We start from the raw sequence: 57,671 nt of genomic DNA, 5'->3' as shown, positions 1-57,671 counted from the left end.
TAAAAATAACAGATCTGCCTCAGTTGCACATACTCACGGCATCAGCAATACAAGTTGATGAAAATGGTGATGTCATCTGGGATAATGGTAAAAAACCATTGACGAAAAGCGAAGCGATCAAACAGATCTTAGAACGGTTAAAAACCAATTTAAAGAACTGGGATCATGAAAAGATATCCACACTCTATGCAACCCTGTCAGACATCGAGAAGGCCGGACACCCTGAACGGCTACAGGACCTGGTTGAGTTGTCACGACTTCCAACAGAACCTATCCCTACCGGATTGGAAAGGTATCCGATATGGGCACTGGACAAAAAAGGATGCTGTCTTGTCGGGTCAGGTCAAATAAATATCAAATCCTTATCTGATGTTCATAGTTGGTTTGTCACAAGGAAACCCGGATATTGCACTAAACCGGATATAAAAGGATGTTATCTGTGTGAACTTACCAAATCAAAAAGGGATTGTAGAAATAATCAGGTATTCTATCCCCTGTAGAATACAATCATGATCGGGGTATCTCAATGTTTACCTGAAATATCCTACGATATTTTTGAATAATTTCATATTTAGTGATTCATCAGGAATATGAATTCCCTGCCGTTTCATCTTCTCTTTCTGCAGAGTCCAGTCATATGTGTTGACAAACTCCATTGCACGTTCAGGATGTGGCATCATAGCCAACACTTTTCCGTCTGCAGAAGTGATTCCGGCGATATCAGCGACTGAGCCGTTGGGGTTGAATGGATATTCTCCGTTTGCAGACTTCAAATCCTCTTTACAGTAGGTGAATGCGATCATCTTCTGGATCTGAAGTTTTGCAAGAGTCTCTTTTGAGCATGAAAAATTCCCCTCCCCATGAGATACCGGGCAGACTATCTTTTCAATACCCTTGGTCCAGATATTTTCAGCAGCAGGTTTGATAGTGACATACCGGCATTCGAGCACACCCTTGCGGTTTGGCATCAGGGCGATATCACGTATGAGCTGTTTGTCGAATGCTGGTACGAGTCCAAGATTTGCCAATATTTGAAATCCGTTACAGATTCCAAGCACAAAGTTTTCTCCTTCGAGAAATTCTGTGAGATCATTCCAGAGATTGTTTCTGACCCGGTTTGCATAGGCATTTCCCGCACCTGTATCATCACCGTACGAAAATCCTCCGGGAAATACAAGGAGCCGGTAATCTGACAGCACTCTCTTTCGATCGATAAGATCGTTGATGTGTACGATATCAGAATCCATACCTGCACGGGCCAGAACCTCCTGAGTCTCCATCTCTGAATTGATCCCGTACCCGCTCATGATGAGTGCCTTGTCAGGGATCATATCGACCGGTGAATCTGCCCGAGCGTAGGATGCAGCAGGAGTCATTTAGTACCCTCCGAACGGTTTCTTGTATGCATGTTCAAGTTCGCTGACCGGTACAGATAGCAGCATCGTTTTTCCTGAAATCTGGAGGTTCTTTCCGGTTACCCGTCCAATCAGGGTTGCATCAGGACCCATCGTTCGTTCGAAGGATCGTTTATTGTCAGGTGCGATTGTGACGATAAATCTCCCAAGTGTCTCTGAATAGAGCAGGTAGTCTGCTCTTATTCCCCCTGGAATGGTAATATCCATTCCTAGTCTTCCGGCCATTGAAATTTTAGCAAGGGCTACAGCAAGACCACCATGTGTAACCGGATAAGTTGAAGCGACAAGGTCATGGAGAATGGCAGATGTCAGTTTTTCATAACGGGCTTTCATTGCCGGAATCTCAATCTGCGGAATCGTGCCAATTCCATCTGCACAGAGGTGTGCAAAATATTCTGAACCTCCAAGTTCTTCTGCAGTCTCTCCAATAAGATAGACCAGATCTCCGTCTATCTTTATATCCATTGAGACTGCCTTTGTCACATCAGGATGAACTCCGATAGACGATATCAGCAGGGTTGGAGGAACAGAGACACGGACCCGGTTGTTTTCGGCATCAAACCCTGAGAAATCGTTGAACATGCTGTCTTTTCCGGAGATGAACGGAGTCATAAATCCGGTTGCTCCATCATAACATCCCTGTGCAGCGGCTTTCAACTGATCAAGTCGTTCAGGTTCATCTGATGAACACCAGCAGAAGTTGTCAAGAATCGCAATATTCTCTAGCGGAACACCGATGGCGATTAGCCCTCGTATGGCAGTATCAATAGAAGCAATAGCCATACGATACGAGTCGATCTCTGAGTACGATGGGAAAAGCCCCTGGGAAAGGCCGACACCTTTTTTCGAAGAAGCAACCACTTTTGTCAGGGTAGCTATACCCTGAACTCTGCCGACTCCCTGGACCGGTCCAAGAACATGTCCTCCCTGCACGGTGTGATCATACTGTATCGAGATAAACTCCTTTGAGCAGATGTTCTTTCGCTGAAGCATCGCTTTCAGGGTGTCACCGAGATTCTCCGGGCATCCTGGTTCTAATCCACCGGCATCCGGTGATGATCTGACTGTAATGAGATGTTTTGCAGGAAGGCCATCATGAAGGAATGCGAGCTCGATATCCATCACAACAGAACCGTTGAACTCGACAACACAGCGTCCCGTATCAGTAAATGTTCCGATAACCGTTCCTTCAACCTCTCTGCGGTAAAGAAGATCCATGAGCTCATCGATCTTTTCTGGCGGTACTGCAAGAGTCATCCGCTCCTGTGATTCAGAGATCCAGATCTCCCACGATGCCATACCCGGATATTTTAAAGGAACTTTATCAAGACAGATATGACATCCGTTACACTCTTTTGCCATCTCTGCTACTGAACAGGATATCCCCCCGGCACCGTTGTCAGTAATACTGGTATACAGCCCTTTATCACGGGCTTCTTTGACGATTACATCTGATACCTTCTTCTGGGTTATCGGATCTCCGATCTGAACAGCAGTCACCGGACTCCCGGGATCCAAGGCTTCAGAGGAGAAGGTTGCACCATGAATTCCATCCTTCCCGACCCTGCCACCGATCACGACGATGAGATCTCCAGGACAAGCCTGTTTCTCGTAGAGCTTTCGTTCTCCGTCTTCCCGGGGCATGAGGCCGACAGTGCCGGCAAAGACCAGTGGTTTGCCACAATAACGTTCGTCAAACCATACAAAGCCCTGCGGAGTAGGAATTCCAGAACAGTTCCCGCCCACACCAACACCTGCAACAACCCCGTCAAGGATACGGCGTGGAGACAGAATCGGATTCGACTGGTCTTTGCCACGGAAGAGAACCGGGCTGGTTTCAGGGTCACCGACACAGAACCCATATATGTTGATACAAGGCTTTGCCCCAAGTCCGAATCCGATGGTGTCTCTGTTCACTCCAACTATACCGGTGAGGGCACCACCAAAGGGATCAAGTGCTGACGGGGAGTTATGGGTCTCAACTTTATGAGTGACGAGATACTTCTCGTCAAAGATTATTGCACCCGAGTTGTCTGAAAAGACACTCAGGCAGATGTCTTTATCCCCTCTTTCTGTCCGGATCTTATTGGTAGCAGCCTGGATGAATGTCTTATACAGGCCTTTTGGTACATCATCGTCCAGTGCTGAGGCAAAGATCGTGTGTTTACAGTGTTCACTCCAGGTCTGGGCAAGGGACTCTATCTCAACATCTGTTGGTCTTCTTTCTTTTCCATCAAAGTAATCCCGGATTGCATGGAGTTGTGCCAGGTCCAGGGCTAGCGGTCCTCTTCGCTGACCGGTAACTGGATCAATAATCCCTTCTTTCCCGATACGGATGAGGTCCTGATCATCAAGGTTGAGATCAACCGGTTCAGCCGTCGGAAGTTCATGGAGTTCAACAAGTGGAACCACACGATCCATACCACTCGTTCCATACTCCTGCCGGGATTTAATATGTACACGGTTCACAAGCGGGTTTGAGAGTGTTGCGGCCAGCACCTTTAGCGTATCGGAAGAGAGTTTTCCACACACAAAATACAGATGCGAGGAGTATACTGCTTCACCTGGTTCGAATTTTCTTTTAGTAAAATCTTCGATGGTTTGCCGTGCAGTTGTGCCCACATTATCTGTCACACCGGGAAGGAACCCGATCTCGATAGCTGTGTCAAAGTATGCCTGAGTGCCTTCGTCCACCGTAAATTTCTGTACCACCGGGTTACTCAGTTGCAGTCCGATCTCTTTCAGTTCTTCAGGGGTGAAATCTTTTGAGTTCGTGGAGATGGTGTAAACATCGACGAGATGGAGTTCTTCGATTGGGATCCCAAGTGAACGAATCCGGTCGGTTCTGACTGTAAGGCGGGGGTCTGCCTTATAACGGATCTCTATCCGGTGGACATATGCCATGTGTACCTTATAGATATTGATCGGTGAAGAGCAAAATAAGTATCAAGTATAAGGAAATCTCTGGAGAAAGTCCAGCCTGATCATGGAATAAAAAGGGAGCAAGAAAAAGGAATATGAGATGGGTAATTTACCTGTGAAATAGAATTAATGCCTTGGTATAGCATATCAGATTCATAAGAATTATGTCCGAATGATAAGTTATCGTGATATCAATAGATAAAATGGTAGAGAATGAGTTGTCATATTTTCATAGTGTTCGTGAAATGTCGATGGCCACTTCGTTAATTATATATGTTGGGGAGTGCTACTACTATTCATCACACCGTCATCTTCCAGATGACAGGAGTAGGAGTTTAGCAAAGAATAATGCATAACTCACTCAAAGAGTAATCCTACAATTCATTTTTCCTACAATTCAGGGGGGTTACCCCCTCAACATGCTCGTGATAATGTTATTATATGAAACTCCTGTTGTGTCTGATATTGATTATACTATACAATCCATAAATTCCAATTATTTTGTGAGTTCCCATGTACATGAATAAAACTAGCAGATCCTATAGCGTTCCACAAGCCGACAGGAGACCAATCCCATGAATTATTAAATTTCTTAACCTATACTATTCATAGATAGCATGTATTGTCCAAGTTGTGGTGAAAAATTAGGCGATTCGACTCGATTTTGCCCGAAATGTGGTGCAGAGATTGATGGAGGATCTCAGGTTAATGATACCAGAAGATCGCGGTCTGGCAGATATGGTGAAATGGATCCCAAAGACCGGATGATGAGACTGGTCTGGGCACTTGTCGTAGTTCTGGCATTCATGCTCTTCTTTGCGGGCTATCACTATCTGAAGGCATCAACCGGCCTTCCATAAATAGATATAATCATTTTTTGGGCGCAATTCAGGTAATAATATTGCTCTCGCTTTTTTTCCTGCCAGATCGCGTACCTATAGCAAAAAAAGAAAAGAATTCCAATAGATATCGATCTGAAAAAAACTTGCAAGATAACCAAATCGTAACGATTCTTTTGTATCAGGTATAATTTCTGTAAGCACCAATACTATTTCAGGACTATTCATTCATATGACAAAAACAATAATCACCGTACTCGGCAGGGATACAGTCGGCATCATTGCAAAGGTCTGCACATATCTTGCCAGTAACCAGGTCAATGTCGAGGATATATCACAGACGATCGTACAGGGTTACTTCAATATGATGATGATCGTTGATACCGACCACTTACAAAAACCGTATTCTGAAATGCTAACAGACCTGGAAAGACTCGGCGACGAGATAGGGGTTAAAATCAGGTGTCAGCGTGAAGATATTTTTACGAAGATGCATCGAATCTGACGGATTCTTATGATAAATATTCTTGAGGTCAATGAGACCAACAAAATGATTGAGCAGGAGAAGCTTGATGTGAGAACCATCACGCTTGGCATCAGTCTTCTCGACTGCGCTGATTCAGATCTTAAGGCCTTAAACCAGAAAATATATTCAAAAATAACCCGGTTGGCAAAAAACCTTGTCTCTACCGGAAAAGAGATCGAGCGTGAGTATGGAATACCAATAGTAAATACCAGGATTTCAGTAACACCGATTGCACTAATAGCAGGTCAGGCATGCAAATCGACGGGTGATTTTATTTCAGTAGCAAAAACCCTGGATAAGGCTGCTCTTGATATGGGCGTAAACTTTCTTGGGGGCTATTCTGCTATTGTATCGAAGGGGATGACAACGACAGATGAGAATCTTATCCGTTCCATCCCAATGGCCTTAGCTCATACTGAAAGGGTCTGCAGTTCAGTAAATATCGGGTCGACAAAGACCGGTATCAATATGGATGCAGTAAAACTCATGGGCACCATCGTAAAGGAGACAGCAGAGGCTACTAAAGATAATAATTCATTTGGATGTACAAAACTTGTTATCTTCTGCAATGCTCCGGATGATAATCCATTCATGGCCGGATCATTTCATGGTATTTCAGAGGCCGATGCGATCATTAACGTCGGTGTCAGCGGACCGGGGGTGGTCAAGCATGCACTTGAAGGAGTCAGAGGTGAAGACTTCGAGGTCCTTTGCGAGACTGTCAAGAAGACGGCCTTCAAGGTCACCCGTGCAGGCCAGCTCGTAGCACAGGCTGCTTCAGAACGGCTCGGTATCCCGTTCGGTATAATCGATCTCTCTCTTGCACCGACACCCTCGGTTGGGGATAGTGTAGCAGAGATCCTTGAGGAGATGGGACTTGAATCAGTCGGTGCACCTGGAACGACTGCCGCTCTTGCCCTTCTAAATGATCAGGTGAAGAAAGGAGGAGTCATGGCAAGTTCATTTGTCGGAGGTCTCAGTGGGGCGTTTATTCCGGTAAGCGAGGATCAAGGGATGATAGATGCCGTAAACCGAGGTGCCCTGACACTTGAAAAGCTGGAAGCAATGACCTGTGTATGCTCTGTCGGACTTGATATGATAGCGATACCGGGATCTACACCTGCATCAACAATATCCGGGATAATCGCTGATGAAGCGGCAATCGGTATGATCAACCAGAAAACAACCGCTGTACGGTTAATCCCGGTGATTGGAAGAGATGTCGGCGATATGGTAGAGTTCGGCGGTCTTCTGGGTCATGCACCGGTCCAGCAGGTAAATAAGTTCAGCTGTAGTGATTTCATCAATCGTGGTGGAAGGATTCCTGCTCCAATTCATAGCTTCAGAAATTAAATCCCTTTTCAATGTCTACCCCGTGTTAGGTTTCAATCAACCTGGCTGGTAAAAACCCCAACGGTGCCCCGTCGGGGCCCCAGGCAGGATCGATATAGATGATTACTTCAGAAAAATACTGGTCATTGTGACCAGAACTTGTAATTCCGGATCTTACTATCTGATTGATCCAAAAAAGATATGGGCGTTATACAATGTACCCGAGCATCCGGGCTTTGTTGTTTGCATCAAGGGCATCATCCTTGTTGCCCAGTTCCTCGTTGATCTTGCCCTGGTAATACCATGCAGTTGCATTCTTGGGATCAAGGTCTGTGGTCTTCTTAAAATTATCCAGTGATTCAGAAAGACGTTTTGCCTTGTAAAGATCAAGTGATTTGCAAAACTGTGCATTGAGATTAGAGGCGTTCAGTTGAAGTGCGAGATCGTAAGAGTCAATTGCCTGGGTGTACCGCTGCTGGTTATCAAAAGCAGCACCCTTTGCCATATAATCTTCTACAGTTTCTGCTGATACTCCGGCGATGAAAACTGCCATGACAAGCAGTACTGCACTGATAAAAATGTGGTTCTTCATACGATTCCTAGTACATACCTGTGTTGATCGGATATGGGTTTTCTCGTCTTAATGGTTGATCATTCTGGTTCTCGCTCCAATCCGGTTACTCCTCTTCAGTTCTTCGGAATGTCCCAGATGGCACGGTTATTTCAAACCGTGCACCCCTGCCAGCTTCCCCGATCTCTCTGATAGTAATTGAAGTAAATGCAAGAATTTCCCGGACAAGAAATAATCCAATACCGGTATTCTTTCCAAACCCCCGTTTAAAGACCTTTTCCTTATCTTCAGTGACGATTCCGATTCCGTTATCTTCCCATTGTATAATCAGATTATTTTCAGATTCATATGTCATGACTCTGATTCTGGTTACCCTCTCACCATGTCTGATCGAATTATCCAGAAGATTTAAGAAGACTGCACTCAACATGGGATTGGCAAAGACAGAAACTTCTTTGATATTAGCAGTAAGGGTGACCGAATCAGGAACAGATGAAAATGGAATAGTTTTCATTAGCCTGATCCATTGTGGCTCATGAGAACCGAGATCCTGATAAATCCTGGTAAATTCTATCTGTGACTGGATTGCTTCGATTGAATGCCGAACTTTCTCCAGATTATCACTAAGTACTGGATCAGTACATGATTCAAGGAAAGAATCAAGGTAAATGTGGCCTATCGAAACATTATTGAGGATATCATGTCTGGTGATGTTTGTAAGGAGATTAAGCTGCTTGTTAGCCCTCTGCGTCCTTTCTTCAGCCTCTTTGCGTTCGGTGATGTCCTGGTTTACGCCATGTGTCTTGATGGGTTTTCCTGATGAATCTCTTGTGACCGCAACTCTGACAGATATAGATCGAGTAGAGCCATCTCTCCGAATAATCCGGTGTTCAAGATGTGATATATATGAAGGATTTGTAGTATCCATCACTTTTCCAACTTCACTCCTGACAAGCTCAAAATCATTGGGATGGACAAACTCGCGGACATATCGATCTGCAGTCATTTGGTATCCGCCTTCGCGCTCTGCCGTGGTTCCATATAATACATAAAACCGATCATTGAAGGTGAAGCGGTTTGTTTCTGAATCATACTCCCATACTGCAAGTTTTGCCATACTCATGGCTTCGTTGAGCAGATTTTTACTTGTCACAAGTTCCTGCTCAATATGGGCACGTTCTATCTCTGCTGCTGCTTTTACAGCAATGATATCAATAATCTCCCGTAGAGAGTCAGAGACCGTAATAGGTTTCCTGAATAAAATGCAGAGAATTCCAAAAGCTTCACCTACTGAATTATACAGGGGTGTACCGAGATAGCCTTTTATATTGAGATCTGTGAGATCCTTATCGTCGGGAAAATCCAAGGCAACATCATCCGGATAGACACTGAAGCCATTCTTGATAACACTTTCACAAGGGGATCCTTTGAATGTATATCTGAAATCTTGAACCGGCATCCTGTCAAGGTGCATTGCTAAAACGTGTACACTATCTATATCCTGCAGAACTTCACCGATCAGGACGCAATCTGCATCAAGCCAGAAACTGATGGTGTCAGTGATAAGAGAAAGTGATTCGATACCGGTGGTCCCGACCATACTCCGTACCAGTGCTTCAAATGCTGACTTATCAGCCCTCCGCTCTGTAATATCACTAAAGATAACACATACACGATCCGGAGAATCAGATGGACGGTACGCATTGCAGTGATACCATCGTCTGGTGGGTTCATGGTACTTCTCAAAAACTCGGGGAATCCCGGTTGTAGCCACAGACCTGTAGATATTCACCCAACTCTGATCGGTCCCGGGCCATACTTCAAAGATATCTTTTCCTCTGACTTCTTCCAGATTCAAAGCGGTGATCTCTGCATAGGCATCATTAAAGTACCCGAATCTGAAGCTGACAAAAGTACCCATCTCATCAAAAACAGACTCCCATATGATGAAAGCAGAACTCATGTTCCTGATAATCTGCTCCATATCCTCTGACGCCCTCTGCAGTGCATCTTCAGTCAGCTTTTTCGAAGTGATATCACGTATAGAGATGAGAATTGACGGTAGATTCTGAAAGAAGATAGTTTTTCCGACACTCTCAAACCATCGAATCTCCTGCTTCATCGTGATGATCTTGTACCGTGCGATATATCCATCAATACCGCTTGCGACGGTCTTAAAATCATTTATCACATCATCAATAGACTCAAGAGCAACTAACTCCATGACGTTTATCTTTCCGATGATCTCATCAGGGTGGTCAGCTCCAACCATCTCTGCGGCAGCAGTTGATGCAAATCTTATGTTACCTATTGGATCAAGAATCAGTGTGCCATCCAGCGAGTATTCAACCAGGGTTCTGAACTTCTCTTCACTCTCCCGGAGTTGTAGTTCTGATTGTTTGGCACGGGTGATATCTCTGATAGAGATCTGAACTCCGGTCAGCAGATCATCAACAAATGAAGGTACGATATTCAGACTTACATAGCCCAAATTTCTATCTTTTTTCTGGATCTGTAGTTCCAGATTCTCTACAGGTTCGCCATGAGACGCCTTATTTACACCTGCCATAAAGTCGTCAGAATTTTCTGAAAACAGTACCCTGGAGAATAGATCTTTCAGATCTATCAGTTCCTCAGGATCATAGCCGGTGATCAACCTGGATGATGGAGATACATATGAAGGAGAGAACTTGGTATCAAGAAGAATAATCAGATCTGATGACCGCTCTGCCATACTTCTGAAACGCTCTTCACTCTTTGCAAGGGCTTCTTCACGAGCTTTTAGGATATGGTAATTTTGCCTGAGTTCCTCTTCACTTTTTGCTAGTTCCTCATATGCAGAAGAGAGATCGTCAGCCATCTTCCTGATCTCATATTCGGCTGTCTTCAGATTCTGAATTGAGTGAGTAGTAGTAATTATCCCGTCGATACCTGCAACACCCAGGAGATTTGATCCTATCGATTCGACAAAGAGGTAACTCCCATCTGCTTTACGAATCCTGTACTCAGTAGGGGAATGAGTATTGGTCATATTCAGAACATCCAGGAAATCAGACATAACCAGTTTCTGATCATCGGGATGAATGAAATCAAACGCCTTACGCCCGATAAAATATCCTTCCGGATATCCAAGGATCTGTGATGATGAAGGAGAATCAAAGATAATAATTCCATCCTTATCAAGAATTCTGATAATATCCGATGAATTCTGAATAAGCAACTTGAATCTCAGTTCATTTTCAGAAAGTAGTATGGCATCCCTTCTTCGTTGAACAGCTGTTCTGACCTTATGAGTAAGTTCGGTGAATTGTGGAGTAGGACGACCTCCTTTCTGAAGATAAAAGTCGGCTCCATTCTCGATTGCCTCAATGACAACATCCTCTCTTCCCCTTCCGGTAAAAAGAATGAATGGGATATCTGATCTGCACCTGATTGCCCGCAAGAGTTCAATCCCGTCCATACCGGGCATCTGGTAGTCTGAAACTATCGCATCGTACCGGTTTTTCTCAATTGAAATGAGTGCTTCCGGGCCGGATGATGCTGTATCCACAATCATCTGGTATTTTTTCAGGAATTCTGCAGTCGCAACTCGCAACAATGGTTCATCATCGACGTAAAGGATTGAAAGGGGAGGCTGTGTCATATGTTAGATTGAATAATTTTTCACATCCAGCATTTATAAAATGGATTGTACTATATACAGATTCTGTTTTTCATTGCCAAAACCGTGTTAACTCATGTGGAAATCTGGCCTGTCTGAAGAATGAAGTAGAGACGAAGATGAATAGATGATAAAACAAAAGAGTTAGATGGTTTGAGATGCGTTCTCGACATCTTCCCCTTTGAGAGTTTTTCGTCCTGCATCAGAGGCAATTTTTGTAGCTTCCCTGACAAGTTTTGCAATGTATTCTTCTGCAAACGCCAGAATTGAGGCTGCCCCATCTGCTCCAACCCTTTCGGCTCCATTTGCTTTTGCGAGCCTCATAACTGCAGCAGTCGGCAGATCTGTCTTCTTTGCATTCACTCTGGATTTAACCTGACTGGTCTTCTTCGATTTAGCAGCTGGTTTTACCGGCTTTTTTGCCGCTGATTTCTTTGACGTGGCTTTAATTGCCATTAATTCCCCCATATATCATGACGTACTGTGTATAACTTCGGAAAGATCTCAACTCCAAAGAGTTCAGACCATTTCTTCCCCATCAAATAACATCATGAATATTTTATTGTATGAATAAATGGTTTAAAAATTTTTGGGCGGTTTTTCTGAATCATTCTGTTGTTTCAGAGAACTTTTTTAAAAAAAAAGAGAAAAACTTGATGAATTTGTCTCCAATTCTATTTGAGTGATTCTCATCCGAATCTCAAAAAACGAGAAAGCATGCTTTTAATTATTTGAGAAGACCAGAGATCCGTTCTTTTCATCAACCACGATCTCCTTCTCCTTTGTCACTCTTCCTTCCAGGATCATTTTAGAGAGTTCGTTAAGCAGATTCTTCTGAATTATTCGTTTGATAGGTCTGGCCCCAAACTGTGGATCAAAACCGCGGTCTGCTATATACCTGACCGCCTTATCGGTTGCTACAAATCTGACATCATTCTTCTCCAACATCTTCTGGATAAGCCCAATCTGTAGTTTCACTACAGTCTCGATCTCGTCCCTGGTAAGGGGTTTGAACATGATGACTTCATCGATCCGGTTAAGAAACTCGGGTCTGATTGTCTTTTTCAGGAGATCCATGATCTGTTCTCTTGTCCTGTCAAATATTTCCTCCCGGTTCAGATCAGTGACGTGCTCAAGGTTTTCCTGGATGATGTGAGACCCGATGTTTGAGGTCATTATGATGATGGTGTTTTTGAAGTCTACGGTCCGACCTTTGTTGTCAGTGAGGCGGCCATCATCAAGAACCTGGAGCAGGATATTGAAGACATCTGGATGGGCTTTCTCAATCTCATCAAGAAGGACTACTGAGTATGGTTTTCTCCTCACCGCTTCAGTCAGCTGACCGCTCTCCTCATAACCTACATAACCAGGCGGCGCTCCGACAAGCCTCGAGACGGTATGACGCTCCTGGTACTCAGACATGTCAATGCGAACCATACTGTTCTCATTGTTGAAGAGAAACTCTGCGAGAGCTTTGGCAAGTTCTGTCTTCCCGACACCGGTTGTGCCAAGAAAGATGAAAGACCCAATCGGACGCTTCGTATCCTGAAGACCTGCACGGCTCCTGCGGATAGCATCAGAGACAGCACCGATTGCCTCATCCTGACCGACAACGCGTTTATGCAGTTCTGATTCAAGGGTGAGAAGTTTCTGCTTCTCACTCTGGAGCATCCTGCTAACCGGAATCCCGGTCCAGCGTGAGACCACCTCGGCAATCTCTTCTGCATCTACCTCTTCGTTCACCATCGCAGAATCTTTCTGCAGATCGGTGAGTTTACCTTTCAATGTCTCGATATTCTTCTCTATTCCAGGAATGAGGCCGTACCTGATCTCAGCCACTCTGCCGAGATCACCGTTCCGGTTTGCACTCTCTGCCTCGAACTTCAGAGTTTCAATCTCATTCTTTTGCTGCTGTATCTGTTCTACAATATCCTTCTCTGACTGCCACTTCGCTTTTAACCGGTTTCGTTCTTCGGTAAGATTACCGATCTCCTCATTCAGGGAGTTCAGTTTTTCCTGGTCCTTCTCCCGTTTGATGGCTTCACGCTCGATCTCAAGCTGACGGATTCTCCGCTCAATCATCTCAAGTTCTTCAGGAACTGAGTTGATCTCGAGACGGAGCTTGGATGCCGCCTCATCGATGAGATCTATTGCTTTATCCGGAAGGAATCGATCAGAGATGTACCGTTGTGAGAGTTCGACTGCTGCGATGATCGCCTCATCTTTTATCCTCACATGATGATGTGTCTCGTACTTCTCCTTGATTCCACGAAGTATAGAGATGGCATCAGGCATATCAGGCTCATCAACCATGACCGGCTGAAACCGACGTTCTAGTGCTTTATCCTTCTCAAAATATCGTTGGTATTCTTTAAGGGTTGTTGCACCGATAACATGAAGCTCACCTCTGGATAGAGCTGGTTTCAGGATATTTGCAGCATCCATTGCTCCTTCACTGGCACCTGCCCCGACAAGGGTGTGTATCTCGTCGATGAACAGGATGATCTCACCCTCCGCTGACACCACCTCCTTGATAACGCTCTTGAGACGTTCTTCAAATTCCCCTTTGTATTTGGCACCAGCAATCAGGGCGCCCATATCTAATGAGAAGAGCTGTTTGGTCTTCAGGTTGTCAGGGACATCACCATCGATAATCCTATGTGCAAGACCTTCAGCAATCGCAGTCTTTCCTACACCCGGTTCTCCTATCAGAATCGGGTTGTTCTTTGTTCTCCGGGAGAGGATCTGAAGCACTCTGCGTATCTCTTCATCGCGGCCGATAACAGGATCTAACTTTCCGCTACCGGCAAGGTCATTCAGGTTTTTGGCATACTGGTTCAGAGCATTATAGGTCTCTTCAGCAGTCTGGCTTTGTACAGTTGAACCTTTACGCAGATTTTGTATTGCTATCTTCAGATCTTTCTCTGTTACCCCGTTCTCTTTGAGCAGTCGTGAAGTAGGATCATTCACAGATAAAATTCCGAGGAGTAGATGCTCTATGGAGACGAATTCATCCTTGAACTCCTGGGAGAGAGCAGTCGATCTTTGGAAAGCCCTGTTTGCATCTTGTGAGAGGTACTGCTCACCGCCACTAACCTTGGGATATGAATCTACAATCCGGTCAAGTGAGCGGGTGAGAGTATCAAGATTAACGTTGAGTTTTTTCAGGAGGTATGGGGTAACATTCCCATCAACTATCAGTATCCCTTTCAGCAGATGTGCATTCTCGATTGCCTGATTCTGTTTTGCTGCCGCGATCTCCATGGCCTTTTGAACGGCCTCTTGTGATTTTAGGGTAAAATTGTTGAAGTTCATGACAGAATACCTCCCGAACATTCAATTCGGAAATGAAAATATTCTATTCGTATAGGATCTTTTTTTAGTAAATAGATATCCGGAGACTGCATCTACCTGGATTCCTGATTGAATGATCCCTGATTTTCCTACCTGAAGAATTTAAGCCTTGTCCACTACAAAACCCGGACATTGAATTGGCATCCAGATTCTATTCCGGGTTCATGACCTCAACAAACTTGATAATAATTCTATTATCAGATCAGTTGTAAAATAATACAGAGTTTGTATGAATTTGAAAGTATTCTGTTATTCCCTGATTTTCATCATCTCTCTTGTTTGTATTGGCTTTGTTACAGCAAGTATCACATCAGAAACTGCACAGACGAACGCGGTTATTAAGTCAAATCTAAAAGCTGCTGTCACTTCAATCACCCCCGATACTGGTAAACCGGGAGAACATGTCATATTTATATTGAATGGAACTGAACTCTCGAAGAATATCAAAGTTTATCTGGAAAATGGTGATCTAAAAGATCCAAAGAGCATCATCGCTAATGCAGTGAATGTGACCTCATCCACTTCCCTTACCGGTTCATTTAATATTCCTAATACCAGTTCTACCGGAGCATGGAATGTTACTGTGAAAGAGGCGGGAGAGATATTCCCCTCTGGGGTAACGTTCACAATCACCAGATGATCAAATAATAATCACATTATCTTTTCATCTTTATCCTACTGTTTTTGTACCCGGGTAGGTATTTCCAATTCATATTTCTTCAGGGTTCAAATCATCATACAATAATCCTGTTGATGAACCATGAGATATTGCGCCGGAGGTATTCTGATTCTTGAATTCAGTGTTCAGAAATAATCTGATATTTGAGTCGGCAAGCATGGAGCGAAGTGGTATAAATCAGGGTATTAAAATCCATCTCAACATGTTCTGGATTATTCAGATCTGCCATGCGATATTTCTAATAACCTGATTTTGATATCAGTATCAGGAAGAGATCTGGCAGAATGTTGTAGAAAGTATTAGGTAATGTTTTCTTTGTTCGTGTTGATCTCTGATCATGAAACGGATCTTCCTGTTCGTATTACTATTATTCATATCAATTCCGGTTCTGGCTGTTGATACATCAGACTGGACTTCCAAATCTACAGATAATGGATATTCATTTAAAGTTCCCCCGACATGGCAGTACAACGAAATCGGAACTTCAGATAATAAGGGAGTTCAGTTTACAATTGAAGAACCAGAAACAAGTGCCTCAGTTATATTCGGGTACAAAAAAGAGCCGCAGAATCAGGTGTTGGATGAATCATACCTGAAAAAATTTGTTGATGAGATCGCTTCAAGTAAAAATATCACAATTGAACAGACAAAATCATACCAGAACGGAGGGATTGTTGTTGCCGGAAAGGATGCAAACGGGTTTATCAATACCATAGCCGTTGAAAACACTCCTGCATACCTGAAAATTATCCTGTTTGTCTTCTCTGATCAGAAAGCGGTCTCAAAATATTCGGATACAATACATGAGATCAACAATACACTTACCTTTCCTGAATAATTCCTGCTGAAACAGATCAATTTGCTTTTTTCATTTTTTCAATACCAAGAAGATAGTATAACGATTTCAGCGTAAACCGAAATAAAAAAAATGTTTCGATCTCTGAATCAGGGCTTTACTCGTGTCAGGGTATCGATGGCAGCCGATCCGTCAGCGCTTTCCAGATAGATAAACTCCATCATATCAGTATCGATGATCTTGCCTATAACATAACCGGAACCATATTCTGTCAGATAGAAAGACTCCAAATCATTACCCATGACTCCTGAAAAACCTACAGAGCCTTTTTGTGAAAGATTACTCATGTTAGAATAACCAATCGTTCCATTAAAGACCCTTCCCCGTTGTTCGACTATTGTAACAAGAAAGGTCCAATTGGAAGGGCCATCATACCCACCCTCACGATCATATCCAACAGATGTCCCTGTCCAGTTTCCGGTCAGGTCCGGGACAGCAGGAGTAGCAGAAGTTATAGAGCAGAACAAAGTCAGGGCAATAAATAGCAGTATACCACTCATTCTCGACATCATTAATCAGATGAATAACAAGAGGAGAGAGAAAAACATATCGGTTAATGATAAGTTATTATCGGGTCGAATCAGGAAACCCTGATTCATAATGAAATGTAATCAACGAGACTAATTTAGTCAATTCGCCTGATACTTCTGCAGATCATGGAATGTAGCAGCACTCGTTGTACCTTTTATCCGGTACTGATCGCAACAGTCTCTCCGTACTGTAATACATGCCCCTTCATTGCTGAAATAAGTTCATCCTTTGACGATCCACCGGGAATTGTGAGCATGGAATCAAGAGCGTAAATTCTGAACTGATACCGATGCATCTCTCCCAAAGAAGGCTCTGGTCCATGATACCCGGTCTCGCCATAATCATTTAGTCCCTGAACAGCAGAGATGGGAAAAGAAATTATCTGTCCGGATGGAATACCTGCAGGAATCCGGTTTAATGGAGCAATATTCCATATAATCCATGGAGTAAACGAACAACATGTCTTGATGAATGGATTGAAAACCATGACCGCAATGGACACGGTACCAGGTTCAAGGCCGGTAAGTGAGATCGCAGGTGATATGTTTCCCCCTTGAAATGTTGCAGAGTTCGGAAGTTCAAAATAATCAAGTGAAACAGTCAATGGGTGAATCGGCATATCCTGAATATTTGCATCTGTATCTGTCGGACAGCACCTGTGCATGTTCTTGTCTCTATCTTGAAAGGTATAGTATTGTGGATATCATAGGTACAGGAAAGACAGATGCGATTGCAGCCAAATTTTTCCACTTGTTCATTTCTGTTCAACAGGCCATATTTCTGATCATCATTCTTAATTCGTATCCTGTCTAACGTATTGTGAGATTTCAATATGTTCATGTCAGGCTGTGTAAAACGATATTTTCTACTTATTTCTGGTCTTTTTTTTATGGGTCTTGGTATCAGCCTGATCACGAAATCTTCACTGGGAACCCCGCCAATATCAAGCATACCATATGTACTCTGCCTGATATACCCGGTTACCTTCGGGGAACTTACCTTTATCTTCAGCCTGCTCTTCCTGCTTGGAGAGATCCTTCTGCTTGGAAGGAATTTTCCGAAAAATCAGTATCCGCAAGTGTTTGTAGGATTCTTTCTCGGTCTGTTTGTAGATCTCGGCATGCTCATCGTTTCATCAATACAACCGGCTCAATATCTCTGGCAGATCTCAATTTTGCTTATCGGATGTGTAATACTTGCCCTTGGCATTTATCTCCAGGTCACAGCAAACGTCATCATGAATCCAGGTGAGGGTCTTGTCCAGATCATTGCAGTCAGAACAAAGATAAGATTCGGTCTTATTAAGATCATTTTTGATTCCCTTCTTGTTACAGGAGCAATTATCATCTCACTAATACATTTTGGCACGCTGAATGGAATCAGAGAAGGAACAGTAATATCAGCCGGACTGGTGGGTTATATCATAATCCTGATAAGTGCAATGATGAATAAGATAAATTTTCAGGCCTGGCTGTCAAAATAACAGTGAGATGAGTGGAAAAATTGCAGAATACAGGAAGATCTAAAAATAAACAGGAATCGTCTCCCTTGATAATTAAAAAGTTGAAAAGTTGTTAAGGAATAGTACCAATATCTGTTGTATTATTCCGCTCTTTTCCAGATGTACTATTTTCAAAAATTGAAGGTACCTGCGGAATCTGATATGGATCATGTGAAGGTTGAAGATGCGAAATTTTTTCGCCAGGGGAGATGATCTCTGATTGATAATTGCCACTGCTCATAGATAATGACAATACACTACTTGAAAGGCAAAAAATCGTAAGAATCGTTCCGATAATCATAATAACTCTTTCGGATGGCATCATAGCCCCCCAAATATCCCCTGATCTGTCAAATCCAACGTTGTAATGTCATACCCGAATTTAACAGAGAAAAGGTGTTCTAACCAGAATCTTTGAAAACCTAAATCTGGACTGTGTTGACTAGTTCCCACTAATACATGCATACATAAACCCCATTTCGTATCAGCCCATCTATCTGATACAACATGGATATTATCGTAACATTTGTATTAAATTTTTTATTTAATCCTTAAATTATAAAAATAATTCATACATTAAATCAGGTTAAATCTTGAAAAAATAAGAAATTCTTTACTCATTTTTTGACATTTAAATTTTATGAATTGATTCTCTTCAGAGTAGTGAAGGAAGAACAATGGTTTTTTAATATTACAAACACTGGATATCAAAATAAAAAATAGTAAAAACCAGTCTATTTGAAAACCGTTATACTGAAATCGATACGATTTGAATCTATTTGTGTCATTATATATTACTCCTGCGCTGTCTGCATTACTTTGTTGGTCGATAGTTTATTCTGGTTGCTTTCATAACACCCCTCCAAGGCACAATCTTCAAAATTACCTGACCTGATGAGTGATGAAACAGAATTGAAGTTCAGGGTATTTGTTACAACAACACGGATCATAACTATATTAATACTACGAAGGAGACAATCCCATAGATCCTGTATTGAAACAGGTGGAAAAAAAATGAAGCCATGGTTTATTGTCATCATTCTTCTCATTTTCATCGGCCTAATTACAGGCGTATCTGGAAGTACTATGAGGGCATGGGATGACTGTACATGGACTTCGGCTAATACAAAAATAATCACAGGAACTGCAGATCTTAATCCACATGTAAGTTTTATCTATCCTGCGAATATTCTCCAGATCGGGACAAATCACTGGAATCAGGGAAACGGAACCTTATCACCAGGAACTATCGCACTGGTTCATGAAGACGGCACTACATATGGACCCTGGCAGACGCAGGGACAGGTGGTATATAACGTCTCTAATACCTGGTGGTGGTCATTTCCTGATGAGATAATAAAACCTGGGAATTATAGTATTCTTGACTCAGATCAGAGGACACTCTCTGCAAACAATTATTCTCATGGGAACGGTTTTGCTTCGATAGAGTATGAATATCTGAAATCTGATGCACAGGAGAGCGAGACAAGACTCAGCATAGAACGGGTAGATACTCCGTTATCAGTTATCTCCTGTGGAAACCGTGAAGATCTAAAAGTATTCTGGGCTGGAACGCCGCACTACCCATTAACACTGTATATCCTTCCAAAAGTAGAGGACCTTAAAACCTACGACTGGAAATCGTTGGTTTCAGAATATTCATATAACAATTTCACGTATCCGCTGTATGTACCCAATGCGTTGTCATGCTGCCAGGTGGACAATACATCCATTCAGTACGATCTGGTGCTGGTAAATGACGACGGTGTAATGAGTGATCCAGTGCCTATATCATTCAGTTGTCCACGGTATTACCTGAAATAACGTGTCTGAATCAGTGAAAGATATCTCAATAAACTAAGATTAGCATCCTAACGAAATTATCGCATAGGTTTCAATTATCCGGCATCAGTCCCAAGATTGTAAATACTTACTAACTGAAGAAATAATGCGAAAAGGCAGATGAAAAAGGTAAGAATATTACATATAGGCGATATGCAGAATGGTTTCATAAATGAATCTGGACATTTATATGTATCAGGTTCAAAGGAACTTATTCCTCCAACAAATCAATTCCTCAATACGATAAAAGACACTGACTTTGATTACATCTTAGTCGTACTTGACACTCATTTTGTAGAGGAATATCTCCAATCTGATGAAGGGAAACTGTTTCCAATCCACTGTGAATTCGAGACATCAGACTGGGATTTATCGATAGAGGTTCCGGACCTTCCACATACATACTACATATTAAAAAACCGGTTTGACATGTGGAGTCAAAGAGATGAGACAGATATCAAAATAGTATCTCCACAGAGAAAGACTGTATACGATACACTGTTTTGTGTTGTTAACAACCCATTGAATCCCGGATCTGTAATTCCTCGTGATGAATTTATCTCTACCATATGTTCTGAGGAATCTGCAAAGGATATCGAGGTGAGTATGATTGGAGTTGCTTCAGATTACTGTATCAGGTTTGCGATGGAAGGATGGCTTGCAATTGACGCACATGTAACAATTATTAACGACCTGACAAAAGGGATAGAAAAAGAGATAACCGAAGTTGTTAGTGAGGAAAAATATCGCCACTATCTTCCAGACAGACTCCGGTTAGTTTCAAGTCTCAAATATCTTCAGGAATTATCTGAGCAATAATATCGAAAACAAATTCTTATCAACACCTACTAAAAACTGATGATCCGGGTATTGACAATCATACAATCCCGGAGGGTATATTGGTAAGTGCTGAGGATACCATCAGAAGCAGGACAAGTCCGAGAATCATGAAGAAGGTGGGAACAACAATCACAAGAGCAGCCTTCCAGACAGGGATCTGCTGAACGACATGGAATCCAAGAACACATAATATGACCGCCCAGAGCAGACCGATTATGGATATATACGGGATCCACCCAATAAGGAAGAAAGGAGTCACGGAATACATGAGGACCTGTATCGTTTTAGTAATGCCCTGTTCTCCACCGAACAGTAGAACAAAAGCATGAAGGAAAAATCCCTTTATAAAAATACCAAAAAACATTAGCAGGAATAGCAGATATACAGAAAAAAGACTCATATTGATAAAAACCGGTTTTAATAATTCCATTTTCGAGATGAGAAAAGATCCGATAAGCGGAATTGACGCATATTGAATGACCATATTATAGTAGGTCATAAGCGAAGAAGTTGCAGAGATAATACCTACTAGCACTGTATAGATAATGAGAAGAAGAACGTAATATTGATAGGACTTGGAAATTGCAGAGGATCTGAGTTCTTCAAAGGTGTCAACCGGAGAGACTAAGAGCCCTTTTACTATCTGAACCTGATCTTGAAGCATATATCTCGTCTTTCTGAAAAGTATATGAATGTTATAGTCTCTTCCATATCATCCCGGTATCGGGCATTTTTATTTGTATCCATTATTCTGATGATACATATCACATAATAAGTGGGTAAAGAGTTCTATCTGGTAATTGACTCAGCCCAGGAAATAAATCCGGATAATGGATCTGACGTTTCATGTTTCTGGTACCAGAGCGTCAGAAGATCGGTGTAAGCCTCAATATCAGGACTTCCCATAATTCCTACATTGCCAACAAAGATGACCGGATAGTATAGATCTGTTTTGTTATACTGTTTTTTTGCTTCTTCATACAGAGCAAAACTTTCGGTATTATTGTAAAGGTCATGGAACTCAACACCAACATCCGGATGCAAGGCTGTAAAATTTTCCAGGAATCTGACTGCCGGTTTACAGGACCCACAATGTGTGTTGTAGAAGAACTGAATCGGAAATGGAGATAGAGAGATATTGCTGGTGTTTTCCATGGTTTCGATCAGGTGGGCACCGGATATATCAGAACCATTACTCGTAAATAGTGTAGCCGATCCTGGATGAACCATGAGTAAGAGAAACAGGATTAGAGAAATTAATAGTTTTACCGGCAGTGTTTGCCTCTGCTGAGATGTTTGTGGATTATTCATATCTTCACCCGTTTCTTATGGTACCGCATATAATGATTGTATTTGAAGCGGAACCTGTTTCGTAAAATTATCTCCAAACTTCAGAAATAGATCACCATAATCCCTTCCTTATTCTGAGAGAGTTCAGAAGGACTGCAATTGTAGAGATCTGATGCCCAATTGCACCAATTGCAGGAGAGATAACTCCGGCAGAGGCTCCGGCTATCATGATGAAGTTCAGGCTCAGTGCAAGAGTGACACCTGTGATTATGATGTTCCGGGTCTTTCTGCCAAGTTCAAGAAAACCAGGTAAATGACTCAAGCCGCCCTGCATAAGCACGACACCAGCTGTCTCCAGAGCTACCGTATCTTCCCTGCTTGCAATACTGATCCCAAGGTCTGATCCTGCGAGCGCCGGACCGTCATTAGTACCGTCTCCCACAAAACAGACCTTTTCTCCATCTGCCTGCAGTTTCTCGATAAACTTCTGTTTCTCATCAGGGCGAAGTCCAGTGTATATAGAATCACCGGAAAGACCACATTTATCCCCGATTATGGCTGCTGCCTGTGGTGAATCACCTGTCAGAACAGCAATAGTCCGGATGCCTGAAGATCTGATTTTTTCTATGACACCGGCTGATTCTTCACGGATCTCATCGCGGATCAGGATCGTGCCGAGAAACAATCTGTTCTTTGCAATAAACACAGCGGTCTCTCCTCCCGTTCCGTCAACATAAACGGTTTTCGGGATTATTACTCTGTTGGTCTCCAGAAAACCCCGGGTACCGATATGTATCAGTTCACCTTCACGTTCATCCTCAACCCCTTCTCCTGGATACTGTCTTCCTGATCCCTGTATTGGAAGAGAAATTCCTGCCTGCTGTGCAGCTCTGACAATTGCTTTTCCTGTCGGGTGTGGAGATGACTGTTCAGCAGGACCTGCAACCTCCAGAAGATCATGCTTTGTAAAACCTGGTGCAGGCAGGATATCTGAAACATTCATCACCCCGGTAGATAGTGTTCCGGTCTTGTCAAAGATTACTGCTGATATATCATGGCAAATCTCAAGGTACTCACCTTTTTTGATGAGAATTCCTCTCTTAGCCGCATGCCCAATGGCAGTCAGAACTGCAGATGGTGTTGCCAGAAGAATGGCACAGGGGCATGCTACTATCAGCACCGCTATAGCACGGACAATATCCCTGCTCCAGACAAAGACAATTCCGGCAATAACCAACATAAGCGGTGTGTACCAACGCGAAAACCGATCGATGAACGGATGAGAGGGAGGCCTGCGAAGTCCTGCATTATGCACAAGATCCACAACCTGTGCATATGTTGACTGAGATGACATTCTGATTGCCTCGATGAGAAGCACCCCGTCAAGATTCACACTCCCGGAACTGACAAATTCCCCAGTTTTACGGAGAACTGGAAGACTCTCTCCGGTTAAACAGGATTCATCGAGTCCTGACTGACCTTCCCTGATTATTCCATCGATCGGGACAATATCACCTGGCCTGACAACTACCAGATCACCGACTTGGATCAGGTTCACATCAACAGAAACGGTTTCACCGTTCTTAATGACATGTCCGGTCCTGGCATGTCGTTTAATAATACCTTCGATATCTTTCTGTGATCTGGCGTACACATATGATTCTACCAACTCACCTATAGCAAGAATGAGTGATATTTCAGCTGCCGTCGTATACTCACCGATAATAACTGCTCCGATGATAGCAAGGGCTGCAAGTTCACAGACGTTTCTCTGACCTCGAACCAACCCGGAAACTGCTTCGTACAGGATGGGAATTGCAGTCAGACCAAGTGAGATAAGAGCAGCACAGGTTCCGATGAGTGGTTTATCTGCTGCATATACTTCTGCAATAAAGGTAATCAGAAGGAACAATGCTGATCCAGATACAAGAAGAATCTCCTTTCGATATGCCGATTCTGATTGTATTGAGGCACAACTGCAACAGGTACTGCTGCAACCTGTATCCAAACATGAAGAAGATTCTGATGTCATGCTCAGATATTCTCGTTTATCTTTCTGAGAATGGCCACAAATAATTCTGAATCTTTTTCGCCGAGAATGGACGAGATCTCTTCAGCCAGACTCAAATGATGACGGTGATGTTCTTCATATGCTTCGCATCCAGATGATGTGAGCTCGATGATGTACGAACGACGATCATGCTCTGCCCTGATCCTGCACGCGTACCCTCCTCGTTCAAGCCGATCAACAGTCATCGTGGTTGTACCGGTGGTGAGACCCAGTCTTCCCGCTAATTCCTTCATGTTCATCCGTCCGTAATGCCCAAGAACTTCGATCGCATGAGCATCAGCGATCTTCAGATGACCTGCCTCTATGATTGAACTTTCCCATGAAGAGAATCTATCAAAAAATTCCACTAATCCCTCATTTAACTCATCAATAAGAGGAGAAGGTTCAGACACAATTATTCACTCCATAATCAGAATGTAACATTATCATGCGACCAAATATTTTGATTGCCTAACTATTTGAAGGATAAGTATTCAGGACAATAAAGAATTACGACACACCACGATCGGATCAGAACTATCACGAGAGAAAAAAGTTCAGATAGAGCGGGATACTCCCTGAATCATACATTCTGCACTTTCATCATCGCATCCCATCTTTCGAAGCGTAACACCTTTGTTGTACCATGTCTCTGAATTGAAGGGATCGCATTCGAGCGCTGAATCATAGCAGGAGATTGCTTCATTGTATCTGCCCATGAGATCATAGGTGTTTCCTTTGGCATGATGGGCACCGGCATGTGCAGGTTCCATCTGTAGTACCTGATCATACATCTCGAGAGCTTTCTCATAATTACCTGCCATCTGCATCTCAAGTGCCTGATGCATTGTTATCTCGGTGTAGGGATTTGTGATAATCACAGTTCTGTCAGGGGCACTGAACTCCTGACCCGTTATCATGACTGACATTATTTTTACCTCCTCAAACTTGCCCGGACTGGATTGCACAGTCATACTGCCCTGACTTCTTTTGACTCCCACGTTTATCTGCGCATTCTCCCTGACAGATCAAATCAGTGACGGTATCAGACATGACCTGACTTGTGGTCCTGAACAGTCCGATTTGGAACAGCTACCCGGGATCAGGCAAAAAACCCTGACCAGACAGGATATGATTACTCATATCACCTTTACCCCGTTTCTGGGGACACAGTTCATCCTTACGAGAGATGATATAGATTTTCGCAGCATGGGTGCATGGCAGGTGTGTCATACAGATCAAATACTTTTTTATCTACCCGGCAATTCACGAGTTTCCCTGATAATGAGAGAGATAAGAGATCCGGGAAGGGAAGATACACGCATACACTTCCGTGATACGAGTCATCAAATAACAGAAGCAGCATACTATCAGCATCACGCGGTGAGATTATGAGAATTAGCGATGCCTTAAGTGATTCCTGGGGCTTTGCTCAGGATGCCCTCTTTGGAAAATGGGTGCGATGGATCATGCTGGTCGTCAGCTCGATCATCTTCCCGGTAATGTACGGTTACACCGTGCGTGTCATGAGGGGAGTTGAACCAGTATATGAAGATGAATCTTTTTTCAGCCTGTTTATCGATGGGATCAAGTTGTGTGTAATCAACATCGTGTATATGATCATACCGATGCTCGCATTCATCGCAACGGTGGGATATGCCATCATCGGGATCATCAGCTCTGGAGAAGAGATCACCTTTGCCTCAATACTTCCGATTGTTGGCGGAGTGATCACAGGTCTTGTCATCACCATCATCCTGGCAATTATCTTCGGGCTCCTTGGCATCATCGGATCAGTCAGGTTTGCAAGAACAGGTGAGATGGGTCAGGCATTTGCCATCGGGGAGATCATGGCAACCATCGGGAGGATTGGATGGGTTCACTACATCGTCTCTATCATCGCTCTGATGGTTGTTGTCTTCTTCCTGATCATAATCATAACCATCATAGAACTTGTCCTCGCCATCGTTCCGATTGCTGGCTGGATTATTGGATGGATTTTGAGTCTGTTCCTTGGCCCTTTTATCTCTCTGATGACGAGCAGGTTTTACTCACTCCTGTATGACACAGGAGTATAATTTTTATTCTGAACTGAACCTGAACTTTCCTTTTGGAACCAGGATCTCAAACCTGCAACTGGTCCCAAACGTACCACGTTCAGAGATGACAATATCAGATATTGAGAGGATCTCTCTGGTCAAAAACAATCCGTATCCGGTATTTTTTCCAAATCCACGTTCAAATATGATCTCCTTGTTCTCATCAGGAACACCGGAGCCGTTATCTTCAACAGATATTATGAGCCCTTCAGGTTTTTCTTCTGCAGCGATGGTGATCTCAGTGAGACCTTCTCCATGCCTGATGGCATTCTCGATAAGGTTGTAACAGACCTTTTCTAATAAAGGATCAGCAAGGATTGAGATGCCGGTTATGGTATTGTGAATAATCACAGAACCCAGGTCAACATCCTTTGCAGCCTTTCTGCAGGTCTTCCCGACATCCTGCCAGACCGGGACCTTTAATCCTAACTCCTGATAGGTTTTGGTAAAGGCTACAAAATGTTCAATCTCTGCCATGGAACGTCTGATTGCTGTGACCGATTCGGACTGTTCCTGCGTAAGAGGGGTCTCTTCGAGAAGAAAGAGATGGGCTTTCGTAATCATGATTTTATTAATTATATCATGACGGGTGATACTGGAGAGGAGGTTTAACTTCTTATTGGCGATCAAAAGAGCCTCTTCATCCATCTTATGTGACGTAATATCCCGTATAGATTCGATGGCTCCGATGATCTCTCCTTTCTTGTTATAGAGAGGAGCTGCAAGGCAGGAGAAATATTTCACCTCGCCTGAAAGATCGGTCCGGAAGCTTGTCTTCAGTAGATCACCGGAACGCTCGATATCAGGGTAAAAACTGCCATCATAACTGCCCTCATACTTCTTTGAAGTGAGTGCAATATCTACCAGAATCGGCTGATTCGTATTGTGAATAGCTTCAGAATGTGCATAATTATTCTTCCCGATCATCTCAGCAGAGAATTTTCCGGTTAGTTTTTCAATTGCCCGGTTCCAGATGATGATCCTCCCCTCAGCATCAATGACAAAGGTTGGATCCGGAAGAAACTGCAGAATTGTTTTTATCTGCGAGTAGGATTCCTGTAGGGCTTCCTGCTCTGCAAACGTGATGATTGCCATCCGCTGATCAGTAATATCCCTGATATGTACCAGGCTTAAGGATCGTCCCTCTGCTGGAATCCGGGTAAGGCGGATATTCATAAACTGCTCTTTACCGTTACTTATACGAGAGATGGTCCGGTCAAGATACCCGCTCTCAGGTTCTGATCCCAGTCGAATCATCTCACCAATTCCAGGTCCAAGGTTATCGAACAGGATTCTTACATCCTTTCCTGGTGCTTCTTTTCGAGAGATCCCAAACATCTCCTCTCCTGCCCGGTTCATCTGGACAAGGACATATTTGTCGAAGAGAATGATGGCATCTGCTGAGGACTGGAAAAGACGGATGTATCGTTCTTCACTGGTTTTTAAGGATGTAAATGTTGACTGTAACTGATCAGCCATCTGCTTGAATGACTCGGAGAGTTCGCCGATCTCATCGTGACGATCAAGATCAACCCAGTCAGTCCAGTCTCCTTTGGCCAGAGATCGGGCAGACCTGTTCAGTGATAAAACCGGCTTGGTAATCCAGCGTGCAAGTCCTACACAGAGGAGGATAGTTCCAAGCACTGATCCAATGATGAGAAGGATTGTCAGGTTATTGTTGGCATCAACCTTTGCCATGAAATCTGATGCGGGTATGACGACCACAATCAGCCAGTCCAGACCATGGGTATCCTGATATGGTGAAACCTGCACCCATTCGCGGACTCCGTTGGCATCAAACTGAAACTGTTCACGAGAGGTGATAGTAGCATGATTATTTACATGATCTATCAGGTACCGGCTTGTTGATTGTACAACTGAATCGCTTGAGTTGAGGGCAGATAACCTCACCAGGGTTCCATTCTCTTTAATATATGGTTCACCTGATCCGGACGAGGCAACAAGGAGCCCTGATTTTTCAATAATAAAGGCCTGTCCATGATCTGATATCCGAAGACCCTGTAGAAATTCTCCAATACCTCCGAGTGTCAGCGATGTGTCCAGGACTCCGAGAAGGTTATTTTTTTCTGAATAGACCGGGACAACTGCATCCTGGCTTACAATCCCTTCAACCCACATGTAGATAGGGGTCCAGGTAGATCTGCCAGCAGTTACTGCAGCCTTGTACCAGGGCCGGTTCCTGGGATCGTACGGAACAGGTTCAACAGTCTTACTGATGAACCGGCCTTCACTGTCAGTAAGATATTCTACAAAAGAGAAGTTGGTGCTTGCTCTTGAGAATCCAAGATATCGGTCAGTTCCATTTACAATTCCCGGTGCTCCTACTGAAGAGATAATCGTATAGTTACCTTCCTCTTCATTTGCATAGCATATGGATTCGACTGTAGGAAACCGATATGAGAGAGATCTGAAATATTTCTCGAGGACAGCGTTATCGTGTACATCAATTCCACCGTACTTTATGCTGTCCAGACAGAGCGAATTTACGAGGTGTGGGGTTTCAAGATAGACATCAAGATGTTGAACTATCCGGTCTGATATCTCACCCTCTAACTGGCTCGCTAGATCTGATGTTGTATACTGAGTATTAAGGTACGCAAGAAGCCATGTAATCCCCATGGCACAGATCAGTAGTATAACCAACGAGACTGTAAGGACAGTACGAAGTCTGAACTTCCCGATAAATCGCTTGACTGATTGGAATACCATTGCAGAACCCACATATTATATTGACAACACAATGTTGGCGAAGGGGCAGATACCTTACATTATAAGTCTACTTTAATGAGTCTGTCGATGCTGTTCCACGTGCTTTATTTATGACTCAACATAGAAATTGAGGGGAAATCTACGGGATCTATCTTGACCTCTTCACCAATTACCCGATTAGTAGAATCGAATCATGCACCTCTGATCTTTGTAATTGTTGCTGCAATGCTTTTCAGCATCAGCACACCTGTTTCAAAATTAATTCTTGCAGATGCTGGACCATTAACCATCTGTGCTCTGATGTACGCGGGAACCATAACCGGTATGGGAGTATTTGCTCTAATCAGAAACCGGCATATAGGAAAATATGATACAACTGAAGCACCTCTGGTGCTTCGAAATCTTCCTGCGCTCACTGCATCAAGTATATTCGGTTCAATTCTGGCGCCTGCTATGCTCCTTGTAAGTCTTCAGTACATCTTGGCACCTGAAGCATCGCTCCTCACCAGTTTTGTTGCAGTAACCAACACTGTCATTGCAGTTCTCTTCTTCAGAGAGGCTGTATCTTCCAGGATATGGATTGCGATTTCCCTGATCACAATCGGATGTATGAACTCTCATTCACCTCTGATCTCAGGTTACATATAACTCCCGGGATCCTGGGGATACTGCTCACCTGTATATTCTGGGGATTTGAGGCAGGATGGAACAGATCCCTGTCAGACCGGGATCCGGTTCAGATTCAAGTTGCTAAAGGTGTTATCGCCCTCCCGGTGCTTCTTGTAGGAGCTTATCTTGCTGGCGAACCTCTGCCAGTTTTTTCCGGAGTTATTGGCGGAATGCTCCTGGGTTTTTTCTGCTATAGCGGACTGCCCATGATCCTGTATCTGCTCAGTATGCGTAACCTTGGAATCTCACAGGCAGGATCGCTCTTTGGCATTAACCCGATATTTGGTATCATCTTCTCGTTCCTGATCTTCAGGGAATGGCCCGGCTACTCTTTTGTATCTGCATTCATCATGATGCTCATCGGAATGTACCTCATCTTCACCGAGACACACATCCATCAACACCATCACCCACCACTTATTCACGAACTCAGGCACACCCATGATGACGGGCATCATCAGCATCTTCATACCGGTGACCTGTTCAAAAAAGAAGAGGTCAACTTGCGATCTCATTCACATCTGCATTCTCATGAGGAGATATCCCATGAGCATCCCCACCGCCCTGATATTCATCACAGACACAGGCATCAAAAATAAAAGAGTTCTGAGTGGAGTTTATTTTTCTTCTTTACCGCCAAGCCGCTTCGGTTGATCGCGTTTCTCATGTTCGCGCTGCTCGATTGCATCAAAACCTTTGATTATAAATCCAATCCTTGCAGCTTCTTTCTCGAGCTCTGCATCACGCTTTTGAAGGATCTCTATGGTTTTGGTCAGTTTTTCGATGACTTCAGGAGCAGTTCTGGGCCTGGTTCCTTTCAGAATATCAAAAACATCGTCGAGGTATATTCCTGATGTTTTCGATATAGCAACAGGCGAGAAATCACGCAGGCGTGAGAGAAGATCCGGAGGAATCGGGACACTCCATACAATATTTTCGATTTTTCTCTCTCTATCCCGACTTCCAAACAGGAAGAGCATCCCAAGCCCAACCAACACAATTTTACCAGCCGTACAGAACCCGGGTATGCTAATCATGCCGCTCATACCCATTTTTGTATGAGAAATAGATAGTATTTTCGCTAATGGTCTAATCATATCGGCTATATAGGACGTAAGCCAACATATAGCGGCAAATATCTCAAAATATGATATCAGTCTTACTCGTTGATGATGAACCGGTGCTCCTTGATATCGGGCGGATGTTTCTTGAAAAACTGGGTGATTTTCAGATACATGTGGCACAGTCAGGAAGAGAGGCTTTCAGTAAACTTCAGGCAGGAGAATATGACGCAGTAGTATCAGACTACGAGATGCCTAACATGAGCGGAATAATGCTCCTGCGAGAGGTACGATCCAGCTGGCCGGATCTTCCCTTCATTCTCTTTACCGGGAGAGGAAGAGAGGAGATCGTCATCGAAGCCCTCAACAGCGGGGCAGACTTTTATCTCCAGAAAGGTGGAGATCCACGGGCACAGTTTACAGAACTGGCTCACAAGATCAAAAAGGCGGTCTCTACCCGTAGTGCATCCACCAAACTCAGAGAGAGTGAGGCGACCTTCAGGCAGTTCTTTGAGTCGGCAGGAGAGGCAATATTCATCCTCGATCATGACCGGATCGTGGACAGTAACCAGCGGGGAATCACGCTCCTTGGCAGGGATCGTGAGACAGTTATCAGCACCGCTCCCTCCCAGATCTCTACCCCGGTACAGCCAGACGGCCTTACTGCAAAGGATCTGTTTGAACTAAATATTTTCAGGGCATTATCCGGGGAAATTCCTGTTTTTGAATGGCAGTTTACCAGGCCAGACGGATCAATCATCGATACTGCAGTTACGATGAGTCAGATTGATATTCACGGCCATACGCTTCTTCAGGCAATAGTCAGGGATATCAGTGCCAGGAAACGTGAAGAGAAGAGCAGGATGTTGAACGAGATCAGGCTTGAGGCAATGATAGGGCTCTATGCAATACGGGATAAAAGCCTGAAAGAGATCACTGATTTCGCTCTTGAGAGTGCCGTAACAATAACCGAGAGCCAGTATGGGTACCTCGCATTCGTGAGTGATGACGAGTATACGCTGACGATGTACTCCTGGTCAGAGCGAACAATCAATGATTGTAGGGTTTCTGAAAAACCTCTCTCATACCAGGTAAAAAATACCGGCCTCTGGGGTGAGGCAGTCAGGCAACGCCAGCCTGTAATTACCAACGATTATGCATCAGGTGCAGCTGATAGGAAAGGAGTTCTCCCGATAGATATCCCCCTCAAGCGTCACATGAATATCCCGGTCTTTGATGGGGACAACATCGTGATGGTTGCAGGGGTTACCAATAAGTTCGAGGAGTACAATGACGAGGATGTCCGCCAGCTCAGTCTTCTCATGAATGGCATGTGGGGGATCGTCAGAAGAAAGAACACGGAAGAGATCCTTCAGAAGAAGAACTATGAACTGGCTGCAGCGTATGAACAGATCAGAATCACAGAAGACGAACTCAAGATGAGTGAAGGAAGATACCGGGGATTGGTTGAGAGGAGTGAAGACCTCATCATAATGCTCGATGCCCGGTTTATTCCGATCTATATCTCGCCTTCTTTTTATGAGATGACTGGATATGATATCTCGCAGGTCCTTGGAAAACCTCTTCGGATGGAGGTATTCTCTAAGGCCGATCAGGAGAAGATCTCCCGCATGCAGGAGGAGGTCTCTGATGGCAAGCCTCTGACTCATTTTGAGATACAGATACGCTGCAGGGATGGCGGGTATGTCTCACTGGATATGCGTGGAGTCCCGATCTATCATGACGGGCAGTATAACGGTATTCAGATAATCGGACGGGACATCTCTGCGTACAAGGAAGTGCATAAAGCTCTGATGCAGAAGAATCACCGCCTTCAACTGTTGTCAGATCTTACAAGACACGATATTCTAAACAAGCTTACAACCCTTGGCGGATTTCTGGATATCGTCAGCGATGAAGACGTGAATGAAACAAACATTGCAAATACCATCAGTCAGGCACAGAATGCAGTTGATGGCATCAAGTATCTCATCGAATTCACCCGTGATTACCAGAGTCTCGGAATACGTGAGAGTGAATGGATAGATGCAGGTACTGCTTTTGATCAGGCTGCAGCACAACTGCCCCTAGATGGTATCACTACTGAAAACCTTGTTTCAGGTATATCTGTCAGGACGGATCCTCTCTTCTCCCGTGCCCTATATAACCTGATGGAGAATTCACTCAGGCATGGCGGACATGTCAGTTGTATCAGGATGTATGCCAGACATGAAGGCAGTTCACTCACCCTCATCCTCCAGGATAATGGTGTGGGAATTTTACCTGATGAGAAAGAACGAATTTTTCTCCAGGGTGTCGGGCATAACACAGGTCTCGGTCTCTTTCTGGTTCATGAGATACTCACCTCAACCGGACTTACCATCAGTGAGACAGGAGTACCTGGAAAGGGAGCACGGTTTGAGATCCATATTCCTGCCGGGTTGTTCAGAACCCAGACTCATTGTCCTTCCTGAAAAATTCACAGACCTGCGAAGATATCTCTTCGCTAGGAATACTATTTTTACCAGAAGACTCTCATAGCAGTCAGGGTAACCTTATGGTAATCGGTGAGTATCATGGGACGGATTAAGTTTCTTCTTGTCAGTCTTGTTCTGGTTCTGGCTGTAAGTTGTCTTTTTTCTGCATGTCTTTCAACAGATCAGAGCGGAAAAACACCAGTTCAATCAGTGATTACAACACACACCACTCAGGTGGCAGATAACAGATCTGAGTCCGGATCAAATGGTTCAACCAGAAAACCGGATGTGATAGAAACCACCGTTCCAATCATATCCGGAACAGGAGTAATACTTTTTCAGGATCTTGAAGGAGGGGCATATACAATCAGAGACGACAGAGGCCATCACTACCAGCCGCTTTCTCTTCCTCCTGATCTCAAGGTAAACGGAACCATAGTTTCGTACCAGTTACAACCTGTTCACGACATGGTATCTGTAATAATGGCAGGAGATCCGGTACACATAATATCGATCGAACCGGTAGCAGGAAGCAGGATATCCAACAGATCAGAACCTCTCATATCATTCGAGAAGGCAGCAGGAACTACTGGTTCATATGAAGAACTGAAGATATTTGCTGATAAGCACGGTGAGGTAACAAAATGGACACAGATTCAATTCATCAACCTCTCAGACTCGGAGATGGATAACCTCACAAGCCTGTGCACCAGGGCCAATTTTACAACTGTTAAACCCCAGGCTTTGCCTGTCAATCCCTCCCCCAATGCTGTTATCTATACCATCAGGTATCAAAATCAGACCATCAAAGCATCAAACGGATCGATCCCTGTACTACTTGAACCAGTAATAGAACATCTTGAGAATATCCTGGGAAAATATACGATATCCCCGATTACAGCAAATAAAACTCTTGAGAATACCGCATGGTACCTGACATCATACCTTCGGAAGGATGGAATACCAGTCCGGCTCACTAACAATACGAAAATTTCCGCACTATTTGGAAAGGATAATGAGGTAACCGGAGTATCCGGATGCAATCCATATACCGGCCATTATAATCTATCAGGAACCAGTCTTTCGTTCTCGAAGATTGTAGGAACCCGAATGGCCTGTCAGGATCAGGCAACCATGGAGACTGAATCTGTCTATCTCAAACTCCTTGAACAGGTGGCAATGGTATCAGGTCATGATAAGAACCTCACCATGACTGACAGGAACAATACGACCCTGCTGACATATATTCAGATGAAAGTGTAACATTCCCATACATCTACCGGGGCCTATCCAGGTACACACATCTTACTAATCCTTTCCTTTTTTATCCACGATATCTATTTATAGAAATATCCGTAATGTCATCACATCCACCGGGAGAGCCGCACTGATTCCAGTCGCGAAGGGTTCGGTGAGGAGAGGATCATGTTTATTGATGACATTAAAATCGGAAAGAAACTCATCAGCGGTTTCCTCATCGTTGTTGGAATAGCGGTGATCATCTCAGTTATCGGGTACTTTTTTATCTCTAATATGGACTCGATGATGAATGAGATCTATCAGGATCGTCTTCTTCCAACTGACCAGTTGGGCAAGATAGAGGCATCTCTTCAGATGATCAGGGGAGAAGCCTACAAAGCGATTCTTCTTCCAGATGAGAGAGAGGCCAGTCTGAAGAAGGCCAGGGATGCCATAGATGTGATCAACTCCCAAATCGCCCTGTACAAGCAGAAGAAATTCGTCGGTGATGAAGAGCAGCAGGTAAAAAATTTCGAGAAAGCGTGGGGTGCATACCAGAGTGAGGTGGGTAATGTCCTGACAAATATCTCGGCCGGGCAGACTGATTCGGCACTTGCGGGTATAGCTGCGGGAAGTGCGACAGCAAAAGCCAGGGGTGAGATAGATGTTGCAATGACCTCACTGCGTAAGACCAATCTTGACCGGGCTGATGAACTCAAGAAGACTGAGGATAAAGACTCTGACTTTGCCATGATGGCGATGATTCTGCTGACCATTCTGGCAGCAGTTGTCGGTATCACCCTTGGCATTTATCTGACGCGGAGTATCACAAAGCCACTTTCCCAGACTGTTACAATGCTTGAGCACCTCTCGCTTGGGAAACTCGGCATGCGGCTTAATCTGGTCCGCAAAGACGAAGTTGGTGTTATGGCACGGACCATGGACAACTTTGCTGATTCACTCCAGCATGATATCATAGGAAAGATGAAAGATATCGCAGATGGTGTCAGGACAGATCTGGTCAAGAGCCGTGATGATGCCGATGAGATAACTCCCGCCCTCAACACGACTATATCCGCCCTTGATTCCCTGGTGAATGAGATCTCTAAATTAACTGATGCAGCTTCCAAAGGAAATCTATCGATACGTGGAGAGCCGGAATCATTCAAAGGAAATTACCAGGATATAATCAGAGGGATCAACATGACGCTCGATGCCGTAGTGACTCCGGTTCAGGAGTCGATGCGGCTGGCTGGCTCATACAGTAAAGGCGTCTACACTGACCGGTTTGATCCCGGCCTGCAGGTTGCCGGTGATTTCACCGGGTTCAGGGATGCCATGGACCAGATCGGTGCCGAAGGTTCAGATGCGATATCCGAAGTTCAGCGCCAGGTAGAACTACTGTTATCAGGCATGGAGGAGACAAGTGCCAGCGTTGAAGAAGTTACCGCAAGTTCAGGAGTTCTTGCACAGAGTTCAAACAAGGTGAGCGAACTTGCTGAGCACAGCGGTGAAGGAGTTAAACAAGTCCTTACTGCAATGGAGGATCTCTCCACTGCTGTTTCATCAGTCGCAGGAAAGGCAGAGCAGGTTTCAGGTCTTAGTCTTGAAGCAGTGGACCTTTCTAATCATGGAGCAGAGCAGGCCAAACGTGCCGAAGAAGGAATGCAGGGGATAATATCCTCGTTTGGAAAAACAGATGCCATGATCAGTGATATTTCGCGGCAGATGGGTGAAATTGGAAAGATTGTGAAGGTGATAAGTGACATCGCTGACCAGACAAATCTCCTTGCATTAAATGCTGCAATCGAGGCTGCTCGTGCAGGTGATGCAGGCCTTGGGTTTGCCGTTGTAGCTGATGAAGTGAAATCCCTGGCCCTTGAGTCACAAAAGTCTGCCGAGAATATAGCAGGAATTATTGGAACTCTCCAGCAGATGTCAAAAGAAGTTAATGAGGCGATGGAGGGATCATCAGAGGAAGTAAAGGCGGGAAGCGCTGCAGTAACAGAAAGCCTTGCTGTCTTCAGTGATATCGTGAAATCGATCAATGATATCAGTTCTCATATGGGCGAAGTAGCTGGAGCCACCCAGGAACAGGCCGCATCGGTCCAGGAGATTACGGCAAGTGTAAATGAGGTTGGAGCCCTGATCGAACAGACTGCCAAAGAGGCTATTGGATCTGCGGCAGCAAGCGAAGAAGCCTCTGCAGCACTCGACCAGATCTCACAGGTGATAACCAGTCAGGCCGAATCAGTAAATAGGATCTCACAGGAGATGGGAAGGTTCACCGTCTGATTCGGATTAGACAATTTTTTTGGATGGTCGGTTTCCGTTTTTCCAAATATGCCAGAACAGGATAGCATATTTCCGGGAATACCTCATACACTCAGGATATGATTCTTCAAGGGCGGGGAATTTCCAAAGGAACAGCAGAAGGACCGTTACTCATCGGCCCGGATCCAATCTCATTTCTATCCGGAGTAGACCCGGAGACCGGTGTCGTGATGGAGAAAGGGCATCCTCTTGAAGGAAAAGATATCACCGGCACTGTTCTTGCATTTGAGTACGGAAAGGGTTCGACGGTCGGGAGTTACATTCTCTATGCATTGTCCAGAAGTGGTCATGCACCTGCTGCGATCATTAATACAGAAGCCGAGACGATCATTGCTGTCGGTGCAATCATCGGGCATATTCCCATGGTTGATCGCCTTACTGTTCCTCTCACAGATCTTCCGGCCGGAACATTCGCTGAAGTGAATGGCACTGACGGAACTGTACGGTTCACATAAAATCTAGTCCGGTTTGGCACCGGGATTTCACGTGCCAGCCTTGCTCTCGAAAAATAGAAGAGAAGAGATTACACGTACCGATATTCCTGAACCGATACCGGGTTCATGAATGAATACTTAAAATCGGTACAATAATCTGATATTGTCTTCACCTCGGCTATTGCCTGCTTCTCAAACTGATCAGCCAGATTCTGATACCGGTGAGCAGTCTGTAGAGAGTCAGGATCGCCACCCTTCTCCTGGTAGTAGACGGCATTCTTCAGGTTGGTTGCAAAACTCTCCATGTCGTTCAGGTACCTGATATATTTCAGGAACACGATCTGCTCTCTGCTGTTAAGTCCTGGGAAGACTGTCTTTTCAGGATTCGGTACGTCGAGCAGATATGTCTTCTTCAGATCCTGAACCTGGATCTGCAGAGCCAGAGCCTGCTCCTGGACCTTCTTCCAGTCAAGCGCTCCTCTGGATTTTTTTATTGCAATATAAGTATCGGTGACCTTGGGGAAACTGTCTGATATGAATCCTGCCATGTCAGGGGCTTTCACAATTGTTGAAGAGGTGGTTCCAACCGTAGTAGAAGACGGTGATTGCATTGTTGCAGGAGTTTTTGTATCTGATCCTGGAGTAACAGACTTCTCAGCCTCACTGGCTACCGTGGCCTGGGTTGAGGGTGTCAGGGTTGCTTGTGTTTCCTGGGCTGACTGTGTCTGACCATCCTTGGAAGAGATACATCCGGCAGAGAATATGAATCCGGCAACCAGAAACAACATGAAGAGTGAGCGATAGTTCATACAAATGGATAGGATCAGGACTATTTATATTTACTCGGATCTTTCCACTTCTCATTCGTGATGATATGATCACCTATCAGGGAGATTAATAGATCTTCAGATCGAATGTATATTTGTGGATATTGTATCTATCATCCTGATCATCTTCGGTCTTTGTCTCTTTGAGATAATATCGAGCATTGATAATGCTATCATCAATGCAGAAGTCCTCTCAACGATGAAGCCTCAATTTCGGCGATGGTTCCTGTTCTGGGGAATTCTGTTTGCAGTCTTTGTGGTCCGGGGTCTGCTTCCGCTTATTCTGGTCTGGGCTGCAACACCTTCCCTGAGTCCATGGGAAGTTTTTACCGCAATGTTCAGTGACAGCCCGGAGATCAAAGAGGCCATAGAAGCATCTTCACCGATGCTTCTCATCGGCGGGGGTATATTCCTTATCTTCCTTTTCCTCCACTGGCTGTTCCTTGAGGATAAAGAGTACGGACTGAAGGGAGAGAAGTATCTCGAGTCCAAAGGTGTCTGGTTCTTTGCCATCGTCTCCATATTACTGGCCCTTATCGTGTGGTTTGCTCTTGAGCAACATCCGCTGATGGCATTCGGGGCAGTGGTCGGGTCAAGTGCCTTCTTTATCGTACATGGATTCAGACAGAATGCAGAGGCGCAGGAAAAGGAACTTATCGGAGGAAACATGTCTGACATCAGCAAGATCTTTTATCTTGAGGTCATTGATGCCACATTCTCGATAGATGGAGTACTCGGCGCTTTCGCATTCACGATGTCTGTCCCCCTTATTCTGGTCGGAAATGCTCTAGGTGCGATCGTCGTACGGCAGCTCACCGTGAGCAATGTTGATCGCATCAAGCGGTACCGATTCCTGAAGAACGGGGCGATGTACTCGATCCTCTGCCTGGGATGTATCATGATCATCGATTCATTCGGTGTTCATGTCCCAACCTTTGTCTCACCGATCATCACCTTTGGAGTGGTTGGATACTTCCTTGTAAAATCAATGAGGGATCCCCAGTACACACAGCCGGTCTGCTAGACAGGATCAAGGGATATCCCTCTTATACCATGATGACCACTTCTGATGATCATCAACACTTTTATGAATCTTTTTGCTACCTGAAGGCCCAATATCGAAAAAATAAACCTGATATTTAAGTCTCCAGACGGCGATAGAATAGGGTACTATCGTAACTATTCCATTTTGAATGGGGGTTCAGTTTGTCAGACACGTACGATTCTGGAAATATCAAAATATTGCGGGGGCTTGAACCGGTACGTGAACGCCCGGCAATGTATATAGGTTCTACCGATACACGGGGTCTTCATCACCTGGTATACGAAGTTGTTGATAACTCTATCGACGAGGCACTTGCCGGATACTGTAACCAGATAGATATTATCATACACCAGGACGGGAGCGTCAGTGTTGAGGATAACGGCCGGGGTATCCCGATCGATCCGATGAAGGAGAACAACAACAAAAGTGCTCTTGAAACAGTGCTGACTGTTCTCCATGCTGGTGGAAAATTTGACAAAGATACCTACCAGGTCTCTGGTGGTCTTCATGGTGTTGGTGTCTCGGTTGTCAACGCTCTTTCTATCAAATTAACCGCAAAGGTCTGGAAAGAAGGTAAAGAATACGAGATGCAGTTTTCACGCGGGGGAGTTATCCAGGAGATGACCACCCGTGAAGAATCACTGGAGGAACTCGGACAGCGGTACATACGCAGGTACGGTTCACTCCCTTCTGATGCTCCGGAGAACCGTGAGGATTTCCTAAGGGCTTACAAGGTGGCAGTCACCGGTACTATTGTCACCTTCAAACCTGACATCTCAATTTTTGATACCGTCGAGTTTGATTATGATGTACTTGCTCACCGGATGCGTGAACTTGCATTCCTGAACAGTGGTATCAAAATTAAAATCTGCGACCAGCGATGTGAAGACTGGAATGAATGTAGTGAAATCTTTTCATATAGCGGTGGTATCACCGAGTATGTCAGGTTTTTAAACAAGGACATCCCGCCAATCCACGAAAGTGTGATAGCACTTGAGAAGAGTGACCTCGAGAACAAGGTCGAGGTGGATATCGCATTCCAGTATACAAACTCATTTTCTGAAAAGATCTTCACATACGTCAACAGTGTCAACACCCGCGAAGGTGGAACACATCTTGAGGGATTCAGATCAGCACTCACCAAGGCCATCAACAAGATGGGCAAGGAGAACAAGGCGATCAAAGACCCGAACTTCTCACTCAAGGGAGAGGATGTTCGTGAAGGTCTGACCTGCATCATCTCGGTGAAGATGGCAAATCCCCAGTTTGAAGGACAGACCAAGATGAAACTCGGGAACAGCGAGGTCAAGGGTATAGTTGACTCGCTGGTCTACGCTTCACTCTGTGAGTACTTCGAGGAGCACCCCAAGGATCTCAGTGCCATCATTGAAAAGGCAGTATTAGCATTTCAGGCTCGGGAGGCGGCACGAAAGGCGAGGGAACTTGCCCGACGAAAAAGCACTCTTGATTCATCCGGCCTGCCCGGTAAACTGGCAGACTGCACTGAGCGTGCTCCTGAAAAGAGTGAAATGTATATTGTGGAAGGAGATTCTGCAGGTGGCAGCGCCAAACAGGGACGTGACAGACGGTTCCAGGCAATCCTCCCACTCCGTGGTAAGATCCTGAACGTTGAGAAAGCAACAGTTCACAAGATCCTCAAGAACAACGAGATTCAGGCTCTTATATCAGCAATTGGAACCGGAGTCGGGGAAACTTTTGATCTTGAGAAGGCACGATACCATCACATCATAATCATGACCGATGCAGATGTCGATGGAGCCCATATCGCAACATTGCTTCTGACCTTCTTCTACCGGTACATGCTTCCCCTTATTGAAGCCGGGTATGTGTATCTGGCGCAACCTCCCCTCTACAGGATTGCAAAAGGAAAGCAGGAGATGTACGCCTATACCGAGGATGATATGCGCAGAATTATGCTCGAGATGGGAGATAAGGGAGTCGGAGTCCAGCGATACAAAGGTCTTGGTGAGATGAATGCTATCCAGCTCTGGAGTACAACAATGGATCCGGAGTCACGAATCCTCAAACAGGTAAAGATCGAGGATGGTACCTATGCAAACGAGATCTTCGAGAAACTGATGGGAGATGATGTGACAGCCCGAAAGGACTTCATTAAGAGACACTGCAAAGAGGTGACCAACCTTGACATCTGAAGAACAACCGGAGGTGAGCATCCTCAATCCCCGTGTAAACAGGGTTAATATCGAAGAGGAGATGAAGACCTCTTACATCAACTATGCCATGTCGGTCATCATCGGCAGGGCTATTCCTGATGTACGAGATGGTCTTAAACCGGTTCACCGGAAGTCTCTGTTTGCCATGTGGGAGATGGGTAACACCCATGACAAGGCATACAAAAAATCCGCCCGTGTAGTCGGAGAAGTCATGGGTAAGTATCACCCACACGGTGATTCTTCCATTTATGATACGATCGTCAGGATGGCCCAACCCTGGACATACCGTATGATGCTTGCCGATGGGCAGGGTAACTTCGGATCGATAGATGGTGATGCCCCTGCAGCAATGCGATATACCGAGATCAGGCTGAAACCTGAAGCAGAGGAGTTACTCGCAGACATCGAGAAAGAGACAGTATCATTCTCTCCGAACTTTGATGAATCTCTCGAAGAACCGGATGTTCTTCCAGCCAAACTGCCGAACCTGTTAATCAACGGTTCAGATGGTATTGCTGTCGGTATGGCTACCAAGATGCCACCTCATAATGTGGGTGAAGTCTGCAAGTCCATCATTTATTATCTGGAAAACCCTGAAGCCACGGTTGATGATCTGATGAAGATCATGCCGGGTCCTGACTTCCCAACCGGCGGAGTGATCATGGGCACAGACGGGATCAAGTCTGCCTACCATACCGGATATGGGAAACTCACAGTCAGGGGCGTTGCTGATATTGATGAGTCCGGTAAAAGGGAACAGATCATCATCACTGAGCTGCCATACCAGGTGAACAAGGCACGACTCATCGAATATATCGCTGACCTTGTCAGAGAAAAGAGGATAGAAGGTATATCTGACATCAGGGATGAGTCAGACAAGGAAGGGATGCGGATCGTCATCGATCTGAAGAAGGGTACACATCCCCAGATGATCCTGAATCACCTGTACAAACACACCGCTCTTGAGACCACGTTTGGTATCATCAACCTGGCGATCATGGATCTACAGCCGAAGGTATTCGGCCTGATCGGACTCATCGAGCAGTTTGTAAAACACCGGATCACTGTTATAACCCGCAGAAGTGAGTTTGATAAGCGAAAAGCAGAAGAGCGTGTCCACATTCTCCGTGGCCTGCTCCATGCCATAGACAATATCGATGCAGTCATCGCAACCATCAGGGCATCAAAGACTGCAGATGATGCAAAGCAGGCTCTTGTTTCAAAGTTTGACCTCGACGAAGCACAGGCGACTGCCATCCTGCAGATGCAACTCCGCCGTCTCGCTGCACTTGAAAAGCAGAAACTCGTGGACGAGCGGGAACTACTCGAAGCAGAGATCCGCCGCCTTCTTGAACTTCTCTCTACAGAGGCAAACATCAGATCTGAAATTGCCAGGGAACTGACCGAGGCCGGAGCAAAGTTTGGTGACAGCCGCAGAACCCAGATCACGATCGACTCGACCACCATCGACAAGGAAGATCTCATCCCGAACAAGCAGGTTCTGGTCTGTCTCACCCGTCATAACTACATCAAATATATCGACATAGATGCATACCGGACCCAGGGACGTGGCGGTCGTGGTGTCATGGGCATCTCAACCAAGGACGAGGACTTTGTTGAGCAGGTGTTTGTCGCATATACCCACGATCACCTCCTCTGTTTCACCTCCGAAGGAAGGGCATACTGGCTCAGGGTCTTTGATATTCCTGAAGGTTCTCGTCAGAGCAGAGGCAAGGCGATCGTAAACCTGCTTGACCTCAACGCTGAAGAACGTGTGACTGCTGTCATCCCGGTTAAAGAGTTCTGCTCAGACCGATTCTTCCTCTTCCTGACCGAACACGGGATGACGATCAAGATCCCACAGGATGAGTTCTCCCGCCCACGTTCAACAGGGGTGAATGCAATTACCCTTCGTGAGGGCGATCACCTCGTACATGTGATCGTAACCGACGGAACCCAGGAAGTGCTTATTACTACCAGGTACGGGCAAAGCCTGCGGTTCCATGAGGATCAGATCTCACTGCGTCACCGGAACGCTCTTGGTGTCATCGGGATGCGGATGCGGGATGATGACGTGGTCCGCAGTCTGACTGTTGTTGAGGAAGGGAAACTTCTCCTCACCATCACCGAAGCAGGGTACGGAAAGCGAACCAGTTTCGATGAGTATCGTGGTCATGGACGGGGAACGCTTGGTGTCAGAAATATCAAGGTCGGCCGTAACGACGGTGTTGTAACAGCATTTGCATTATCTGAAGACGAGGAGATCATCCTGATGAGTGCTGAAGGAAATGTCATCAGGACCAAGGTCAACAAGATCTCGATCCAGGGTCGCAGCACCCGTGGTGTCAGAATCATGAGAATTGGTTCCAAGGATCGCGTCGTCGGAGTTACCTCCCTGTCTCCTGAAGAGTCGCAGGAACTGCAGGACATTCCACAGGCAGAGATCATCGATGAAGGCGATGATGACTCAGCGCCTGATATGGAATAATCTCATCCTTTTTTAAGTATCCCCGCCTGGCAAGAATTTATTGCCATTTACTTGCATTCATTGAATCACCGCGCAATTCGTGCAGTTCTTTACAGGAGGGAGGGATATGTTTCTGGATAACATTGCATTAAAGCCGAAACTACTCGGTGGCTTTGGTATCATGATCGTCATTGCTGTCATCATCTCGTTCATCGGATTCTCCTCGATGGGAACCATGACCGAGAAGGCTGACAGGATGTACTCTGAACGACTATTGGCACTGTAAGGTCTGATGAATGCAGACGCCAGTTTTCTGAATATCAGGGTTAACATCTACAAGACTGTCTTTGCCAAGGATGAGAGAGAGGAGAAGTTTGTTGAAGTAGATTAGGAGATCGCAAATATCAGGACAAAGGTTGCAGCGTATCAGAAGAACGCCACCTCAGAAGAGGAGCAGAAACTTCTGGCAACCTTCAACTCCAACTGGCCGGTCTTTGAGACTGTATTACGCGGGGTTATAGAAAACATGAAGGCGGGCAAAGAGGAGGCTGCCCTTATTGGAATTTACAGTGACGAGTTCAAGACACCCCGTGATGCTGCACAGGGTGCCATCGATCAGCTCGAGATCTACAACCAGGATCAATCAGAGCTGTTGAAGAATGAGATCGCAGGACTCTATCAACAGTCCTCGATCATCTTCCTGCTGATAACCCTGTTCGCGATCATATTTGGTTTATCATTCGCTCTGATCCTGACGAACAGCATCACAAGGCCCCTGGGTAGAACCATGGAGATGATTCAGGATATGGGCAGAGGACATCTGGGAATGCGGCTCATGATGACCCGGGGTGACGAGGTTGGAAGGATGGCTCATGAGATGGATGATTTTGCAGAGATTCTGCAGACGTCTGTCATCGGCATCATGCAGAAGATAGCAGCAGGTGAACAGGTTGATACCGTTCCGGTCATTGATGACCGTGATGAGATCGGGCCTGCTCTCAAGGCTACGGTAGATACCATCAACAATCTGACTGGTGAGACACGTTCTCTCACAGAAGCCGCTGTCCGTGGAGAACTTTCCGCCCGTGGCGACGAGACAAAATTCCAGGGTTCATACAGGGAGATCATCGCAGGGATCAACACAACTCTCGAAAATATTGTCAGACCCGTGAACGAAAGTATGCGCCTTGCAGGATTATACGCCACCGGTGACTTTTCGGCACGGTTTTCAGAGTCTGTCCCGGTCACTGGTGATTTCATCCCGTTTAAAGGGGCGATGAATACCATCGGGGAGGAGACCGGTGTAGCGGTACATTCTGTTGTTTCAGAGGTCGAGAGGATGATGAGCGGAATGGAGGAGGTGAACGCAAGTATTGAAGAGATATCGGCGGGAGCACGCAATCTTGCACAGAATGCATCTCAGGTGAGCAATTTTTCAGATAAATCCCTGCATGGCATCCAGCAGATCCTGCATGCCATGAACGATCTTGCAACCGCAGTCTCTGCAGTCGCCACCGATACAAGAAGCGTTGCTTCACTAACTCAGGATGCAGATACACTCGCAGAAGACGGAGCACGTCTGGTGGAAAAAACCGATAGCGGGATGCAGAATATAAAAGGCTCATTTGAGGAGACAAGCCAGGTGGTTGCAGAGATTAACCAGCAGATGGAGGAGATCGGATCCATCGTCGGTGTCATCGGAGGTATTGCTGACCAGACCAATCTCCTCGCTCTTAATGCAGCCATTGAAGCTGCTCGGGCAGGTGAAGCTGGAATGGGCTTTGCTGTCGTAGCAGAGGAGGTGAAAGAGCTGGCAGAAGAGTCACGTAATTCTGCAGAGAAGATAGCGACTCTGATTGCGGGTCTCCAGAAGAAATCACTGAATGTCACTGCATCCATGGACAGGTCACTTGAAGACGTAACTGCCGGAGATCAGGCAGTGAAAGAGACCCTAGCTGTGTTCGATAAGATTGCGACAGCTATTGCTGATATTACCAGAAGAATAGGTGAAGTAGCCGGGACGACTGAGGAGCAGGCAGCATCTGTGCAGGAGATCAGTGCGAGCGTTCATGAAGTGGGATCTCTGGTTGAACAGACTGCAAAAGAGGCGGTGGATTCTTCAGCGGCAACCGAGCAGGCTTCAGCAGCTCTAGACCAGATCTCCCGGGTTATCGGACAGGCTACGACCTCTGTTGTACATATGTCAGAAGAGATGAACCGGTTCACAACCTGAAAAACTTCAGGTACTCTTTTTCAAATCCTGGTACCGGATCAGTTCGGTATAGAGACCCACTAGTGAGAGGCTGATCAGGTTGAGCGTTGTCGCAAAGTACCAGAGATACGACTCAATCTGAACGAACCGGACGATCCAGCCGGACCAGAGCACGAAGCAGATGATCGCAAAGGTGATAACGGTATCGAGTGCGAGAAACACGGCAGGGGCTTTTAGTATTCTTCCGGCCTGGGCAAGTGTGCAGAACTCGATCTCATTACTATTCCCCATAAGGTCAAGGGAGGCACGAATCATATTCATCAAAAGGTCAGCACAGGCCCATATGATGATCACAAACCCGGCTGCCTGAAGAGGACCAAATCCTTCTGACTCACCCACCCGAACTGAAAGAACCCCGAAGAGGATCTTGAATATGCAGAACGGAACCCCGATGGTCAGCGACAGAAAAAAAGGAGTCTGAAAAAAGGCACTATTCATCATGAGGTTCAGATGATCTGATGCTCAGCAGACTCATCATCAACCTCTTCATGCCGTGGTCTTGTCCGGGAGACGAGGATCTTATCTATCCGACGTTTGTCCATATCAGCCACCTCAAATCGTATCCCGTCCATGACAAAATGATCACCGGGAATTGGGATCTTTCCTAATTCTGCCATGATAAATCCGGCAGCGGTCCGGTATACACCTTCACTCTCTCCAGGCAGGCTCTCCCGGCCGAGCAGTTCCCGAAGTTCTTCAGCAGGCAGCATCCCGTCAATAAACCATGACCCATCCTCACGTTCGATGATACCTGGCTCCTCGTCAGGTTCGTCCACGGTTGAGAGGTCACCGACGATCGCTTCGAGCAGATCATGCAGAGTGATGATACCGGCAACAGATCCGTACTCGTCCATGATGACCGCAAGTGGAGTTGTTGCAGTCCGGAAGAGTTCAAGCAGGCGAAGTGCGGTAATGTGTTCAGGAATGACCAGGGCATCCTGAAGGAGCAATGTGAGGTCCGGCTCTTCTCCTGATACCATCTGTGACCAGAGATCCCTGATCGAAACAACACCTATCACCGAGTCAAGCCCGCCACGACAGACCGGATACCGGGTGTGGCCACTTGCCAGCACCTTTGTCTTGTTCTCTTCGAACGAGTCCTCAAGATCCAGGTACACAACATCAGGCCGGGGTGCCATCAGAGTGGTAACTTCCCGGTCACCAAACCTGAATGCACTCTGCACAAGTTCCTGTTCTGCCTCGTCGAACACTCCGGCCTGTGTTCCTTCCTCAAGCAGGGATGTGATATCCTCTTCTGTTACCACCTGGTCCTGGGGAGCATGGGAGTTGAAGACCCAGAGAACGGCATCGGTTAAGAGACTTGCCAGTTTATTTATCGGACTGAAAATTTTCGAGACGATTATGATCGGGCCAGCAACAACGGCCGAGATCTGCTCGGGATATAGAAGGCCCACTCGCTTTGGAACAAGTTCTCCAAATACCAGAGTGAAGTAGGTGATAATAAGAACCACAACAAACAGGCTTATGATTCCTGCATATGGGTCCAGGGCAGGAACTACTGTGAAAGAACCTTCTATCTCATTTGCAATCGCGGCACCACCAAAAGCGCCGGTAAGAATCCCGACCAGAGTGATACCCACCTGAATCGTGGAGAGGAATGTATTGGGATCTTCTGACAGAGAGAGAGCGGTATCAGCTCCCTTTTCCCCTCGTTCTGCCATCTGTTGCAGACGGATCTTTCTGGCAGAGACCAGGGCAAATTCGGCCATTGAAAACAGACCATTCAGGACAATTAAGATAATTATTATAAAAATTTCAAGTGTTACAGCCATAGGAAATCTGGGATGTAGACATCCCGGTTGAATATCTATGTACCTCTCATAGTCAGGAACTTTGCGGATAGATGATCTGTTTTTGATAATATCACTTTAATTGAGTGCTGATCCAACCGGAGATAATGGATCTTATTTCAGGGACGGATCTAAACCTGGCACTCCAGCAGGGTCCCGACTGGTTAACAATACTCATGCAACTGGTCTCTCTCCTTGGGACAACAGAGATATATCTGCTGATTATTACGGCAGTCTACTGGTGCTATGACACCAGGCTCGGGTTAAGACTCGCCCTTATCACGGCTATGAGTGGATGGGCAAATGATATTCTGAAGTTATCGATGCAACTTCCACGGCCCAGCTGGGTCAACTCACAGGTACAGATGTTGAATCTGAAGCCTGAACTCAGCTTTGGGTTCCCTTCCGGTCATGCCCAGATGACACTCCCCTTCTATGGGATGATAGGATACTGGGTCAGGTCATGGAAATTTCTGGTTGTAATATGTATACTGATCCTGACTATCGGGATATCCCGCCTGTACCTCGGGGTTCACTTTTCCCTTGACGTACTCGGAGGCTGGCTGTTTGGTCTCTTCATGCTTGTGGCTCTTATTCTCCTTGACAAACCGGTATCTGACCGTATCGCAGAATGGTCCACTCATACGATAATCTGCACCGGTCTGGTGCTTTCGGTTCTGCTCGTGGTGATAACAACTCTTGTATCTACAGGAAACAGCGGCTTCTCGATACCTCCCGGATGGATAGGAGTGGATCATACAGTTATTCCAAACTCAGTACTCTTCTCCCTGAAGAACAGTCTCATGACGTCAGGCTTTCTCTTCGGCATCATAACCGGAGGAGCATGTGCCAGAAGATTATCGTTCAATGTTGCAGGACGATGGGTTATACGGGGAGGCAGATATCTCGTTGGGCTGACAGGTGTTTCGCTAATCTGGATTATCTTTGGGGTTATGACTCATGGCATGAGTGGTCATACAGGTGATCTGCTGACATGGCTGCTGGGTGTGTTCCTAGGGATCTGGATCCTGTACGGAGCCCCATGGCTATTTATCAGGGTCGGACTCAACGGATAACCGAACGGAAATTAATGCTTCCCTGCAAAAAATGTTAGATATAGATAAAGGCTACCAGCATCACACCGGTTATCAGGGTCAGGATAACCGCAACCGATGCACATTTTCTGATAACCTCTCCTTCGATCCCAAGGCTGTCTATCACTGCTGCAGCGTTGATGATCTTTGCAGGTGCAATACCTGACGCAATTCCACCTGCCACAGCATGAGCAGCATATACTTTCATGAAATCAAGATTCAGCACATCAGTTGATTTCTTCAGGATTCCATAAAACATCACATTGGACGAGGTCTCGCTCCCTGATACGAACGATCCGAACAGTCCGAGGATAGGACTTATGGCAGGGAACCCGACACCGAATACAAGTGCAAGGGTAAGACCGATCACGGCATTCATGTTCATGTCGGCCATACCCGGTGCAAAGGTAAGCGTGTTATTGATGACACTCTGTCCTGACCAGTCCATGATGTAGGCAACTGCGAAGAGGGCTGCAGCAGCAACCGTCGGAGCCCAGGCACGTCTCATCCAGATCTTTACGATCTTTTCGGCCTCTTCCTTTGTTCTGATAAGGACCGGTGCTGCGATCAGGGTACTGATCATCACCCAGAAGTATGCCTGGTTCAGGATCTTCAGATCCACTGACTTGTTGGCAACGATGGTGATCTTCTGGAGCGGTCCGAGCAGGCCGTACAGCCCGCTCTGTATGATCGGGATGCTGATTACGATACAGAAGACTACAAGGAGCAGCCAGGGAAGAACGGCCTTCCAAAGCGGCATTCCTGCCTTTGCTATCTCTGACTCATCAAGTCTGGCAAGGACCGGTTTTCCTTTGAGAGTTCTCAGGAGGAAGAGCATAATGATGGTGACAAGGCCGGAAAAGACTCCGACTAGCCCGATGGCAGATGGCGGGAGAATATGAACAAAGATGATACAGGATATACCCAGGGTCAGACCTGCGATGACTGCGGGAACCAGACCCTTTCTGACACCGGCTACTCCGTCTGCAACCCAGAGCATACTGAGTGCAAAACCGGTAGATATGACGGGAAGGAAGAGTGCGATATTGCTGCCCAGATGACCCACATCCAGATTAAAGACAGTTGCCGGGAGGGTGATCGGGACTGCAAGAAGTGAGAATGAAGTGAGCGGGTCATACCCGAGACATGGAAGGGCTACAGCTGCAAGGGGTGAGAACCCAAGTGCCAGCATGATCGGGGGAAGCATCGTGACCGGTGTTGCCCCGATGGATACAAGGAACGATCCAAATCCCACGTTGAGGATCATGATCTGTTCGTACCGTTCCGCAGCGATGGACTTGATATACACCGTGATCGCGGTGATAGCCCCGGTCACATCCATCATCGTCACCTGAAGGATGGTGAAGAGAACCATGAGTGAGATACCAAATGAGGCAAGTATCCCGTTCCATGATGCATATGCCGCTATTACAGGGGCGGTATTGAAGAAGAGTATCGCGATGATTGCGGTAACAATCCACCCGATGATGCTCATCAGTGTTCCTGACAGCCGCAGGAACACAAGGCCGACAAATATTACCAGTATCGGAATAATTGCGAGAATAAAAAGTGCTAACTGATCCAATCCAATCTACCATCCATTACCAGATACAGGAACATGCTTTCATCCAGGTACAGGAATCACTGCCCTGACATCTCCTGAACTTCTGTTATTCCTTTAGATCATTGCTCTTCTTTTTGATATAAACATTGACATGTTGTAGCATGTCAATGCATGAGTTCAGATTATTACATCAGACCGGGAACAAAATCAGGATTGTAATGGGATCAGATGATTATTATTCTGCAACAAGTCAACAGAGAGGACCTTTTAAAGAGTATGAAAAAAACACTTACAATGAAGCAATCCAAAAAAAGGTTAGTTCTTTTTAAAAGCCATCTCGATATCTTCTTCTTTGATGGTTTTTCTTCCTGCATGAGACGCAAGCTTCTCGGCATCCCGGGTGAGTTGGCCTATGAACTCTTCTGCCTTTTTGGCTATCAGTTCAGCTGCATCCGCCCCAACCCGCTCAGCACCATTGGCCTTTGCAATCCGTATGACTGCTGCAATTGGTAAGTCTGTCATGATATTACCTGTAATAAAAATATCTTAGTAGACATATAAAACTAATGGAATAAATGGCACTAAAAATTGAATCGTTTGTATCATTCTGAAAAATATACACACGTAACGGTCACAATGCTTTTGATATTTCTTCTTCTTCACCGGTGATGAGATCAAATGATAGAATATATGATATACCTGATATTCAGAAAGAAAGAATGCAGGCGACCAGGAAGACCGTCTCACTCCGGATTTTATGAAGTCATGAAAATAGCAGTTCTCTATGTCGACGATGAGAAAGAACTTCATCTTGTAGCGAAGCGGTCTCTCGAACGAAGCGGGGAGTTTATCATCACTGCCGTATCTTCTGCAGAAGAGGCACTTCACTCACTACATATTGGCTCGTTTGATGCAGTCATATCAGATTATCAGATGCCAGGAATGGATGGCATCACCTTGTTAAAAGAGATCCGAAAAAGACAGGGGGATCTTCCATTCATCCTTTTCACGGGTAGAGGAAGGGAAGAGGTCGCTATTGAGGCACTAAACAACGGTGCTGACTTTTATCTTCATAAAGGTGGCGATCAGGTAGTACAGTTTGCTGAACTTGCAAATCATATCAGGTATACTGTTTCAAGAAGACGTGCAGAACAGGAAGTTCTGAAATCAAAAAAACAGGTCAGCGACATCATTGACTTTCTTCCTGATGCAACCCTCGCGGTAAATTCCGAGGGAGTAATTATTGCCTGGAACAAGGCAATGAAAACTCTGACGGGATGTTCATCAGAAGAGATGGTAGGCAGGACAATACAGGAATTTACACAAAAATTCAACCGTTCTTCCCGCCCCTCATTAATTGAACTGATTGATGAACCTGATGAAGTCATCTCCCGGTACTATTCAAATGTATCCAGAGAAGATAATTCGACAACAGTTGAATCAGTTTTTACCCGTTCAGACGGGGTTGTCTTCACTGTTCAGGCAAAAATTAGTAGACTGTTCAATCCCGATGGCGAAGTTGCCGGTGCGATAGAATCTCTTCGTGATATCACAGATCTGAAGAAAACCGGGGAGAACCTACAGAGAAGTGAGGCGAGGTACCGGTCAATAGTAGACGACATGACAGAGATGATCATCAGGTTTACACCGGATGGTAAGGTCACCTTCGTTAATGAGGCATCCCGTCAATATTTCACTCCGATGCTTCCTTTCCCAGAGATTGAAGGGAAGAATATTCACGACCTGATGCAGGCTGCTTCGTATGAATCAGGGGAAAATTTCCTCCCGTCTCTCACTCTTGAAAACCCGATATGGACACATGAACTGCGTATCACAGACGAAGAGGGCCGTGTCAGATGGCAGTCCTGGTCTGTCAGGGCTCTGTTTGATCAGGAGAAGAGGCTTGTAGAGTACCAGATTGTAGGCCATGATATCACTGACCGGAAACTGGCAGAAGAGGCAACCAGGGAGAAAGAAGAGAAACTACGCTTACTCAGTGATAATCTTCCTGATGGCATGGTATACCAGATCATCATTGAACCTGATGGAAACCGGCATTTCACATATATAAGCGCCGGTCTTGAGCGATACCATGGAATCTCTGTCAACGATGTAATGCGGGATCCGATGATCCTGTACAATCAGTATCTTGATGAAGACAGGGCAGAACTTCTAGATGCTGAAGATAAGTCAATCAGAGGGAGAACCATATTTACTATCCAGGCACGGTATCGCACCCCTGATGGGGCTATCCACTGGTCTTTACTCAAGTCTATCCCCAGAGTTCTTCCTGATGGAAAAATAGTATGGGACGGATTTGAGATAGACATAACTAATCAGAAAAACGCAGAAGATGAACTGAAGAAGAAGAATTATGAACTACTTACTGCATATGAAGAGATTACTGTATCTGAAGAGGAACTTCGTAAAAACATCAATAAACTCATTCAGAAGGAAGAGTTCATAAGGGTAAGCGAGGAACGCCTCATCCTTGCACAGGAGATCAGTCATACCGGCTGTTGGGAATACGACCTGCGTTCAGATACAATAGCCTGGTCTGATGAATTATACCGGGTGTTTGGGTATGAACCCGGCAGGGTGGAACTAACTCTTGATTTGATACGAAGTGCATTCCATCCCGATGATGTAGAACTCCATGATCGGATCCTGAACGCTGCAATTGAGACACACGATTATGAACCTGCTGAGTACCGGGTGATATATCCTGATGGTTCTCTTCACTACATCATTGCAAATGGCAGAATAGATGTCGATGAAACAGGGAAAGCAATCAGAATCATCGGAGTCTGCCAGGATATTACCGACAGGAAGATCCTTGCGACAGAACGTGAACGACTTATTACCGAACTAAAAACCAGCAACGAAGCTCTTGTAGCCGCAAACGAGGATATCGCAGGAGCAGAGGAGGAACTCAGGCACCAGTACGATGCCCTGAATGAGACCGAGAAAAGTCTGCATGAAACCAAAGATTTTCTCGAGAGTCTGATCTCAATAGCAAATGTCCCCATCATCATCTGGGACTCCTCATTCAGAATCACAAGGCTGAACCAGGCATTTGAACATCTTATCGGACAACCTGCGGATCATCTTATCGGGAACTCATTAGAGATCCTTTTTCCTCCTAATCAGGCAGATCGGTCATTACGGCTTCTCAGGACAACCCTTGACGGGGTCAGATGGGAGACGACCGAGATTGATATCATGCACCAGAATGGATCGATCCTCACATTGCTCTGGAACTCTGCCACCCTTTATGCACCTGATGGTCTCACTCCTGTTGCCACCATTGCACAGGGGCATGATGTCACATCAGAACGAAGGCTTGAACAAGAGAAAGAGGTTGCTCTGGCACAGATTCAGGAGAATCTCGCATACCTTGCCATTCTCAACGATGAGATCAGAAATCCCTTAACCACCATCATCACCGTGGCCGACATGGTAGATGATCAGCAGGTAATCACTCTCATCACCGACCAGGTTACCAGGATTGATGATATGGTCAACCAGCTTGATACACGCTGGGTCGAATCAGAAAAAGTTCTCAACGCCATACGAAAGCACTACCAGGTACATACAGGCACACGGACTCCGTTGATGACAGAGATGCCAGCATTAAAAATTCTTCAGGGCCCGAACCTCTCACCACAGAATGAAAAAATTCTCATCGAAGAGGTTCAGGCACAACTCTATTCCATCCTCGATAGTATCGACTCTCTCATCTATGTCGCTGACATGGAGTCGTACGAGACCATTTTTATAAACAGGCGGGGAAGGGCCCTGTTCGGGGATATTATCGGACAGAAATGTTACAAGGCTATACATAACCTAAAGGAGCCATGTCCGTTCTGTACCAACCATCTCCTGACCGATGACTCAGGTCCTGTGGGAATGTACCAATGGGAGTCAGAGAGTATACAGAGTGCCAGATGGTACGACTGCAGAGATCGAGCGATCAGGTGGAGTGACGGGAGGATTGTCAGGCTAGAGATTGCGACAGATATCACTGAACACAAGCGGACAGAGGAGAGTCTTCATGAGGCAAATCAAAAACTCAGACTCCTAACCGGTTTGACCCGCCATGACATCTTTAACAAACTGTTTGTTCTACAAGGAATTTTTGAACTCGCAATGGAGGAGTCTGACCTTGCCCTGATCCATCAATATCTGATAAAGGCTATACAAACCAGCCAGAGTATAGACAAGACGATAAAATTTACCCGTGAATACGAGAACTTTGGGATCGAATCCAGCGGATGGCAGAATGTCCACCAGGTTATTGAGTCATCACGGGAAGAGATCATTCCCGGTAATGTGGTGGTAGAGAACATGATCCCTAATCATCTTGAGATCTACGCAGATCCAATAATCAGGAAAGTGTTTTCGACACTGATCGAAAATGCTCTTCGTCACGGAGGACATCTCACACGAATCTGGTTTTCATATTTTGTATCATATGCCTCCCTTGTGATCACGTGTGAGGATGACGGTTGTGGTATTCCAACTGAAGAGAAACAACAGATCTTTGATCACGGGTACGGAAAACACACCGGTATCGGACTGTTCTTGGCTACAGAGATCCTCTCGATAACCGGTATCTCCATGAGGGAGACAGGAACAGAGGGCCATGGTGCAAGATTTGAGATCATTATTCCGGTAGGAAAGTTCAGGGGCCTGAATCATGTGTAACAATCATCTGGTATTTATTGCACCAGATGACATCATGACCTTTATTAAAGATGAGCCAGAGTATACCTCATGCTGACTTTCATTCTTCTCGGACGCCAGACACAGATCGCATGGGATCAGGTAGCGGGATTTCAGGAACGAGATAAAAATGCAGAGGAGATCATCACCAGAGCAGGAAGGAGAATTGTGTCACTGCACTATACCTTCGGGCAGTATGGTTTCATTGCGATCATTGAGGCACCATCACAGGAGGCCATGACCAGGATTCTGATGGAGATCGGCAGGTTTGGAACATTCTGTTCAGAGACTCTGCTGGCACTCAAACCTGAACAATTGTACGCATCAGCAAGAGAAATTCCAGGTTCATAATGAAATAATCACTCGACAGTATCTCTGGCCGATATCGCGACTCCGGAGTCAGAGTTACATTTCATTCTGCCTGTTTAAACAGATGAAGTGAGATCTAAAAGCAATCTATTCTATTTTTTCTGCAAAAAAAAGCAGGATTTTAAAATATTATTTAAATTTATTTTTAATGGACTCCTTAACTCCTGCGAATATATCGTACAAAGGAAGAAAGATATGTACTCATCTACAAAGCCGTTAACCGTGCTGAATAGTGAGAATCAGTATTTCCGGGTGGTAATCCTTTCCCGAGGTTTATCATATACAAGCGGGAAATCTGAAGGATGGGATCGTACAGATCTCATCCAACTCAACATACATATTCTCCTAGATAAGGGCGCAATGTGCAACCGGTAAATTGAGCCCTTTCTCACAATAGTAATTGATGATCTCCATTTTTTTCTCTAGTATGTAATCCATAGTAATCCAATTGCATTACCTTCCTTCTCTTCAAAAAAAGATCCTGTTCTCATCCACCTGGACTTAAAATCGATAAATTTATCGTCTGTCCTTTAAACAGATTCTATGTTTACGGTGTACTCATTCCGGTAACGGACTTTTCATCAGATCACCTGAATTTCGACTCATTGTCAATTTATGCAGGACGATCTTTGCCAGAATTCAACGGGAAGATTCCTGGCATTCGGATGATCAGTATTGAGACATGGTGAACCAAGGGCGCTTTGGTGTCCTTTCCGCTTGTATAGAAACTCGGGGAAACTAGATGTCTACTAAACCTACTAGTCTTGTTCGATATGTTCAGACTACCTGCCCATACTGTGGTGTGGGGTGTGCTCTGAACCTTGTCGTCAAAAATGAAAAACTGGTCGGGGTTGAACCCTGTAAGCGTAGTCCGATTAATGATGGTAAACTCTGTCCGAAAGGAGTCACCTGCTGGGAATCAGTACAGAACCCGGACCGGCTTACTTCTCCTCTGATTAAGAAAAATGGCAAATTCACAGAGGCGTCATGGGACGAAGCTCTTGACCTTGTCGCTAAGAAACTGAAAGAGACATACGACAAACATGGAGCACGAGGGCTTGGATTCCACACCTCATGCAGAACAGTGAATGAGGACTGCTATATCTTCCAGAAGTTCGCACGGTGTGCATTTAAGACAAACAACGTCGATAACTGTGCCCGTATCTGTCACGGCCCTTCAGTTGCTGGTCTCTCTCTCTCATTCGGATCAGGTGCTGCAACAAACGGTTTTGAAGATGCTCTGAACTCTGATCTTATCCTGATGTGGGGATCAAATGCAATGGAAGCACATCCCCTTGCGGGACGACGTGTTGCCCAGGCGAAACAGAAAGGAATACCAATCCTTGTTGTTGACCCACGATTCTCTACCACTGCACATATTGCAGATACCTGGTATCAGTTCAACCCGTCCACCCATATTGCCCTCATCAACTCGATGATGTACTGGATCATCAAAGAGGGTAAGCATGACAAGAAGTTCATCGAGGAGCGGACCGAACACTTCGAAGATCTGAAGAAGACTGTCGAGAATTACAAGGATGCAGAAAAGATCCACGGTGTTCCTCTTGACAGGGTAAAAGAACTTGCATTCAGATATGCAGATGCCAAGAATGCTGTTATCATCTACTGCCTTGGTATCACTGAACTGACCACCGGTACTGACAACGTCAGATCACTTGGAAATCTGTCAATGCTCTGTGGTAACATCGGTCGCGAAGGTGTCGGTGTTAACCCGCTGCGTGGACAGAACAACGTGCAGGGTGCCTGTGACATGGGTGCATACCCGAACGTGTACTCAGGATACCAGAAGTGTGAAGTCGCAGAGAACCGTGCAAAGATGGAGAAGGCCTGGGAAGTCAATGATCTCCCGGACTGGTACGGAGTCACGCTCACTGAGCAGATCAACCAGTGTGGAGACGAGATCAAGGCATTATTCATGCTCGGTATCAACCCGGCTGTCACCTATCCTGACTCAAATCACGTAAAACGCCAGCTCGAGAAGCTCGATTTCCTGGTGGTTCAGGACATCTACATGACAGAGACCTGTCAG

General features: G+C 45.3%; 44 protein-coding genes and 1 pseudogene (1 of these 45 cut by a window edge). 25 read left to right on the top strand and 20 right to left on the bottom strand.

Features of this window, described 5'->3' with window-relative positions:
* The first annotated feature begins 23 nt into the window (after positions 1-23).
* The gene (locus tag ACHZA2_RS17075) at positions 24-500 is read left to right on the top strand and encodes a hypothetical protein (RefSeq protein WP_319580706.1); all 477 of its coding nucleotides are present in this window, start codon (positions 24-26) and stop codon (positions 498-500) included.
* A gap of 30 nt (positions 501-530) precedes the next feature.
* Here ACHZA2_RS17075 and ACHZA2_RS17070 read toward each other — a convergent pair whose 3' ends face one another.
* Positions 531-1,376, bottom strand: a complete 846-nt coding sequence (locus ACHZA2_RS17070) for a phosphoribosylformylglycinamidine synthase subunit PurQ (protein ID WP_319580705.1) — start codon at positions 1,374-1,376, stop codon at positions 531-533.
* Complete coding sequence (locus tag ACHZA2_RS17065) at positions 1,377-4,319, bottom strand: AIR synthase-related protein (protein WP_319580704.1); 2,943 nt, start codon at positions 4,317-4,319, stop codon at positions 1,377-1,379.
* 635 nt (positions 4,320-4,954) lie between these two features.
* Here ACHZA2_RS17065 and ACHZA2_RS17060 point away from each other — a divergent pair.
* The 3 genes from ACHZA2_RS17060 (at position 4,955) to ACHZA2_RS17050 (ending at position 7,055) form a co-directional block, all read left to right on the top strand.
* Positions 4,955-5,197 carry a zinc-ribbon domain-containing protein gene (locus ACHZA2_RS17060; protein WP_394698616.1) on the top strand — a complete coding sequence of 81 codons (243 nt, stop codon included), beginning with the start codon at positions 4,955-4,957 and terminating at the stop codon, positions 5,195-5,197.
* Positions 5,198-5,408: 211 nt separating this feature from the next.
* Positions 5,409-5,681, top strand: coding sequence for an ACT domain-containing protein (locus tag ACHZA2_RS17055; protein WP_319537705.1), 273 nt, complete (start codon positions 5,409-5,411; stop codon positions 5,679-5,681).
* Between the two features lie 9 nt (positions 5,682-5,690).
* The gene (locus tag ACHZA2_RS17050) at positions 5,691-7,055 is read left to right on the top strand and encodes a PFL family protein (protein ID WP_319580703.1); all 1,365 of its coding nucleotides are present in this window, start codon (positions 5,691-5,693) and stop codon (positions 7,053-7,055) included.
* Between the two features lie 187 nt (positions 7,056-7,242).
* Here ACHZA2_RS17050 and ACHZA2_RS17045 read toward each other — a convergent pair whose 3' ends face one another.
* From ACHZA2_RS17045 to clpB, 4 genes are all read right to left on the bottom strand, one after another.
* Positions 7,243-7,626 (bottom strand): tetratricopeptide repeat protein, encoded by a 384-nt coding sequence (locus tag ACHZA2_RS17045; protein WP_319580702.1) that lies wholly within the window; start codon positions 7,624-7,626, stop codon positions 7,243-7,245.
* A gap of 85 nt (positions 7,627-7,711) precedes the next feature.
* Positions 7,712-11,248, bottom strand: a complete 3,537-nt coding sequence (locus ACHZA2_RS17040) for a PAS domain S-box protein (RefSeq protein ID WP_319580701.1) — start codon at positions 11,246-11,248, stop codon at positions 7,712-7,714.
* A gap of 162 nt (positions 11,249-11,410) precedes the next feature.
* Positions 11,411-11,722, bottom strand: a complete 312-nt coding sequence (locus tag ACHZA2_RS17035; RefSeq protein WP_394698615.1) for a histone family protein — start codon at positions 11,720-11,722, stop codon at positions 11,411-11,413.
* A 267-nt stretch (positions 11,723-11,989) separates the two neighbouring features.
* Positions 11,990-14,581: an ATP-dependent chaperone ClpB gene (gene clpB, locus ACHZA2_RS17030; RefSeq protein ID WP_319580700.1), complete on the bottom strand. Its 2,592-nt coding sequence runs from the start codon at positions 14,579-14,581 to the stop codon at positions 11,990-11,992.
* Between the two features lie 268 nt (positions 14,582-14,849).
* On the opposite strand from clpB, the gene ACHZA2_RS17025 reads away from it, so the two are divergent.
* On the top strand, positions 14,850-15,260 hold the full coding sequence (locus ACHZA2_RS17025; RefSeq protein WP_319580699.1) for a hypothetical protein: 411 nt from the start codon (positions 14,850-14,852) through the stop codon (positions 15,258-15,260).
* Positions 15,261-15,636: 376 nt separating this feature from the next.
* Positions 15,637-16,137, top strand: a complete 501-nt coding sequence (locus tag ACHZA2_RS17020) for a hypothetical protein (protein WP_319580698.1) — start codon at positions 15,637-15,639, stop codon at positions 16,135-16,137.
* 107 nt (positions 16,138-16,244) lie between these two features.
* On the opposite strand, the gene ACHZA2_RS17015 is transcribed toward ACHZA2_RS17020, so the two are convergent.
* The gene (locus tag ACHZA2_RS17015) at positions 16,245-16,655 is read right to left on the bottom strand and encodes a hypothetical protein (RefSeq protein ID WP_319537712.1); all 411 of its coding nucleotides are present in this window, start codon (positions 16,653-16,655) and stop codon (positions 16,245-16,247) included.
* Between the two features lie 185 nt (positions 16,656-16,840).
* Complete coding sequence (locus tag ACHZA2_RS17010; RefSeq protein ID WP_319580697.1) at positions 16,841-17,350, bottom strand: YbhB/YbcL family Raf kinase inhibitor-like protein; 510 nt, start codon at positions 17,348-17,350, stop codon at positions 16,841-16,843.
* Between the two features lie 168 nt (positions 17,351-17,518).
* On the opposite strand from ACHZA2_RS17010, the gene ACHZA2_RS17005 reads away from it, so the two are divergent.
* The 3 genes from ACHZA2_RS17005 (at position 17,519) to ACHZA2_RS16995 (ending at position 20,848) form a co-directional block, all read left to right on the top strand.
* The gene (locus tag ACHZA2_RS17005; protein ID WP_319580696.1) at positions 17,519-18,169 is read left to right on the top strand and encodes a DUF6198 family protein; all 651 of its coding nucleotides are present in this window, start codon (positions 17,519-17,521) and stop codon (positions 18,167-18,169) included.
* Between the two features lie 1,032 nt (positions 18,170-19,201).
* On the top strand, positions 19,202-20,011 hold the full coding sequence (locus tag ACHZA2_RS17000; RefSeq protein WP_319580695.1) for a hypothetical protein: 810 nt from the start codon (positions 19,202-19,204) through the stop codon (positions 20,009-20,011).
* Between the two features lie 138 nt (positions 20,012-20,149).
* Positions 20,150-20,848: an isochorismatase family protein gene (locus ACHZA2_RS16995; protein WP_319580694.1), complete on the top strand. Its 699-nt coding sequence runs from the start codon at positions 20,150-20,152 to the stop codon at positions 20,846-20,848.
* Between the two features lie 58 nt (positions 20,849-20,906).
* Here the strand turns inward: ACHZA2_RS16995 and ACHZA2_RS16990 are convergent, their stop codons facing one another.
* The 5 genes from ACHZA2_RS16990 to ACHZA2_RS16970 all read right to left on the bottom strand — a co-directional run bounded on the left by ACHZA2_RS16990 (position 20,907) and on the right by ACHZA2_RS16970 (position 25,138).
* Positions 20,907-21,533 carry a YIP1 family protein gene (locus ACHZA2_RS16990; protein WP_319580693.1) on the bottom strand — a complete coding sequence of 209 codons (627 nt, stop codon included), beginning with the start codon at positions 21,531-21,533 and terminating at the stop codon, positions 20,907-20,909.
* A 125-nt stretch (positions 21,534-21,658) separates the two neighbouring features.
* The gene (locus tag ACHZA2_RS16985) at positions 21,659-22,099 is read right to left on the bottom strand and encodes a hypothetical protein (RefSeq protein WP_319580692.1); all 441 of its coding nucleotides are present in this window, start codon (positions 22,097-22,099) and stop codon (positions 21,659-21,661) included.
* A gap of 172 nt (positions 22,100-22,271) precedes the next feature.
* Positions 22,272-24,191: a cation-translocating P-type ATPase gene (locus ACHZA2_RS16980; RefSeq protein WP_319580691.1), complete on the bottom strand. Its 1,920-nt coding sequence runs from the start codon at positions 24,189-24,191 to the stop codon at positions 22,272-22,274.
* Positions 24,192-24,193: 2 nt separating this feature from the next.
* Entirely contained in the window at positions 24,194-24,577 is a 384-nt protein-coding gene (locus ACHZA2_RS16975; RefSeq protein WP_319580690.1) for a MarR family winged helix-turn-helix transcriptional regulator, read from the bottom strand.
* Positions 24,578-24,766: 189 nt separating this feature from the next.
* Complete coding sequence (locus ACHZA2_RS16970; RefSeq protein ID WP_319580689.1) at positions 24,767-25,138, bottom strand: tetratricopeptide repeat protein; 372 nt, start codon at positions 25,136-25,138, stop codon at positions 24,767-24,769.
* A gap of 462 nt (positions 25,139-25,600) precedes the next feature.
* Here ACHZA2_RS16970 and ACHZA2_RS16965 point away from each other — a divergent pair, with 462 nt between their 5' ends.
* A complete protein-coding gene (locus ACHZA2_RS16965) occupies positions 25,601-26,287 on the top strand; it encodes a DUF4013 domain-containing protein (protein WP_319580688.1) in 687 nt (228 codons plus the stop codon).
* Between the two features lie 3 nt (positions 26,288-26,290).
* Here the strand turns inward: ACHZA2_RS16965 and ACHZA2_RS16960 are convergent, their stop codons facing one another.
* Positions 26,291-29,038, bottom strand: coding sequence for a PAS domain S-box protein (locus tag ACHZA2_RS16960; RefSeq protein ID WP_319580687.1), 2,748 nt, complete (start codon positions 29,036-29,038; stop codon positions 26,291-26,293).
* Positions 29,039-29,191: 153 nt separating this feature from the next.
* Between ACHZA2_RS16960 and ACHZA2_RS16955 the strand changes: the two genes are divergently transcribed.
* Both ACHZA2_RS16955 and ACHZA2_RS16950 read left to right on the top strand, forming a co-directional pair.
* On the top strand, positions 29,192-29,686 hold the full coding sequence (locus tag ACHZA2_RS16955) for a DMT family transporter (protein ID WP_319580686.1): 495 nt from the start codon (positions 29,192-29,194) through the stop codon (positions 29,684-29,686).
* Positions 29,614-30,306 (top strand): EamA family transporter, encoded by a 693-nt coding sequence (locus ACHZA2_RS16950; RefSeq protein ID WP_319580685.1) that lies wholly within the window; start codon positions 29,614-29,616, stop codon positions 30,304-30,306. The genes ACHZA2_RS16955 and ACHZA2_RS16950 overlap by 73 nt, the downstream gene beginning before the upstream one ends.
* An 18-nt stretch (positions 30,307-30,324) precedes the next feature.
* Here the strand turns inward: ACHZA2_RS16950 and ACHZA2_RS16945 are convergent, their stop codons facing one another.
* The gene (locus ACHZA2_RS16945) at positions 30,325-30,753 is read right to left on the bottom strand and encodes a hypothetical protein (RefSeq protein WP_319580684.1); all 429 of its coding nucleotides are present in this window, start codon (positions 30,751-30,753) and stop codon (positions 30,325-30,327) included.
* 101 nt (positions 30,754-30,854) lie between these two features.
* On the opposite strand from ACHZA2_RS16945, the gene ACHZA2_RS16940 reads away from it, so the two are divergent.
* The 4 genes from ACHZA2_RS16940 to ACHZA2_RS16925 all read left to right on the top strand — a co-directional run bounded on the left by ACHZA2_RS16940 (position 30,855) and on the right by ACHZA2_RS16925 (position 37,273).
* Complete coding sequence (locus ACHZA2_RS16940) at positions 30,855-33,242, top strand: PAS domain S-box protein (protein ID WP_319580683.1); 2,388 nt, start codon at positions 30,855-30,857, stop codon at positions 33,240-33,242.
* 102 nt (positions 33,243-33,344) lie between these two features.
* On the top strand, positions 33,345-34,508 hold the full coding sequence (locus ACHZA2_RS16935; protein ID WP_319580682.1) for an META domain-containing protein: 1,164 nt from the start codon (positions 33,345-33,347) through the stop codon (positions 34,506-34,508).
* Positions 34,509-34,670: 162 nt separating this feature from the next.
* A complete protein-coding gene (locus tag ACHZA2_RS16930) occupies positions 34,671-36,779 on the top strand; it encodes a methyl-accepting chemotaxis protein (RefSeq protein WP_319580681.1) in 2,109 nt (702 codons plus the stop codon).
* Positions 36,780-36,877: 98 nt separating this feature from the next.
* Positions 36,878-37,273 (top strand): aconitase X swivel domain-containing protein, encoded by a 396-nt coding sequence (locus tag ACHZA2_RS16925; protein WP_319580680.1) that lies wholly within the window; start codon positions 36,878-36,880, stop codon positions 37,271-37,273.
* A gap of 68 nt (positions 37,274-37,341) precedes the next feature.
* Here ACHZA2_RS16925 and ACHZA2_RS16920 read toward each other — a convergent pair whose 3' ends face one another.
* Complete coding sequence (locus ACHZA2_RS16920) at positions 37,342-38,061, bottom strand: hypothetical protein (RefSeq protein ID WP_319580679.1); 720 nt, start codon at positions 38,059-38,061, stop codon at positions 37,342-37,344.
* A gap of 115 nt (positions 38,062-38,176) precedes the next feature.
* Between ACHZA2_RS16920 and ACHZA2_RS16915 the strand changes: the two genes are divergently transcribed.
* The 5 genes and pseudogenes from ACHZA2_RS16915 to ACHZA2_RS16895 all read left to right on the top strand — a co-directional run bounded on the left by ACHZA2_RS16915 (position 38,177) and on the right by ACHZA2_RS16895 (position 46,019).
* The gene (locus tag ACHZA2_RS16915) at positions 38,177-39,103 is read left to right on the top strand and encodes a DUF475 domain-containing protein (RefSeq protein WP_319580678.1); all 927 of its coding nucleotides are present in this window, start codon (positions 38,177-38,179) and stop codon (positions 39,101-39,103) included.
* 182 nt (positions 39,104-39,285) lie between these two features.
* Positions 39,286-41,298 (top strand): DNA topoisomerase subunit B, encoded by a 2,013-nt coding sequence (locus ACHZA2_RS16910; RefSeq protein ID WP_319580677.1) that lies wholly within the window; start codon positions 39,286-39,288, stop codon positions 41,296-41,298.
* Entirely contained in the window at positions 41,288-43,807 is a 2,520-nt protein-coding gene (gene gyrA, locus ACHZA2_RS16905) for a DNA gyrase subunit A (protein WP_319580676.1), read from the top strand. Before ACHZA2_RS16910 ends, gyrA begins: the two co-directional genes overlap by 11 nt.
* Before the next feature lie 106 nt (positions 43,808-43,913).
* Positions 43,914-44,678 (top strand): annotated as a pseudogene (locus tag ACHZA2_RS16900) (MCP four helix bundle domain-containing protein); the annotation flags it as partial.
* Positions 44,652-46,019, top strand: coding sequence for a methyl-accepting chemotaxis protein (locus ACHZA2_RS16895; RefSeq protein WP_319580982.1), 1,368 nt, complete (start codon positions 44,652-44,654; stop codon positions 46,017-46,019). The pseudogene ACHZA2_RS16900 and the gene ACHZA2_RS16895, both read left to right, overlap by 27 nt.
* Before the next feature lie 6 nt (positions 46,020-46,025).
* Here ACHZA2_RS16895 and ACHZA2_RS16890 read toward each other — a convergent pair whose 3' ends face one another.
* Entirely contained in the window at positions 46,026-46,499 is a 474-nt protein-coding gene (locus tag ACHZA2_RS16890) for a hypothetical protein (protein ID WP_319580675.1), read from the bottom strand.
* Positions 46,500-46,504: 5 nt separating this feature from the next.
* On the bottom strand, positions 46,505-47,851 hold the full coding sequence (locus ACHZA2_RS16885) for a hemolysin family protein (protein WP_319580674.1): 1,347 nt from the start codon (positions 47,849-47,851) through the stop codon (positions 46,505-46,507).
* 125 nt (positions 47,852-47,976) lie between these two features.
* On the opposite strand from ACHZA2_RS16885, the gene ACHZA2_RS16880 reads away from it, so the two are divergent.
* Positions 47,977-48,945: a phosphatase PAP2 family protein gene (locus tag ACHZA2_RS16880; protein ID WP_319580673.1), complete on the top strand. Its 969-nt coding sequence runs from the start codon at positions 47,977-47,979 to the stop codon at positions 48,943-48,945.
* A 34-nt stretch (positions 48,946-48,979) separates the two neighbouring features.
* Here ACHZA2_RS16880 and ACHZA2_RS16875 read toward each other — a convergent pair whose 3' ends face one another.
* Together ACHZA2_RS16875 and ACHZA2_RS16870 are read right to left on the bottom strand one after the other, a co-directional pair.
* The gene (locus ACHZA2_RS16875; RefSeq protein WP_319580672.1) at positions 48,980-50,548 is read right to left on the bottom strand and encodes an L-lactate permease; all 1,569 of its coding nucleotides are present in this window, start codon (positions 50,546-50,548) and stop codon (positions 48,980-48,982) included.
* A 294-nt stretch (positions 50,549-50,842) separates the two neighbouring features.
* Positions 50,843-51,049 carry a histone gene (locus ACHZA2_RS16870; RefSeq protein ID WP_319580671.1) on the bottom strand — a complete coding sequence of 69 codons (207 nt, stop codon included), beginning with the start codon at positions 51,047-51,049 and terminating at the stop codon, positions 50,843-50,845.
* A gap of 243 nt (positions 51,050-51,292) precedes the next feature.
* Here ACHZA2_RS16870 and ACHZA2_RS16865 point away from each other — a divergent pair, with 243 nt between their 5' ends.
* From ACHZA2_RS16865 to fdhF, 3 genes are all read left to right on the top strand, one after another.
* Complete coding sequence (locus tag ACHZA2_RS16865) at positions 51,293-55,234, top strand: PAS domain S-box protein (protein WP_319580670.1); 3,942 nt, start codon at positions 51,293-51,295, stop codon at positions 55,232-55,234.
* Positions 55,235-55,303: 69 nt separating this feature from the next.
* On the top strand, positions 55,304-55,603 hold the full coding sequence (locus ACHZA2_RS16860; protein WP_319580669.1) for a GYD domain-containing protein: 300 nt from the start codon (positions 55,304-55,306) through the stop codon (positions 55,601-55,603).
* Between the two features lie 760 nt (positions 55,604-56,363).
* A protein-coding gene (gene fdhF, locus ACHZA2_RS16855; protein ID WP_319580668.1) for a formate dehydrogenase subunit alpha crosses the window boundary here: on the top strand, positions 56,364-57,671 show its 5' portion. It continues 759 nt past the right edge of the window; the window shows 1,308 of its 2,067 coding nt (coding positions 1-1,308); it begins with the start codon at positions 56,364-56,366; its stop codon lies beyond the right edge, outside the window.

The organism is uncultured Methanospirillum sp. (genome assembly GCF_963668415.2).
GTDB lineage: Archaea > Halobacteriota > Methanomicrobia > Methanomicrobiales > Methanospirillaceae > Methanospirillum.
This window is presented reverse-complemented; position numbering and strand designations above follow the sequence as displayed.

Coding starts and splice junctions, on each gene's coding strand:
- ACHZA2_RS17060 (WP_394698616.1), top strand. CDS start 4,955: ATGTATTGTCCAAGTTGTGGTGAAAAATTAGGCGATTCGACTCGATTT.
- ACHZA2_RS16950 (WP_319580685.1), top strand. CDS start 29,614: ATGGATTGCGATTTCCCTGATCACAATCGGATGTATGAACTCTCATTC.
- ACHZA2_RS16935 (WP_319580682.1), top strand. CDS start 33,345: ATGGGACGGATTAAGTTTCTTCTTGTCAGTCTTGTTCTGGTTCTGGCT.
- ACHZA2_RS16885 (WP_319580674.1), bottom strand. CDS start 47,851: ATGGCTGTAACACTTGAAATTTTTATAATAATTATCTTAATTGTCCTG.
- ACHZA2_RS16865 (WP_319580670.1), top strand. CDS start 51,293: ATGAAAATAGCAGTTCTCTATGTCGACGATGAGAAAGAACTTCATCTT.
- ACHZA2_RS16995 (WP_319580694.1), top strand. CDS start 20,150: ATGAAAAAGGTAAGAATATTACATATAGGCGATATGCAGAATGGTTTC.
- ACHZA2_RS17070 (WP_319580705.1), bottom strand. CDS start 1,376: ATGACTCCTGCTGCATCCTACGCTCGGGCAGATTCACCGGTCGATATG.
- ACHZA2_RS17055 (WP_319537705.1), top strand. CDS start 5,409: ATGACAAAAACAATAATCACCGTACTCGGCAGGGATACAGTCGGCATC.
- ACHZA2_RS17015 (WP_319537712.1), bottom strand. CDS start 16,655: ATGAGTGGTATACTGCTATTTATTGCCCTGACTTTGTTCTGCTCTATA.
- ACHZA2_RS17040 (WP_319580701.1), bottom strand. CDS start 11,248: ATGACACAGCCTCCCCTTTCAATCCTTTACGTCGATGATGAACCATTG.
- clpB (WP_319580700.1), bottom strand. CDS start 14,581: ATGAACTTCAACAATTTTACCCTAAAATCACAAGAGGCCGTTCAAAAG.
- ACHZA2_RS16965 (WP_319580688.1), top strand. CDS start 25,601: ATGAGAATTAGCGATGCCTTAAGTGATTCCTGGGGCTTTGCTCAGGAT.
- ACHZA2_RS17020 (WP_319580698.1), top strand. CDS start 15,637: ATGAAACGGATCTTCCTGTTCGTATTACTATTATTCATATCAATTCCG.
- ACHZA2_RS17000 (WP_319580695.1), top strand. CDS start 19,202: ATGAAGCCATGGTTTATTGTCATCATTCTTCTCATTTTCATCGGCCTA.
- ACHZA2_RS16945 (WP_319580684.1), bottom strand. CDS start 30,753: ATGAGCGGCATGATTAGCATACCCGGGTTCTGTACGGCTGGTAAAATT.
- ACHZA2_RS16890 (WP_319580675.1), bottom strand. CDS start 46,499: ATGATGAATAGTGCCTTTTTTCAGACTCCTTTTTTTCTGTCGCTGACC.
- ACHZA2_RS16985 (WP_319580692.1), bottom strand. CDS start 22,099: ATGGTTCATCCAGGATCGGCTACACTATTTACGAGTAATGGTTCTGAT.
- ACHZA2_RS16940 (WP_319580683.1), top strand. CDS start 30,855: ATGATATCAGTCTTACTCGTTGATGATGAACCGGTGCTCCTTGATATC.
- ACHZA2_RS16930 (WP_319580681.1), top strand. CDS start 34,671: ATGTTTATTGATGACATTAAAATCGGAAAGAAACTCATCAGCGGTTTC.
- ACHZA2_RS17050 (WP_319580703.1), top strand. CDS start 5,691: ATGATAAATATTCTTGAGGTCAATGAGACCAACAAAATGATTGAGCAG.
- ACHZA2_RS17025 (WP_319580699.1), top strand. CDS start 14,850: ATGAATTTGAAAGTATTCTGTTATTCCCTGATTTTCATCATCTCTCTT.
- ACHZA2_RS16860 (WP_319580669.1), top strand. CDS start 55,304: ATGCTGACTTTCATTCTTCTCGGACGCCAGACACAGATCGCATGGGAT.
- ACHZA2_RS16990 (WP_319580693.1), bottom strand. CDS start 21,533: ATGCTTCAAGATCAGGTTCAGATAGTAAAAGGGCTCTTAGTCTCTCCG.
- ACHZA2_RS17005 (WP_319580696.1), top strand. CDS start 17,519: ATGTTCATGTCAGGCTGTGTAAAACGATATTTTCTACTTATTTCTGGT.
- ACHZA2_RS16870 (WP_319580671.1), bottom strand. CDS start 51,049: ATGACAGACTTACCAATTGCAGCAGTCATACGGATTGCAAAGGCCAAT.
- ACHZA2_RS17045 (WP_319580702.1), bottom strand. CDS start 7,626: ATGAAGAACCACATTTTTATCAGTGCAGTACTGCTTGTCATGGCAGTT.
- ACHZA2_RS16925 (WP_319580680.1), top strand. CDS start 36,878: ATGATTCTTCAAGGGCGGGGAATTTCCAAAGGAACAGCAGAAGGACCG.
- ACHZA2_RS16920 (WP_319580679.1), bottom strand. CDS start 38,061: ATGAACTATCGCTCACTCTTCATGTTGTTTCTGGTTGCCGGATTCATA.
- ACHZA2_RS16970 (WP_319580689.1), bottom strand. CDS start 25,138: ATGTCAGTCATGATAACGGGTCAGGAGTTCAGTGCCCCTGACAGAACT.
- ACHZA2_RS16880 (WP_319580673.1), top strand. CDS start 47,977: ATGGATCTTATTTCAGGGACGGATCTAAACCTGGCACTCCAGCAGGGT.
- ACHZA2_RS17010 (WP_319580697.1), bottom strand. CDS start 17,350: ATGCACAGGTGCTGTCCGACAGATACAGATGCAAATATTCAGGATATG.
- ACHZA2_RS16895 (WP_319580982.1), top strand. CDS start 44,652: ATGGCTCATGAGATGGATGATTTTGCAGAGATTCTGCAGACGTCTGTC.
- ACHZA2_RS16960 (WP_319580687.1), bottom strand. CDS start 29,038: ATGGTATTCCAATCAGTCAAGCGATTTATCGGGAAGTTCAGACTTCGT.
- ACHZA2_RS17035 (WP_394698615.1), bottom strand. CDS start 11,722: ATGGCAATTAAAGCCACGTCAAAGAAATCAGCGGCAAAAAAGCCGGTA.
- ACHZA2_RS17065 (WP_319580704.1), bottom strand. CDS start 4,319: ATGGCATATGTCCACCGGATAGAGATCCGTTATAAGGCAGACCCCCGC.
- ACHZA2_RS16980 (WP_319580691.1), bottom strand. CDS start 24,191: ATGACATCAGAATCTTCTTCATGTTTGGATACAGGTTGCAGCAGTACC.